The 46,739-nt window shown below is 45.9% G+C and carries 40 protein-coding genes and 2 pseudogenes; 20 read left to right on the top strand and 22 right to left on the bottom strand.

Translation table 11 applies throughout. The features are described from left to right. Nucleotides 1-1,659: CHAT domain-containing protein (locus QUA56_RS11870; protein ID WP_333357508.1), on the top strand; the 1,659-nt coding region annotated here is incomplete at its 5' end. Between the two features lie 109 nt (nt 1,660-1,768). Here the strand turns inward: QUA56_RS11870 and QUA56_RS11865 are convergent. The 3 genes from QUA56_RS11865 to QUA56_RS11855 form a co-directional block, all read right to left on the bottom strand. Then, on the bottom strand, nt 1,769-2,035 hold the full coding sequence (locus tag QUA56_RS11865) for an HNH endonuclease signature motif containing protein (protein WP_333357505.1): 267 nt from the start codon (nt 2,033-2,035) through the stop codon (nt 1,769-1,771). Nucleotides 2,036-2,452: 417 nt separating this feature from the next. Further along, nucleotides 2,453-3,058: a DUF3318 domain-containing protein gene (locus QUA56_RS11860; RefSeq protein ID WP_333357502.1), complete on the bottom strand. Its 606-nt coding sequence runs from the start codon at nt 3,056-3,058 to the stop codon at nt 2,453-2,455. Between the two features lie 381 nt (nt 3,059-3,439). Beyond that, the gene (locus QUA56_RS11855; RefSeq protein WP_333357499.1) at nt 3,440-5,020 is read right to left on the bottom strand and encodes a nucleoside transporter C-terminal domain-containing protein; all 1,581 of its coding nucleotides are present in this window, start codon (nt 5,018-5,020) and stop codon (nt 3,440-3,442) included. Between the two features lie 221 nt (nt 5,021-5,241). Between QUA56_RS11855 and QUA56_RS11850 the strand changes: the two genes are divergently transcribed. Then, nucleotides 5,242-5,520: a hypothetical protein gene (locus QUA56_RS11850; RefSeq protein ID WP_333357496.1), complete on the top strand. Its 279-nt coding sequence runs from the start codon at nt 5,242-5,244 to the stop codon at nt 5,518-5,520. Between the two features lie 100 nt (nt 5,521-5,620). On the opposite strand, the gene QUA56_RS11845 is transcribed toward QUA56_RS11850, so the two are convergent. Continuing rightward, nucleotides 5,621-5,815 (bottom strand): hypothetical protein, encoded by a 195-nt coding sequence (locus QUA56_RS11845; RefSeq protein ID WP_333357493.1) that lies wholly within the window; start codon nt 5,813-5,815, stop codon nt 5,621-5,623. A gap of 96 nt (nt 5,816-5,911) precedes the next feature. On the opposite strand from QUA56_RS11845, the gene QUA56_RS11840 reads away from it, so the two are divergent. The 4 genes from QUA56_RS11840 to QUA56_RS11820 all read left to right on the top strand — a co-directional run bounded on the left by QUA56_RS11840 (nt 5,912) and on the right by QUA56_RS11820 (nt 18,717). Further along, nucleotides 5,912-6,184, top strand: coding sequence for a hypothetical protein (locus QUA56_RS11840; protein WP_333357490.1), 273 nt, complete (start codon nt 5,912-5,914; stop codon nt 6,182-6,184). 76 nt (nt 6,185-6,260) lie between these two features. Further along, nucleotides 6,261-11,120, top strand: coding sequence for a CHAT domain-containing protein (locus QUA56_RS11835; protein ID WP_333357487.1), 4,860 nt, complete (start codon nt 6,261-6,263; stop codon nt 11,118-11,120). 681 nt (nt 11,121-11,801) lie between these two features. Beyond that, a complete protein-coding gene (locus QUA56_RS11825) occupies nt 11,802-17,141 on the top strand; it encodes an ATP-binding sensor histidine kinase (RefSeq protein ID WP_333357484.1) in 5,340 nt (1,779 codons plus the stop codon). Nucleotides 17,142-17,184: 43 nt separating this feature from the next. Next, nucleotides 17,185-18,717: an ATP-binding protein gene (locus tag QUA56_RS11820; RefSeq protein WP_333357482.1), complete on the top strand. Its 1,533-nt coding sequence runs from the start codon at nt 17,185-17,187 to the stop codon at nt 18,715-18,717. A gap of 167 nt (nt 18,718-18,884) precedes the next feature. On the opposite strand, the gene QUA56_RS36825 is transcribed toward QUA56_RS11820, so the two are convergent. Both QUA56_RS36825 and QUA56_RS11810 read right to left on the bottom strand, forming a co-directional pair. Further along, on the bottom strand, nt 18,885-18,989 hold the full coding sequence (locus QUA56_RS36825) for a transposase (protein WP_445242900.1): 105 nt from the start codon (nt 18,987-18,989) through the stop codon (nt 18,885-18,887). A 562-nt stretch (nt 18,990-19,551) separates the two neighbouring features. Next, entirely contained in the window at nt 19,552-19,752 is a 201-nt protein-coding gene (locus QUA56_RS11810) for a hypothetical protein (RefSeq protein WP_333357706.1), read from the bottom strand. A 17-nt stretch (nt 19,753-19,769) separates the two neighbouring features. Here QUA56_RS11810 and QUA56_RS36820 point away from each other — a divergent pair. Continuing rightward, nucleotides 19,770-19,917, top strand: a pseudogene (locus QUA56_RS36820) (IS1 family transposase); the annotation flags it as partial. Between the two features lie 67 nt (nt 19,918-19,984). Here QUA56_RS36820 and QUA56_RS11800 read toward each other — a convergent pair. Then, entirely contained in the window at nt 19,985-20,686 is a 702-nt protein-coding gene (locus tag QUA56_RS11800) for a hypothetical protein (protein WP_333357479.1), read from the bottom strand. A 28-nt stretch (nt 20,687-20,714) separates the two neighbouring features. Continuing rightward, complete coding sequence (locus QUA56_RS11795) at nt 20,715-22,100, bottom strand: sensor histidine kinase (RefSeq protein ID WP_333357476.1); 1,386 nt, start codon at nt 22,098-22,100, stop codon at nt 20,715-20,717. Between the two features lie 105 nt (nt 22,101-22,205). Here QUA56_RS11795 and QUA56_RS11790 point away from each other — a divergent pair, with 105 nt between their 5' ends. Both QUA56_RS11790 and QUA56_RS11785 read left to right on the top strand, forming a co-directional pair. Then, nucleotides 22,206-22,370 carry a hypothetical protein gene (locus tag QUA56_RS11790; RefSeq protein WP_333357473.1) on the top strand — a complete coding sequence of 55 codons (165 nt, stop codon included), beginning with the start codon at nt 22,206-22,208 and terminating at the stop codon, nt 22,368-22,370. A 125-nt stretch (nt 22,371-22,495) separates the two neighbouring features. Then, the gene (locus tag QUA56_RS11785) at nt 22,496-22,819 is read left to right on the top strand and encodes a DUF3155 domain-containing protein (protein WP_333066452.1); all 324 of its coding nucleotides are present in this window, start codon (nt 22,496-22,498) and stop codon (nt 22,817-22,819) included. A 322-nt stretch (nt 22,820-23,141) separates the two neighbouring features. On the opposite strand, the gene QUA56_RS11780 is transcribed toward QUA56_RS11785, so the two are convergent. From QUA56_RS11780 to QUA56_RS11765, 4 genes are all read right to left on the bottom strand, one after another. Further along, nucleotides 23,142-23,675, bottom strand: a complete 534-nt coding sequence (locus QUA56_RS11780) for a cofactor assembly of complex C subunit B (protein WP_333357470.1) — start codon at nt 23,673-23,675, stop codon at nt 23,142-23,144. A gap of 316 nt (nt 23,676-23,991) precedes the next feature. Beyond that, the gene (locus QUA56_RS11775; protein ID WP_293144339.1) at nt 23,992-24,384 is read right to left on the bottom strand and encodes a PadR family transcriptional regulator; all 393 of its coding nucleotides are present in this window, start codon (nt 24,382-24,384) and stop codon (nt 23,992-23,994) included. An 83-nt stretch (nt 24,385-24,467) separates the two neighbouring features. After that, nucleotides 24,468-24,638, bottom strand: coding sequence for a hypothetical protein (locus QUA56_RS11770; RefSeq protein WP_333357467.1), 171 nt, complete (start codon nt 24,636-24,638; stop codon nt 24,468-24,470). Nucleotides 24,639-24,790: 152 nt separating this feature from the next. Further along, nucleotides 24,791-24,994: a DUF751 family protein gene (locus tag QUA56_RS11765; RefSeq protein WP_333357464.1), complete on the bottom strand. Its 204-nt coding sequence runs from the start codon at nt 24,992-24,994 to the stop codon at nt 24,791-24,793. A gap of 274 nt (nt 24,995-25,268) precedes the next feature. Here QUA56_RS11765 and QUA56_RS11760 point away from each other — a divergent pair, with 274 nt between their 5' ends. After that, entirely contained in the window at nt 25,269-26,144 is an 876-nt protein-coding gene (locus tag QUA56_RS11760) for a DNA adenine methylase (RefSeq protein ID WP_333357461.1), read from the top strand. Nucleotides 26,145-26,264: 120 nt separating this feature from the next. Here the strand turns inward: QUA56_RS11760 and QUA56_RS11755 are convergent, their stop codons facing one another. Next, nucleotides 26,265-26,747 carry a PD-(D/E)XK nuclease superfamily protein gene (locus QUA56_RS11755; protein WP_333357458.1) on the bottom strand — a complete coding sequence of 161 codons (483 nt, stop codon included), beginning with the start codon at nt 26,745-26,747 and terminating at the stop codon, nt 26,265-26,267. A gap of 27 nt (nt 26,748-26,774) precedes the next feature. Further along, on the bottom strand, nt 26,775-27,710 hold the full coding sequence (locus QUA56_RS11750) for a metallophosphoesterase (protein ID WP_333357455.1): 936 nt from the start codon (nt 27,708-27,710) through the stop codon (nt 26,775-26,777). Nucleotides 27,711-27,813: 103 nt separating this feature from the next. Here QUA56_RS11750 and QUA56_RS11745 point away from each other — a divergent pair, with 103 nt between their 5' ends. Together QUA56_RS11745 and QUA56_RS11740 are read left to right on the top strand one after the other, a co-directional pair. Further along, nucleotides 27,814-28,845 carry a hypothetical protein gene (locus QUA56_RS11745; RefSeq protein WP_333357452.1) on the top strand — a complete coding sequence of 344 codons (1,032 nt, stop codon included), beginning with the start codon at nt 27,814-27,816 and terminating at the stop codon, nt 28,843-28,845. A 186-nt stretch (nt 28,846-29,031) separates the two neighbouring features. Further along, a complete protein-coding gene (locus tag QUA56_RS11740; RefSeq protein WP_333357451.1) occupies nt 29,032-29,772 on the top strand; it encodes a Uma2 family endonuclease in 741 nt (246 codons plus the stop codon). A gap of 110 nt (nt 29,773-29,882) precedes the next feature. Here the strand turns inward: QUA56_RS11740 and mrdA are convergent, their stop codons facing one another. Further along, on the bottom strand, nt 29,883-31,697 hold the full coding sequence (gene mrdA, locus QUA56_RS11735; protein WP_333357448.1) for a penicillin-binding protein 2: 1,815 nt from the start codon (nt 31,695-31,697) through the stop codon (nt 29,883-29,885). Between the two features lie 214 nt (nt 31,698-31,911). On the opposite strand from mrdA, the gene QUA56_RS11730 reads away from it, so the two are divergent. After that, the gene (locus QUA56_RS11730) at nt 31,912-32,271 is read left to right on the top strand and encodes a phage holin family protein (protein ID WP_333357446.1); all 360 of its coding nucleotides are present in this window, start codon (nt 31,912-31,914) and stop codon (nt 32,269-32,271) included. A gap of 201 nt (nt 32,272-32,472) precedes the next feature. Here the strand turns inward: QUA56_RS11730 and QUA56_RS11725 are convergent, their stop codons facing one another. The 3 genes and pseudogenes from QUA56_RS11725 to QUA56_RS11715 all read right to left on the bottom strand — a co-directional run bounded on the left by QUA56_RS11725 (nt 32,473) and on the right by QUA56_RS11715 (nt 36,286). Further along, a complete protein-coding gene (locus QUA56_RS11725; RefSeq protein ID WP_333357443.1) occupies nt 32,473-33,150 on the bottom strand; it encodes an N-acetylmannosamine-6-phosphate 2-epimerase in 678 nt (225 codons plus the stop codon). Nucleotides 33,151-33,237: 87 nt separating this feature from the next. Then, nucleotides 33,238-33,603, bottom strand: a pseudogene (locus QUA56_RS11720) (four helix bundle protein). Nucleotides 33,604-33,730: 127 nt separating this feature from the next. Then, on the bottom strand, nt 33,731-36,286 hold the full coding sequence (locus QUA56_RS11715) for an ATP-binding protein (protein ID WP_333357441.1): 2,556 nt from the start codon (nt 36,284-36,286) through the stop codon (nt 33,731-33,733). A 250-nt stretch (nt 36,287-36,536) separates the two neighbouring features. Between QUA56_RS11715 and QUA56_RS11710 the strand changes: the two genes are divergently transcribed. The 4 genes from QUA56_RS11710 to QUA56_RS11695 all read left to right on the top strand — a co-directional run bounded on the left by QUA56_RS11710 (nt 36,537) and on the right by QUA56_RS11695 (nt 44,168). Then, nucleotides 36,537-37,823, top strand: coding sequence for a chemotaxis protein (locus tag QUA56_RS11710; protein ID WP_333357438.1), 1,287 nt, complete (start codon nt 36,537-36,539; stop codon nt 37,821-37,823). Between the two features lie 200 nt (nt 37,824-38,023). After that, a complete protein-coding gene (locus tag QUA56_RS11705) occupies nt 38,024-39,946 on the top strand; it encodes a response regulator (RefSeq protein ID WP_333357435.1) in 1,923 nt (640 codons plus the stop codon). A gap of 269 nt (nt 39,947-40,215) precedes the next feature. Continuing rightward, nucleotides 40,216-43,653, top strand: a complete 3,438-nt coding sequence (locus QUA56_RS11700) for a PAS domain S-box protein (protein ID WP_333357433.1) — start codon at nt 40,216-40,218, stop codon at nt 43,651-43,653. A gap of 128 nt (nt 43,654-43,781) precedes the next feature. Then, nucleotides 43,782-44,168 (top strand): response regulator, encoded by a 387-nt coding sequence (locus QUA56_RS11695; RefSeq protein ID WP_333357430.1) that lies wholly within the window; start codon nt 43,782-43,784, stop codon nt 44,166-44,168. Here QUA56_RS11695 and QUA56_RS11690 read toward each other — a convergent pair. The 3 genes from QUA56_RS11690 to QUA56_RS11680 all read right to left on the bottom strand — a co-directional run bounded on the left by QUA56_RS11690 (nt 44,165) and on the right by QUA56_RS11680 (nt 44,972). Next, complete coding sequence (locus tag QUA56_RS11690; protein WP_333357427.1) at nt 44,165-44,323, bottom strand: hypothetical protein; 159 nt, start codon at nt 44,321-44,323, stop codon at nt 44,165-44,167. The genes QUA56_RS11695 and QUA56_RS11690 overlap by 4 nt on opposite strands. A gap of 181 nt (nt 44,324-44,504) precedes the next feature. After that, nucleotides 44,505-44,783: a hypothetical protein gene (locus QUA56_RS11685; RefSeq protein ID WP_333357424.1), complete on the bottom strand. Its 279-nt coding sequence runs from the start codon at nt 44,781-44,783 to the stop codon at nt 44,505-44,507. Between the two features lie 27 nt (nt 44,784-44,810). Further along, entirely contained in the window at nt 44,811-44,972 is a 162-nt protein-coding gene (locus tag QUA56_RS11680) for a hypothetical protein (protein ID WP_333357421.1), read from the bottom strand. Nucleotides 44,973-45,205: 233 nt separating this feature from the next. Here QUA56_RS11680 and QUA56_RS11675 point away from each other — a divergent pair, with 233 nt between their 5' ends. Together QUA56_RS11675 and QUA56_RS11670 are read left to right on the top strand one after the other, a co-directional pair. Continuing rightward, the gene (locus QUA56_RS11675) at nt 45,206-45,514 is read left to right on the top strand and encodes a DUF1830 domain-containing protein (RefSeq protein WP_333357419.1); all 309 of its coding nucleotides are present in this window, start codon (nt 45,206-45,208) and stop codon (nt 45,512-45,514) included. Nucleotides 45,515-45,588: 74 nt separating this feature from the next. Then, the gene (locus tag QUA56_RS11670) at nt 45,589-45,939 is read left to right on the top strand and encodes a late competence development ComFB family protein (protein ID WP_333357416.1); all 351 of its coding nucleotides are present in this window, start codon (nt 45,589-45,591) and stop codon (nt 45,937-45,939) included. A gap of 145 nt (nt 45,940-46,084) precedes the next feature. Here QUA56_RS11670 and QUA56_RS11665 read toward each other — a convergent pair whose 3' ends face one another. After that, nucleotides 46,085-46,438: a DUF6464 family protein gene (locus QUA56_RS11665; RefSeq protein WP_333357413.1), complete on the bottom strand. Its 354-nt coding sequence runs from the start codon at nt 46,436-46,438 to the stop codon at nt 46,085-46,087. Between the two features lie 6 nt (nt 46,439-46,444). Here QUA56_RS11665 and QUA56_RS11660 point away from each other — a divergent pair. Then, nucleotides 46,445-46,739, top strand: a 295-nt coding sequence (locus tag QUA56_RS11660; RefSeq protein ID WP_333357410.1) for a hypothetical protein, incomplete at its 3' end; no start/stop codon positions are given.

The raw sequence follows: 46,739 nt of genomic DNA, 5'->3' as shown, positions 1-46,739 counted from the left end.
GCACAGACAATTACTCAAAATCCAGTACCGGTCTCAAATTTGCCACCGACACAGACAATTACTCAAAATCCAGCACCGGTTTCAAATTTGCCACCGGCACAGACAATTACTCAAAATCCAGCGGTTTCACCAGCAACAGCGCCGCCTCCGGCAGTTTCACTCAATGAAATATTTGTTGCGCCTGCTGCGGCGCCAATAAATCTCACACCCATACCGACACCGGAACTCGCTCCTGCGCTAGGAGTCAACCAGCCGCCCAGCACAAATCGTTTATTTTCCGCCAGCTTGCAACAACAAAACCAGATATCTAATTCCTTGCAACAGCGCAATTCACCTCCAGCGTCGCGGAATATTGACGCTTCCAAGTTGCCAAGCAACGTCAGCAGCGTTATTTTTCCCATAGAGGAGAGATTTACCAGCGATTTTGTCGATTACCTAAATTTGCCATCAACAAATACGATCGCCACCGTAGAAGATGCCCAAAAGACCCTTCGCGGCGTCCAACAAGCCACAGGCATCAAACCAGCTCTCATCTATATCAGCTTTGTACCCAAGGGTTCTACAGTCGATCGGCCGATCGACAGTTCCGGTATCTTGCGCGTAGAACCGCAAATTCAAGCCTCTGACGAACTGGAACTGATAGCGATCGCCCCGGAAGGCGTGCCCGTTCGCCAGCGCATCCCTGGAACCTCTCGCGCCCAGGTAATGGAAGCTGTTCGGAGATTTCGCGATGAACTGACTAATCCGGTAAAGCGCAATACTAAAAGTTATTTGCCCTTGGCTCAGCAACTCTACCAGTGGATAGTAGCGCCGCTCGAAGCAGAGCTGCAAGCCAAAGGCATTGAGAATTTATCTTTTATCTCAGATATGGGGTTGCGATCGATACCGATGGCCGCCCTGCACGACGGCAAAGGCTTTCTGGTAGAGCGTTACAGTGTTGGCTCAATGCCGAGTCTGAGTTTGACAGATACCAGCCCCGCCAATTTCAAAAATACCCAAGTTCTGGCAATGGGGGCGTCGCAATTTCCAGATATGAGTCCTTTACCTGCGGTGGAAATAGAAGTATCGACAATCACCCCGCAGCAGTGGCCCGGCAAGTCTTTCTTGAACCAAGCTTTCACCCTGGCAAATTTGAAATCGCAGCGCCAGCAGCAGCCTTTTGGGATGATTCACTTGGCTACCCACGCCGAATTTCGATCGGGAGATCCCAGCCAATCCTTTATTCAGTTGTGGGATACTAAATTGCGCTTGGATCAGTTGCGGGAAATGGGATGGCACAGCCCGCAAGTTGAACTGTTAGTTTTGAGTGCTTGCAGGACTGCTGTGGGCGATCGGGAAGCCGAGTTGGGCTTTGGCGGGTTAGCCCTGCAAGCAGGAGTTAAATCGGCTCTGGCGACTCTCTGGTATGTCAGCGACGAGGGCAGTTTGGGATTGATGGCGGAGTTTTACGGGCAGTTAAAAACTGCTCCGATTAAAACAGAAGCGCTGCGGCAAGCGCAATTAGCGATGTTGCGCCAAGACGTGCGAATTGAAGGGGGGATGCTGCACACTTCTGTTGGCAATCTGCCGCTATCCCCGGAATTGGCAAACATGGCGAATCAGAATTTCTCTCATCCCTATTATTGGTCGGCTTTTAGAATGATTGGTAATCCTTGGTAACAAGTTTTGTTTGAGTTAAGCGACTGTGCGGGCGATCGACTGTTGGCAAATTGTGCGGGAGTTCGATCGAATATTGTGCGATCGACTGTTTGACCGTGCGGGCGATCGACTATTGGCCAATTTTATCAGATTTCTTGCGGTTGCAGTGAAAGCAAGCTAGTGCCAAATTGTCAATATCGTTAGTCCCATTTTTAGTTAAGGAAATGATGTGTTCGATAGTAAACTCTACGTACTGCCATTGTGCGGAGGCATGACAATATTCGCACAGACAGTTGGCTCTCTGACGAACTTGATTTTGGATATTTTCAGGGATTTGACCAATAATTTCTTGATGGTACCCGCCACGCGATCGATCCGTGGAATCAATCGAAAGCATCTCAAATCTAAAATCCTCAAGCCCCCGAATTTATCCGTGGGGTCAATCTAAAATCTAAAATCTAAAATCTAAAATCGAATGACGGCGAGCGGACATTTCTACACAGTAGGCTGAATCTTGCCCAAGAAAAGATTGCGGACAGTCCGATTGACAAAACTGAGGTAATCGTCGATTTCTTCGTAAAGATTGAGTTTTTGTTATTCCTCATAATTGAGGGACAAAGTTTGTTGTTTGTCCAACAGTTCTTGGCTTCAATTTTTGACAGCCGTGGAGGCTTTAAAAATCGGTATGCCTGCCACTAATTCAATTCGGACAGCTCCTTCTATAGGTAGAGTATCGCGCAGGTTTTCCAGTTTTGGCAGGATTAGCATAGTTGTGGATTTTATGGTTTCTGTCTTGATTGTATCTACGTTTTTTTCAATCTTGCCTAATACTATCGGGCACGCCCACCGCCGAAATACCCGCGATCGCCTTTAAGTTTTGACACCGAATCAACTCGTTAAAATCCAAACTGCGATTTTCTATCTGCGCCACAGCCTCGATCGCCCCAAGCAAATGTCCGGCCGCTTCGGCTTCGTTGTAACCGCGCCTTCCGGCGACTCTAATCGCCGCTTCATCAGCATCTAACTCTACTTGGGAACTGCGGTTGTCCCGCCAAATTCGAGTCATCGCGAGTCCCGTTAAACCGCCCGCGATCGCAGTGCCGATCGCATCTCCCTGCAACAATTCTACAACAGTCCCGACAATTCCCGCCAGAGCCGCACCTTGATAAATATCCGGTTTAAACCACTTAACATTGCACAGAAAACTTACATTCCGCAATAGCAGTAAATCCCGCTGCGGCTTAGATAGCAGCCGCCACAAATCAAAATTAATATAAATCGGGCGAGATTGATTCCAAGGCAAAGGAAACTCGCAGTCAATTACTGTTGATTGTTGTGGCTTACTAATAATTTTACACGCCATGCGGCCGGAAGCGGGCATCACATCTAACAGGCGGCGAATTTCTGGTTCGGGATTCATAAATTTTCGGGAATTGGGAATTGGGAATTGGGAATTGCTTGCATCGGCATAAAAAACAACAACATCAGGGGCCAGTAGGGGCGGGTTCACCAACCATAATTGTCTAAAACCTACAATCTCTAAAACCCGCCCTCACTCACCCAAGGGCAAATCGCAATCTGATGCACGGGTGGCCAGAAACCGGGTTTTTGCAAGAATACTTTGTGACAACCACAGATTTGATGAAAAACCCGGTTTCTTTGGTTTGAGCGTGTCCATAACTGAGCTTATGCAAATCAAAGTTAATCTAGATTATTGGTTGTGCGGGGGCGGGTTTACAAGATTTTTGACGGGAGTTAAATATTGTCGATCAAACGCGCCCCTACAAGTTCATAGAAGATATTAAGGGTTTTTCTTGGATTCGGAAGCAGGAGATTCTTGAGCTTTCGGAGCCGCTTTTTCCGCGTTGGGCGAAGGCTTCGGACTGGCAATTGCTGGGGCAACTGACGGCTTAGAATTCGCGGTTGGGGGGGATGCCGGTGATTTCGGAGATTCAGGGGCTGTTAGCGGGGCAGCAGGGGCTCTTTTAGCGCCTAAAATGCTGGCGTCTCCGGTGTCAAAGGTGCCGGCGATGCAAGCGATCATCATTGTAGCTAAGGTGCCGACAAATAATGCTTTCCAACCGAGTTCGGAAATGTCTTTGCGGCGGGATGGAATTAGGGCGATCGTACCGCCGACAAATATGCCGACGGAGGCTAAGTGGGCAAAGCCGGAAAGGGCGTAACTGACAATTAAAACTGTACGAGCGCTCACCAGTCCTTTTGCGCCCGCTTCTGCTAAACTTTGATAGGGCGGAACCGCGGTTTCCAATAGTCGGCGGCCGATAATTATAGATGCTTGCCAAGAATCTTCAAAGGGAACTCCGGTTAATAGCGTCAGGGGATAAAATAAGAATCCCATGATGTTGGCTAGGGTGACAACTTTAAAGACTCCACCAATTGGATTGGGTAAAATTGCTAGCCAGCCGAAGAATTGATTGATCAAGGATACTAAACCTAAGATTAAAATCAAAACAGCGGCGATCGCCACTGCCATCTTTACCCCGTCCAGCGCACCGACGATGGCTGCGTCCAAAGGACTCATGCGTTCGATCGGTTCTCCGCCCACAGTCTCTTGTTGACGGATTTCGCCGTCGATTTCGGCAATTTCTTCGCCGATAAATTCGCCGAGGCTTTGAGGTTTCCGTTCTTCCTTGGGAATGCCGCCCATTGTCACGGGAATTCCTGTTTCGGGAACTAAGATTTTGGAGAGGACGAAGCAAGCCGGAATTGCAATAATTGAGGCGGAAACTAAATGCCCTAAAATATTGGGAAAAACTGGCTTGAGAAAACTGACGTAGATTGCTAAAGTTGACGAAGCAGCCGTCCCAAAACAGCAGGAGAGGATTGCACAAAGCTCGGAACGGGTCATTTGCGGCAAATAAGGTTTGACAACAATTGCCGCTTCAATTCCTACGAAAATATTGGCCGCGCCGCTGAGGGCTTCCGCGCCGCTCAACCGCATTGTCATATAAAAGATTTTGGCAAAAACTTCGGTGATAATTTGAATCACGCCTATGTTGTATAGCAAGGCCATGAGGCCAGAAAAAAAGACGACTGTCGGTAAAGCTCGAAAGGCAAAAATATATCCTAAATTAACTGCCGGATCTTTACCAGGTACTGGTACAACATTGCTTCCGAATACAAATCTTGCCCCAGCGTCAGCAGCGGTGAATACTCCATCCAGTAAGCTAGTAAACCATTCTAAAGCGATGCGAGTTGGGGGGAACAGGAATACTAAAAATCCTAAGACTAATTGCAGGCCAATGCCCCAGATGATGACGCGCCAGGGAATATACTTCGACTGTCGGTTTTCTGAAAAAATCCAGGCGATCGCGCACAAGCCAAAAATGCCCAAAAACGAGATAAGATTGTAGATAGACATGAGCCTAGTCCTTGAAATAGTTGAGAATGCCGATCGACGGCTTGCACCACATCAGTTATACTATTCATCTGACGGCAAATGCTAAAAAAAAATAACGGGCAGATAAATTACGCACTCAACAGCGTACTTATGTCATTGCTTAGGTCATTCCGAACTCTGCGGATCTTTAGCAAGCCTTGATTTGCCGTAATTACCAGCAGTTTAAATAGAAACTCTAACACATGGAAGCTTTTGCTCCACATCCTCCTGAATGGACTGCAACGGCGGTTCACGCTAATGAGTTTTGCTGTCCCAAGTGCGGCGCTAGCTGCACGGATGCCACTGAGGTCTGGATTAATCGCCGATCGCCAGTATACACCGAGTTCAACCGCCGGAAGTGGCAAGAATTTTACCGCTGCCAGTGCGGCGGTGTGTGGTGGGCTTGGAGTAACGATCGACCTCCTTCTGAACTTGTGCGTCGCGATGAGAGCTCGGATGAGGGCCCAGATGATGATTTTTAGAACGGTGACAGAATTTTCGATTTTCGATTTTATTTAAAATTAGGGTAAGCTGTGCATTCGGCACCCTACATTATTTAGATAGGCGATCGCCAGTTCTCAACTAATTCAGCACGTCAAGTATTCCCTTGACTACGCCTTCCATCACTCTTTCAATTAAGCTCAATTCATTTTCGCCGATCGACTCATTTAAGAGCATTGACTGAATTCGCTGTCTGTCATCGCGAGTCAGTTCCCCTGAAGAAAAGATCCGCTCAACTATTTGTTCAGTTAGAATTGGGGAAGTTTGAGTTTGCATGGTTGGTCTCTCAAAGGATCAATATTCTGTTGTTAACTTCGGTTTTTAACTTCGTTAGAAGAGCCAGTTATTTTGTAGTTTTTCTTGTCTCATCCAATGATTGCTCCAATCCTAGAACTCGGCAGGTATTTTGTCAAGACATCGGCGACAGATAAATACAAAATTTGCATTGAATTTCCGATATTCTGGCAACAGGTGCTTTCGGAGTGCGATCGACTGATGCCCTGTGCCTGCAAGGTCGATCGACCCCCGGCGGTGGCGGTGTTCGACCTTTTTAAGTTTATTGGCACTTGGGCGGAACATTACACCTCAAAAAAAAATCACAACTACAATAGATTTGAATTGGTAATCGGGAATTGGCTTTTCTGACTTGCGTCTTCCTTCCGGCTAATGACTAATGACTAATGACTAATGACTGATGACTCATGACTAATGGCTTCCTCCAATGACCTATTTTCGTTCTGCTATAATTTTGACATTAGGTTTTTGGCTGCTACCGCTAGCAGTGCGATCGCAACCTGTCGTTCCTGCAAATGACGGCACTAATACTGTTGTTAAGTCCGAGCAAAACCGCACAGACATTAGCGGGGGACAACTGTCAGGAAACGGGGCAAATCTGTTTCACAGCTTCAGCCAATTTAATCTCAGCGAAGGTCAAATTGCTAATTTTCTAACTAATCCAAATATTCAAAATATTTTAGGGCGGATTTCCGGTGACAATGTTTCCCTCATTAACGGTCTGATTTCCATAAGCGGCGGCAACTCGAATTTATTCTTAATGAATCCGGCGGGAATTGTCTTCGGTCAAAATGCTAGATTGAACGTGCCGGGGTCTTTTTTCGCGACAACTGCTACGGGTATTGGTTTCGGTGACGGCTGGTTTAATGCCACCGGAATTAATGATTATAAAGCTTTAGTGGGAAATCCCAATCAATTTAATTTTAATTCACAAATCGGGACAATTGTCAATGCTGGAAACTTGGCAGTTGGCAGCGGGCAAAGTTTAACTTTGCTCGGTGGCACCGTTATTAATACAGGACAATTATCCGCTCCCAACGGTCAAATTACAGTGGCTGCTGTTCCGGGGCAAAATGCAGTCCGCATCAGTCAAATCGGCAATTTATTGAGTTTAGAAATTACTCCGTCTTTGCAGTCAGAAAAATCGGCGATCGCCCCACAAGCTTTGCCTCAGTTGCTGACGGGGCCCGGCGTAGCCTCAGCCACAGGTTTAACGACCAACGAAGCAGGTCAATTGGTACTGACTGGCGGCCAAACAGTGCCGATAAATGGAGGAAGTGCGATCGTCTCGGGTTCTGTAAATGTATTTGCTCCTTCTGGCATTGCTGGCGGCACAGTCAATATTTTAGGCGAAAAAGTCGGACTGTTCGGCGCAAATATCAATGCTTCCGGGACTGACGGCGGAGGTACTGTGCGCGTCGGAGGCGGTTGGCGGGGGATGCAACCCGTGCCAAATGCCCAGGTAACATACGTTAGTCCTGATTCTACGATCGCAGCAGACGCGATCGACCGCGGCAATGGCGGCACTGCGGTAATTTGGTCAGACAATACAACTCGCTTCTTCGGCAATATTACTGCTCGCGGGGGCACTGCCGCAGGTAACGGCGGCAGAGTAGAAGTTTCAGGCAAAAATGCTTTAACTTTCCAAGGAGAGGTCGATACCCGCGCTGCTAACGGTGCGATCGGCAATTTGTGGCTCGATCCGGCAAATATTACGATCGTCAGCGGTAACGGCGACATCAGCGGGGGTTCGACTGGCGGGGAACTCCAATCGGCACCAGAACCCAATGAAACATACATCCCAGAAGTGCAGTTGGAACAGATGACGGCCGGCAGCAACGTGGTTATAGATACCCCCGGCTACATCACCGTCCAAAACTTGCCCGATAACAAACTTTCCCTGCAAGCGAGAACGGGAGACACAGTAACATTTAGATCGGGCGGAGTGTTTTTTGTCAATGACCCCAAGGACTCAATCGAGACTCAAGGTGGCAACATCAACATTTTCGCCAGCAGCATCTCTCTTGGCGGACTTAATGCCAACAGTGGCAATATCGCTCTCACTGCTAACGGCATTGACTTGAGAGGCGGCAGCAATTCCGTAAGCAGTGCGGGGGGAACAATTCGCTTGCAGCCCAACGACAGCCGAGGAATTCGGATCGGTGGCACCGGCGATATTTTGGGCATTTTGGACTTGACGGCAAGGGATCTGGGCGCTTTGGCGGGGGATTTTCGTTCGATCGCGATCGGGCGCGAAAACAGCAGCTCGATCGCGATCGTCGCACCCATTACCTTCAACAGCCCGCTGACACTTCAAGGCCGCTCGATCGCGATCGACAATCCCCTGAGAACAAGCGGCAGCGCTAGCTTGACTCTCGACGCGCCCCAAACTGCGATCGGCGCCAACATTGCCACATCCGGCGGCGATCTCACTTTTACAGGAAACGCATCCCTCAATACTGACGTGGCTTTGAGCACTCAAGCTAGGGGCAACATTCTGTTCTCCGGTAGCCTAGACGGAGCTCGCGCCCTGAGACTAGACGCTGGGCGAGTGCTGTTCGGCGGTACAGTCGGTCAAGCTGTGCCCCTGGCGAGTTTGTACGTCCGCGGCCGCAGTACCGAGATATCTAGGAATATTGCGACATCTGGCGACATGACTTTCAACAGTGCCGTCACAGTCGATCGCCGCGCCACCCTAGCCGCCACTACCGGCAATATCACTTTTGCCAATACCCTCGACAGCATCCCGGGCCGAGCAAATAATTTGACGCTGCGCGCTGGCGAGAACATTACTTTTGGCGGCAGAGTCGGTCAAACTCAAAGGTTGGGCCTGCTCTCGGCTGACGCTGCTAGCGTGACGGCTGCTTCCACAATTGCAGCCCGCAGTTTGAGCGTTAACGCCCGAGATTCCGCTAGCTTCGGGGGGGACAGCACGGCCGCTTTGGGAGCCGATATCAAGGCAGCAAATGTCCTCTTAGAGGGTAATTTAAGGACGGATGGCGGCAGCGTGAACCTGCAAGCAAGCCGCGAGGTTCAGACTGGCAATATTACCTCGAACGGTGGGAGCATTCGGGTTGAGGGAAATACTGTTGCTGCAGGTGCGATCGACTCTTCATCGGCAACGGGAACTGGAGGCGCGATCGCTCTCCAAAGCAATGCTGGCCCTTTAACTGCGGGAGCTTTGAACGCTTCGGGGGCGATCGGCGGAAATATTGCTGTCACCTCTTCATCGGGCATTTCGGCTCTCGACCTCAACTCCAGCAGCACTTCAAACGGCAACGGCGGGGGCGTTTCCCTGAGCGCGACTGGTAACATTCAGTTGGGTTTTGTCAACGCTCAAGGCGGCACTGGCGGCACTGGCGGCAGCGTTGATGTGACAACCCTCGGTTTGTTTCGCTCGAACAGTGTTTTCAACGATATATCGGGCAATATTTCCAGTATTTCTACTGCCGGAGGTGCGGGGGCGGGGAGGATCGAAATTCGCCACCGAGGCGGTATCGATCGACCGTTTGTAGTTGGCGGCGCGATCGACAATGGAACCACGGGAAGCATTAATGCTGGCGCGGGAAACGCCATTTTGCCCAGTTTTTCTTTTGGACAAACTTACACGCAGGGAAGTTTACCAAATCAGATTTCCCTAATTACACCGGGCGCGCCCTCTGCTCCTGCACCAATTCCCGCACCAATTCCCGCACCAATTCCCGCACCAATTCCCGAACCAATTCCCGAACCAATTCCCGAACAGCCTCTAGTGCCCGTAAGTCCTGCTCCTGCGCTGTCACTTCCTGAATCTTTGCAAGTAGAATTGCGATCGTCAAATCGACACAGAAATTCCCCAATTACCCAGGATATTTTCGTTCCTTTTCGCAGATTCGATTCGATCGGCTCGGGAGTTTTAGCATTTGAGCAAACCTTTAGTCGCGAGTACGAAAAATATCTGGACTTGCCCGCAAGAACGCCGATTAGTAATATGTCGGTAATTTACGAAACTCTTCGCAAAAACGAACAAATTACCGGGGTAAAATCTGCAATCATTTATATGAATTGGGTCAGTGAATTGGCAGCAGCCGCTGCCAAAGAAAATGGTTCTGTTCTGGTGGCAAGTCGGGATTTATCTAATCTATTGCCTGTGAGAAAAAACCACACATCCCAGCCCCCTCACCCCTTAGAAGATAAGTTGGGGGAGAGGTTGTCGCCGCAGGGCAAAGAAGTTTCCGATGTTCCTAACGGGGATCATTTAGAATTAGTGTTAGTCACAGCTAACGCTCAACCAAAGCGCGTTTTAATTCCGGCGACAACGCGCTGGCAGGTGTTGCAACTAGCCGAGGCCCTGCAAAGCGAAATAACTAATCCCCGAAAAAGAAGCAGCATTAGTTATTTGGATGCGGCGCAAAAACTTTATCTGTGGTTAATTGCACCAATTGCCGCAGAATTGACAGCTTTAAATATTGATAATTTAATTGTAATTCCGGCAGCAGGTTTGCGGAGCGTGCCCTTTGCTGCTCTTCACGACGGCAAAAGCTTCTTAGTTGAGAAATACAGCATTAGTGTGATGCCGAGTCTGAGTTTGACTGATATCAGCTACGACAATATTGCGGATGATGAAATTTTGGCGATGGGGGCGTCGGTATTTGAAGATAAAGCGCCACTGCCGGCGGTACCGGTGGAGTTAGAGTCGATCGCGCCGCCCGATCGGGGAAAATCATTTTTGAATCAAGATTTTACTCTCAGCAATTTGCAAGCTCAGCGGGCAAATCGGCCTTTTGGCATCATTCACTTAGCAACTCACAGCGAATTCCAGCCCGGGGAACCGAAAAATTCTTACATTCAGTTGTGGGATACTAAATTGCGTATCGATCAAATGCGACAGTTGCGGTGGAATAAACCGCCGGTGAATCTGTTAGTTTTAAGCGCGTGCAGTACCGCTTTGGGCGATGCAGATGCGGAGTTAGGGTTTGCGGGTTTGGCAGTAGCTAGCGGTGCTAGATCCGCTTTGGCGAGTTTGTGGGAAGTCAGCGATGAGGGGACTTTGGGGCTGATGACTGAGTTTTACCGGCAGTTGCGGATGCCAAGAGGTGAGGGCAATTTGATGATTAAAGCCGAGGCTTTGCGGCGCGCGCAATTGGAGATGCTGCAGGGGCGCGTGCGGATTCAAGACGGGATGCTGCGAGTCGAAGGGCTTTCTAGGAGTCTAATTTTGCCTCCAGAAATTGCGGCGCGGGGCGATCGAGTGCTTTCGCATCCTTATTATTGGGCCGCCTTTACAATGATTGGCAATCCTTGGTAATGGGGATGTTGAATGAAGAAGGAAAAAGGGGCGTTGCTGAATCAAGGTATGAATAATGCAGGAATGGGAACATCCTGAAATTTTAGGTAATGTATTTAGGACTTATATCGTTTCCGATGCAACCGGAAATGCTATCAAATGTCTCGAAACTGCGATCGCCTAATACGCATCCTAAAACTCCTGACCAAAAGTGGTCAACGGCTGTCCACAGCCAGATTTTGTGTGTGTTTTTTCACATAAGTCTGTAATTCATCGAGCTCACCGACTTGGGACTCATCATCAGCGATCGATTGACGGCCACATTTAACACAAATGTGGTTATGTTTTCCTTTTTTATTACCTTTTCTACGGCTATGGGTTGATTTGCACTCGCTTTAATTGCATGGTGATTCCCCCTATTTATACTCTAATTATGCAACGCCCAAATCTCCTATGAAGACTAACGGCGATCGCACTTCACTCTGTCTTACCTGCTGTTGGAGGAAACTGTGAAGCGATCTGACTCCTAACCTAAATATTTATTTGTACTTTTTTGAAGAAATGTAAAAAATAATATTTTTTTAGTTAAAATTTAAATTTTGCTTAAAGTGCAGGCTAGTCTTTATGTTAGAGGATACATCTACTTAAAAATTGAGAATTGCTAAAAAAAATGTGTATTAATTATTAAAAGAGGCTGCAAGGATGATTAACTTAGCCGGCTACGAGATTACCAACAAAATCCATGAAAGTAACAATTCTTTAGTTTGCCGAGGACTGAGAAAGCAAGACAAGCAACCGGTCATTCTCAAATTCCTCAAGCAAGATTATCCTCTGCCAGCTTCGTTAGTCAGATACAAGCAGGAATACGAAATTACACGCAATCTCCAGCTAGAAAGCGTGCCTAAAACCTATAGCTTAGAAAGATACCAGAACAGTTTGGTTATTATTTTCGAGGATTGTGGTGGAGAATCATTAAAGCTTTGGTTGGATTCTCAAAAACTTACCTTAGAGAAATTTTTGTCAACAGCTATAAACATAACCAGCGCTTTAGGTAAAATTCATCAACATAACATTATTCATAAAGATATCAACCCCAGCAATATTATTGTTAACTCAACAACAGGGCTAGTCCAAATTATAGATTTTGGCATTTCTACTGTTTTAAATCGCGAGAATCCTACCCTAAAAAATCCTAATGTTTTAGAAGGGACTCTTACCTATATATCGCCGGAACAAACAGGCAGAATGAACCGAGCGATCGACTACCGCACTGATTTTTACTCATTAGGAGTCACTTTTTACGAACTGCTAACGGGGCAACTGCCATGCGATTACAGCGATGCAATGGAATTAGTCCACTGTCATATTGCTAAACAAGCAGTACCGTCTTATGAAATCAATCCAGAAATTCCTAAAGCGGTTTCTGATATTGTAATGAAACTGTTAGAAAAAACGCCTGAAGCCAGATACCAGAGTGCTTGGGGTATTATAGCTGACTTAGAAGAATGCCTGCAACAATTACAAACTAAGGGAAGTATTGCAGATTTTGCGATCGCCCAAAAAGATATTACAGAGAAGTTTCAAATACCTCAAAAACTCTATGGTAGAGAACGAGAAGTAGAAACCTTGCTAGCCGCGTTCGATCGCGTCAGCAATGGCACAACAGAAATCATGTTAGTGTCGGGTTACTCTGGCATTGGCAAATCTGCCTTAGTGCAAGAAGTTTATAAACCCATTACTAAGGCAAGGGGTTATTTTATTGCGGGTAAGTTCGACCAATTTCAACGCAATATTCCTTACTCAGCTATTGTTAAAGCGTTTCAGTCCTTAGTCAAGCAAGTTTTAACAGAGAACGAAACCCAACTCAATGCTTGGAAAGAAAAACTTTTAGCAGCTTTTGGTGATAACGGTCAAATCGTTATAGATGTCATTCCCGACGTAGAACTCATCGTTGGCAAACAGCCACTTGTGCAAGAGTTAGGTGCTACGGAAGCGCAAAACCGCTTTAATTTAGTCTTTCAAAAATTCATCCGCGTGTTTTGCTCGGTTGAGCATCCCTTAGTCATTTTTCTGGATGATTTACAATGGGCTGACTCTGCTACTCTGAAACTGCTGCAAGTAATGATGGCAGATGATGAAACAAAATATTTATTTCTAATGGGTGCTTATCGAGATAACGAAGTCAGCCCCAGTCATCCCTTGATAATGACTCTGGATGAACTGCAAAAGCAAAAAGCGACTATCAACCAAATTACGTTAACTCCTTTACATCTCGAACAGATTGTTAATTTGATTGCTGATACTGTGCGTAGAGATAGAGCAGCAGTCATGCCCCTAGCCGAGTTAGTTGTTGGGAAAACTCAAGGCAATCCTTTTTTTGTCAATCAGTTTCTCAGAACTCTCTATGAAGAAAACCTCCTGAATTTCAACTTACAGCAAAGAAACTGGGATTGGAATATTTCAGAAATCGAAGCAGTCGGTATTACCGATAACGTCGTTGAGTTGATGGTCGGAAAATTGAGAAAAATGCCAGATTCAACTCAGCAGGCTTTACGGTTAGCCGCTTGTGTTGGCAATAGTTTTGACTTACTTACTCTGTCGATTGTCAATGAAAAAAATCCTGCGGAAACCTTTCAAGAGCTATTGCCAGCCATCCAAGATGGATTAATTTTAGCTACTTCTGAACTCGGCGTAACAGACGAAGAAATTGTTAAATCTCATCTGGTCATTACTACTTATAAATTTTTGCACGATCGCGTGCAACAAGCAGCTTATGCTTTGATTGAGGAAAGTTCTAAAAAAACAGTTCACTTACAAATCGGTCGCTTGCTCTGGCAAAATACTTCGACACAGACGCGAACGGAAGAAATATTTGCGATCGTCGATCATCTGAATTTAGGAATTGAAGGGGTTGGCGATGAATCCGAACGAACTGAAATTGCAAAACTTAACTTAACCGCAGGTCAAAAAGCCAAAGCTGCAACGGCTTATGCTGCGGCTACCGAATATTTGCAAGTGGGTTTGAAACTGCTAGTAGATTCTAGCTGGACTCATCATTACGAACTGACATTATCGCTGTATGAGGAAGCAGCAGAGGCAGCTTTTTTGAGCGGTGATTTTGACCGAATGCACGGATTCGTTGAGATAGTCCAAAACCATGCCAAAACGCTGCTGGAAAAAATTAAAGTATATGAAGTCCAGACGCAAGCTTACATCGGGCAGAACAGGCTGCTAGAAGCGATTAATACAGCGCTACAAGTTTTAAAACTGTTAGAGATCGAGTTTCCCCAAGAGCCGAACCCGTCAGATATTGGGCGGGCATTCGAGGAAACTGCGGCAATTTTGAGTGGAACGCGAATTGAGGATTTAGTTGACCTGCCTCAAATGACCGATCCATATAAATTAGCAGCCATTCGACTTCTGTCAAGTATCTTTGCTGCTACATACATTGCTGCTCCTGCGCTGTTGCCCTTGACATTGTGCAAACAAGTAGATTTATCCGTCCAATATGGTAACGCTTCCGTTTCTCCCTTTGCTTATGCTAATTATGGTCTTCTGCTTTGTGGAGTTGTGGGAGATATTGACTCGGGTTATAAGTTCGGTCAATTGGCTTTAAATCTACTGTCGAAGTTGAATGCCAAAGAAATCCAAGCCAGGACAGTCGTTATGGTCAATATATGTACCCGACATTGGAAAGAACATTTCGCAGAAACTTTAGAACCTTTGGTATCAGCTTACGCTAGTGGCATAGAGACGGGAGATTTAGAATTTGCTGCCTTTGGTCTAATAGCCTACTCCTATTTCGCCTACTTTAGCGGCAAAGAACTGACTGGACTTGAAAGAGAGATGGCAACTTACAGAGATGCCGTTCATAAAATTAAGCAAGAAACAGCACTTCATTTTCACGAAATCTATTGGCAGGCTGTCTTGAATCTACTCGGAAGAAGCGAAGATCCCTGCCGTCTCCAAGGTGAAGCATACGACGAGCATATAAAGTTACCGTTGCACCAGCAAGCAAATGATAAAACGGGAATTTTCTACTTATATTTGAATAAAATTTTACTTTGTTATTTGTTTGAAAATTCCTCTCAAGCAATTGAGAATATTGCTATAGCAGAGAAATATTTAGACGCAATAGTAGGATTGCCCGTTGTTCCTCTATTCCATTTTTACGATTCTTTAGTACGGCTAACGGTGTATCCCTACAGCCCAGAGTCAGAGCAACAAGAAATTCTCGATAGCGTACAAGCCAATCAAGAAAAAATGCAGAAATGGGCGCATCATGCCCCTATGAATCATCTGCACAAATTCTATCTAGTGGAAGCAGAAAGACATCGAGTTTTGGGTCAAAAACTAGAAGCAATGGAGATGTATGACAAGGCTATTGCCATTGCGAAAGAAAACAAATACATCAACGAAGAAGCACTCGCTCACGAACTCGCCGCCAAATTCTACCTGTCATGGGGCAAAGAAACGATCGCCCAAGTTTATATGCAAAACGCTCATTATAGCTACCAAGTCTGGGGCGCTATAGCTAAAGTTGAGGATTTAGAACAAAAATATCCCCAATTCCTAGCTAGAACGTCAGCCAAGACAACAACTCAAACAAAAGTTAACCGAACAACTACCACGCCTACTACCACTAGCACTAATTTGGGAGATACGCTAGATTTAGCCACAGTGATGAAAGCTTCTCAAGCGATTTCAGGTGAAATAGTTTTGAGTAAGTTGCTGGAAAGGTTGATGAAGATTGCGATCGAAAATGCGGGGGCTGAAAAAGGCTTTTTGATTTTAGAAAAAGCGGGAAACTGGGCGATCGAGGCTGAAGGTTCGGTAAATGGGGATGAAGTCAGCGTGTTGCGATCGCTTCCTTTCAATACAGAAGCTGCTTCTAGGGAAATGCCCAAACTGGCAAGTGCGATCGCTAACTACGTCATTCGCACCCAGGAAAACGTGGTTTTAAACAACGCCACTCAAGAGGGACAATTTACCCGCGATCCTTATATTGCAGCCACTCAACCGAAATCAATTCTCTGCACGCCTCTGCTGCACCAAGGCAAGCTGACAGGCATTCTTTACCTAGAAAATAACCTCACAGAAGGAGCTTTTACTACAGATAGGCTAGAACTGTTAAAATTGTTATCAGCCCAAATAGCCATTTCCATTGAAAATGCCCAACTCTACAATAACTTGCAGGAGTTCAATCAAAACTTAGAGCAATTAGTAGGCGATCGCACTCAAGAATTATCTGATGCCCTCGCTCATTTAAAAGCGATGCAAAGTAAGCTGGTGGAAGCCGAAAAAATGGCTTCGCTGGGAGGATTAGTCGCTGGTGTTGCCCATGAAATTAATACTCCCGTCGGAGTGGGTGTCACTGTTGCTTCAGCTTTGGCAGAACATACCACAGAATTTGCCTCTATTTATAAGAGTGGCAAAATGAAGCGATCCGAGCTAGAAGAATTTTTGGATATAGCCACCCAAAGCAGCAACACCCTTCTAATTAATCTAAATCAGGCTGCGGCATTGATTCAGAGCTTTAAAGAAGTGGCAGTCGATCGATCGAGCGAAGAACGACGAACTTTCATAGTAAGAGATTATCTCGATGAAATTTTAATCCAATTAAAACCAAAATTGAGAAATAGCAAACATTCGATCGAAATTAAGGGAGACACCAAAATGGCCCTAGATTCTTATCCAGGTGCATTATCCCAAGTTGTCACAAATTTGCTGATGAACTCTCTGATTCACGCTTACGAACCGGGCGCTACTGGAAAGCTGGCTTTTGATTGGCAGCAAGAGGGCGATCGACTTAGATTTGAATATTCCGATGATGGTCAAGGCATTCCCCCTGAAAATTTGAGTAAAATTTTCGAGCCCTTCTTTACTACCAAACGCGGTCAGGGTGGTAGCGGGTTGGGATTGCATATTGTCTACAATTTAGTTACCCAAAAACTTCTGGGTGAAATAGAATGTAAAAGTGAGGTCGGAGTAGGCACCAAATTTATTATTAAGTTACCCGTTCAAATTGATTCAAAACCGTAGTTTTCTAAATCTCAACATCAGTAACACAGAAAGGTGAGCAGCAATGGACAAGAATATTTACGGCTTTTCAAGTGAAAAATCATCTGAAGAAGTCTTATTTGCGGAAGAAGTTAGCTCAGATGAGGAGTTATTTTTTGCCGATGAAGTATCTGAAGAGTCCCCGACTGAAAGCTGGAAAATTTTGATTGTCGATGATGAGGCTCAAGTTCACACAGCTACCGATATTGCCTTAAGAAAGTTTGTTTATGAAAATAAATATTTAAAGTTTTTTAGTGCTTATTCCGCCAAGGAAGCTAAACAGTTAATCCAAGAACATCCTGATGTGGCTATCATCCTGCTTGATGTAATCATGGAAACAGATGACGCTGGCTTGGAGTTTGTGAAATACGTCCGCGAAGTGTTAGACAATCAGTTAGTGCGAATTATTTTACGCACGGGTCAACCCGGGCAAGTCCCCGAAAAAAGCGTTATTATCAATTACGATATTAATGACTATAAAACTAAAACTGAATTAACGACCTCAAAGCTATATACTACAGTGCTAACAGCTTTGAGAAGTTTTTGTCTAGGTCATAAATTGCAGTCAGAAATAGAACGGCGCGAACAAGTAGAAAAAGCACTTCGGATCAGTGAAGAAAAAGAACACCAAAAAGCTCTTGCCTTAGAGCATTTTGTCAAAGAGCTGCAAGAAACACAACTCCAGCTAGTTCAAAGTGAAAAAATGTCTAGTCTCGGTCAATTAATTGCAGGTGTCGCTCATGAAATTAACAATCCGGTTAACTTTATTTACGGCAATATCTCCTATGCGAAAGATTATATTAAAGAACTCATCTATATGTTGAATCTCTACCAGCGCTATTACCCGCTACCAGAAGCAGAAATTCTCAATGCAATAGAAGATGGAGAGTTAGAATTTATCATGGACGATTTGCCAAAATTGCTTTCTTCCATGCAGTTAGGCATCGATCGCATTCGCCTTATTGTGCAGTCTCTACGAAATTTTTCGCGGTTGGATGAAACTGAAATCAAATCAGTAGATATCCACGAAGGGATTAATAGCAGTTTGATGATCTTACAGCACCGACTAAAAGCTAGGTCAGATCGCCCTGCTATTAATGTGATTAGAGAGTATGGTGAATTGCCGCTTGTAACCTGTTATGCAGGTCAGCTCAACCAGGTGTTTATGAACCTTTTAGCGAATGCTATAGATGCTTTGGAAGAGCGGGAAAGTAGAGAAAAGGGTACATCTTTTCAGCCCCAGATTTTGATTCGTAGTGAAGTCGTACCTGGCCATTCACATGACAACCGTAGCCAGGATTCATGCATTCGGATAACAATTGCCGATAATGGCGCTGGCATGACTGAGAAAGTTCGTGCTAAACTTTTTACTCCCTTTTTTACTACTAAGCCAATCGGAAAAGGTACAGGCATGGGATTGTCAATCAGCAAAAAAATTCTACTAGAAAAACACTGCGGTCAATTGCAGTGTATTTCTACGCCAGAGCAGGGCACGCAGTTTATTATTGAGATGCCTACTATCTGTATAGCAACCAATCTCGCGGTATCTATGGTCTAGGAAACTCATCTGGTGGAATTACATCATATAGCGGTTTTCAGTTGCATGAGAATGGGGTAATTGCTAATTGCTAATTAATCTGAATTCTGACAGACTTTTTTCCCGCAGCAAGCCCACCCCTTCAGGGGTCTGGATAGGCGCTGCGGCTTTCGCCACATTCTTCTAACTTAATTGTGTTGGTTTTCAATATATTTTTTAACAATCTCTTCCGAGGCGTTACCCACTGTGCCGTAAAAATACAGCCTATTCCATGTATATTTAGTACACTGCATTCCGTAGAGAAGCAGAAAAAATGAAACTTTATGCGATCGAGTTTCGTAAAAAAATAGTGAAAGCTGTAGAACCCGGTGATACAGCATATTCCAGGTTCATGAAGTACACTCTTCAGTTATATTGTGTGGTGTTAATCAGTAGGGTGCGTCGCTGCTTCATATTTGATAAAACTTGCAGATTGACTCTGAAAGCGACGCACCTTACACGGGCGATCTCTCTTCTTGTGTGTACTACATATACATGGAATATGCTGTATCGTTTCCGGTTGCATCGGAATAAGCTGTCATAGTGGCAAAACCGGGAGCATCCCATTTTTGCTTTCATATCATGGACGGTTGCATCAGAATAATATATTTCGATGATATAGCGCGCTCACGTCGTCCATAGCGAACGGCCTTATCGCGAGCGAGACGCTCGCACTCCTAAAAAACGGCTTTTTACCAAATTGGGATGCTCCCGCAAAACCTTTGAACCACTTTGGACTCTTGTTAATAAATGGAACTGCTATTTTTATGTGACAGATTGCTGGAAAGTTAAACCAAATTTTATTGCCGATGAAGGTCAAATTATTAGCAAAACCTCTAGGAAAAGACTTGACGGCGAAAATACAATATTAATACCAATTCTCGCCTCCAGAAAGCAACAATCATGAGTGTTAAGTTTGTTTCCTGAAAGACTGTATGCACCGGTGCGTCGCTGTTCGACAATTCGCTCTTTTTTAGGATTTAAGGGTGGCGACGCACCCGGAGGCTGCTGTTGCATGAGTTTTGAGAATTAGTATAAGACATTATTTTGCTCATTTTAAACTAAAAACTCTTTGTTATTCTAAATCTGAACAAAGGCTCAGACACTCCGTTTGATTATTAATTCACGCTTCCCAAATTTGCCGATATTCCAATTCCATATCAAAATCAAAGAAATTATTTTGGTTTTATGCGATCGCCGGCGTTGCTTAGTGATACCCTAATTCAGCAACGCCTTTTTTGTAATATCATCAAGGCGCTCGACGATCTGCGCTTTGCTGCAAATGCCGCCAAACTTCATGATGACAGACGTACCAAAAATACAGGGCTAAATTCAGAAGACCTAATAATTTAGTGCCATCTTCTAGCATCGCGTGTAATCCTTGATTTGGATTGTCTAAAATATCCTCCAACCGCGAGATAGCAAACAAGAACAATGCTGCCACTAATGGCAGGTAATGAGTGGTTTTGATGTACCGCCAAAACTTAACTCCGTAAAGGAAAACTGCACTACCATAACACAAATAAATTAATTTCTTAGATATTCCCAACTGAGAAAGAATCAAAGTCATCCGAAACCTGTCATCCAGGTAAAAGACTCCCAGGAGTAAAGCACTAAAAAATAAAAATATCGCCGCTCTACTACCCGGCTCTTTTTGGCGCAACACTCCGAAAGTAAATGCACAAATTGCGACTGGGAGACACCCGAGAACTTCGGAAACTCCGGTGAGAATGCCTTCGTAAGGGAACCAGAAATTAAAAGGATCGCTAAACAGGCGTTCAACTCCGTCTCCCTGGTTGTTGAGTTTGGCGTATGCGCTCAGCCCGACCAAAATCAGGACAGTCAGAGTGTTGAAAACAGCTAAAAATGGTACTGTAAAAAAATGTTTTTTGAGTCTTTCTAAAGAATTTGAAAACTTGGGAATTTTATTGAATAAAGGCAGATGCTTCATAAAAACTGTCTCCAAACAATGGGGTTTGTTACTTATTCAGCGGCAGCCAAACCACAAATGTAGTGCCGCGATCGGTTGGATATAAATGAGTTTCCGCAGATGGCAGCCATTCAGGATTGACTGGGGAAAATACTTCTATTTCTCCTTGCATTTGGCGGACTAAATCGCGGGCGATCGCCAAACCCAATCCTGTGCCGGGAATTTCTGTCTGCGCTTTTTCTCCCCGGTAGTGCCGCTCAAATAAATGCTCTAAATCCTGGGGAGGAATGCCGGAACCTGTGTCGCTGACTGCAACTGCTATCGCAGGCAATTGGCTGTATCCTGCCCGATCGCCATCCGCTGCTTTGTACCTGACTTTAATATAAATTTGGCGGCCGGCAGGGGTATATTTCAAAGCGTTGTCAATTACATTGCTCAAAACTTCGCGCAAAGCTCGATCGTTCGCTGAGACTGCCGGCAAGTCAGCCGGAATGTCGGCTAGCAATTTCAGATGCCTTTCAGAGGCGATCGCCTCGGCGGAAATTAACAGCGGTTTTAAGACTTCTATCACAAAACAGGATTCCTCCAAGTTTATCGCAGGTGACAGCGACAGAGGAGAATGCCGGACTAATTCCACATTGGACATTGCTTTTTCTGAAGTGCCCGATGGCAGTTTTAGATGTGCTTCGCCGGTGTCAACGGTTCGATCGAACTGGGCCAGCAGCTCTTGCAGCCGCTCGCTCTCTCGGACAATACTAAAAGCCACATTGCGGTTTTTGTCTTCCGGTACCAGCCGCCGCGCTAACAGCTTGCCAAAAGTTCGCAACGCTGTCAGCGGACTTTTGAATTGGTGCAGCAAATTGTGCATGGTGTCGTAAACCTGAGTCTGGATTTGCCGAGCCGAACCCAATTCCTGCTGCATCCACTGCGATCGCTGGTCTAAAATGCAGGCTAGGGCTAAGGTGCGAGCAATTTGTTGCATCTGAGCTTCCTCTCGCTCGTTCCAAGGCCTGTCTTGCCGACCGCTGACCAGGAGTCCCATTACAGAGCCCTCGTGTATCAGAGGCGTCACAATTTGCCTCCGCTGCTGCCACAGATTCTCCGGGCCTTGGCATTGATTGGAACTGCGCTCGCTACCCGGAAGCGGCTCGGGTGCGATCGCCCCTACGGTTGATTCTTCCACAGCAAAAACCGGGGGCGCCAGCAGTCGCGGCACCGGTTTCACTGTCGAGCTTTCGGAAGATTGCAACCTCAACCCCTGATTTTCTTCCGATTCGGCTGAGGTTTCTGGGTAAACCGCGATCGGCACCAACTTTGCTTCGCTGCCTTCTACCAGCTCTTGTGTCAGGTATACCGCGCCGAATGTCGCTCCCAAACTGACGGCGATCGCCACCTGCGATCGGCAAAGCTTGACAAATTCTGAACTGGCTGGCATTAACATGATCGCCACATTAAGATATCTAACGGAATTCTAAGTAAATTACAACCGATCGGCGGCCGATTACAGATGAGAGACTTCTAGATTTCAGGTGTCTTCGCTTTGACAGAAGGCAGCTATGTTGAAGGCATCCGAACGTCACGAACTAAAATTGCCCCAAAGCCCTGTCCGGCGGGCTTCCATAATTCCCTAAGCTTGGCTGTTGCCGGAACTTGCGGCCCACAATACCACAACCGCTACACTTTTGTCGATCGGCACGAATGTTAAGATTATGTCGATATATTAAAAACAGTTGAAGTTTAGAGCTAGAACGGATATACTGGCCTCGGATTTGGTAGCTATCATTACAACCTGTCTGCTCATACTGTCTGCTCACAGAGGAGGTAAAGAAATTGGCCAGGAGACGCAAACGCAAGAGTCGCCGCCGACAAGAAGGACGCAGAATTTTAGAGTGTGTGCCTCAATATAGCATCGAGAGCGGCGAAGATAAACCCGTAACAGCGGCTCGCAAGTTCATCCATGCCGAAGGCATTGCTCCCCCAGCTTTGCTGTTAGTCAAGCGTAACGAGCATACCACTGACAGATACTTCTGGGCTGAAAAAGGTTTATTTGGAGCCCAATACGTAGAAGAGAATCATTTCTTGTTTCCCAGCTTAAAGGTAATGTTGGAAGCTACCACAGAAAAAATTCCTGTGGTGTCAGCGGCCCGCGCATAGCTCAAAATGTTTAGCTCAAAACATTGACAGCAATGTTTTTCTAACTCTTTTAATAACAGCGCCAGAGTTCTCATTGTCTGGAGAGTGCCAACTGAATTTATGCGAAAAGTCCTTAGTAACTAGGGTATAAGGAGCCATCGCAACATGATAGATCGCCGATTGGGGCGATCGCCACAGGGGCACTCTCACGATAATGGTTTTTTTTGACTGTTTTGTCGATCGAACAAATAGCCAACGAGAGATTCACAAGCAGTCATCAGTTTGTCTGCTCGAAGTCTAACTACGGCATCTAGCATATCAAAAAACGTTCCGCGCCAAACTTTTAATCGATCGGTTTCAAATCTAAAGCTTTTTGCATAGCTGCTAGTTCGTCGCGGTGAGCTCTGACAGTAACAAAGCTCTTGGTTTGGCTTCCCGACTCAGCGACTGATTCAAGTTTGAGCGAGACTTGCTCGGAGCGTCCAGCTTTTTTCCAGTAAAATACCCCCGCCAGCGGTGACAGCAGTACCAAAGCTAGGAAAATTTGACCCTGCTGGGGAACTAGCATTCCCAAAACCAGTCCCAAGCAAAGAGCGCCGCCTGCACTTAGCACGGTTAAAAAAATAGCTAGAAACCAACTCGGCCTGACAAAACCCTCAAACGTGACTTTATAGTTGGGGGCATCGACGGCTGCAACTCGGTAAGCTCTCTGGGCAAAATACTGTTGTAGCTGCGTTAACAGAGACTCTTGTGCGCTTTCTGAAGCAAGCTTGACTTGTTCGATTCGAGGTTTGACGGAGGCCTTGATGAAGAAAAACAAGCCAACAGCAAGCAGCAGGGTAATCGTGAACGTTGAAGAAAGAACAGTAGTATCCATCGGTAGAAGTTTGTGTAATTGAAATTATCTACTATTACTTTACAGAACTTTACATAAGAAAGCGATCGAGGACTTACGCAGACACTTTTTTACCAAAATTCGCAGAAAGCTTCTTCTGCAAGGCGTTTTTCTCCCCATCGCCAAATTCCCATATCTCCCCATCGTCCCTAATTCTCAAGTGACAATGCGTAAGTCCTGACGTAGTGTAGATGCTTTAATCGCTGTGCGGCGATCGAGCAAAGCGAAGGCAATCCGGCAAATCGCTTTGCAAGTAGCGCCAGCATCTCCAGAGTTTAGGCATCCGATTCAAACTCGGCTAACCCGTGTGACCAGTTTCTAAGGCGCGGGGCCGACGCCCTGACGCGCCGTTTCCCTGACCGATGTACTCGTGCCAGAGACGAGCGAGGTCTTGAGCTTGGTGCCGCCACTCGGGGAGGATTTGATACATCCGGCGGGGGCGGCCGCGTCCTTCTACTTTTTTCCAGTAACCGGTGATTACGGCTTCATCTTCGAGGAATTTCAGAGCGCTGTAGAGCACGGTATCAGAAAGTCGGTAGATGGGGAATTCCCGCTCTAGTTGTCCGATGAGTTCTGTACCGTAGGAATCTCCGCGCAATAATACGGAGAGAATGTAGCACACTGCTAGTTCCTTGTTTAGATAAACAGGAGGGGGGTCTTGAAAAAATTGATAGATATGTTCAAACTTCATCTGTCTTGTCCGCTGGAAACTCTCGTGATACCGTCAGGTTAACGGGAGAGGAAAGCGGGGCGGGGTGTGCCGCTTCCTAATGATTAAGTGGGACACCGGGGAAACAGAGGTGCAGTATTTCCCCAGTGAATGTTGATGGCCCCAAAGGCTTGTCCTGCACTTAGGTAATGTTTGCCTGCGCCTTGGTTGAGCAGCGCTGAGGTAACGCCGCTTACTAACTTCCTCTTCCAATCTATCGCAGCGACTATTGTCAAGTGTGCGATCGCCGATGAGTTGGCAGTTACTTCGGGAGTTGGCGCTTCAACTAAAACTCAAAATTCGCAACTTCCCGGAACCCTTTGTCTGCCTTGTCTCTGTGCTTTAGCTGGTCTGAGGGAGCCGGCTTTTTTCCGGCGAAAGCTTGCCTTTAAACCGAACTCAGGCCTAACATGGCGCGCAGTGTAAAAGTTAGAAAGACAAAAGTCGCTACAATCGAAGTAATCAGGGCGATCGCAGTTGTCGGTCGATCGAGCAGGGGTTTGAGTTTCTCGAACAGGAAAAAGAAAATCCCCAGACAGATCGTAATCAAAAAGCGGGGGTAGCGAGAGACGTTATTAATAAAATCTTGCATTGGCTTGGTGGGGTAAAGTGTCACAGCTCGATCTTTGACTGGTAACACTTGTGAGCGAGTTAGACAATTTTGGCACAGCCGGAGCTAAATCTGCAGATCGGGCGATCGGGCATTTTTGTCGGCGATGCTGACATATATAATTCTAACGAAAACTTTTCGCCGATCGCTCCGGCACTGTCTGTTTAATGCCACGCAACCTCCGGTAACAACTTCAGAAGTATTTATATTGAGTTCTAGTTGTGATAAATATTATAGGGCTGTTATTTCTAGATAAATGTCTGCTTCCGCACCTTTTCAAGTCTTGCCGCGTCCCTTTCTGAAATGGGCTGGAGGTAAAACTAGGTTGATTGGACAATATCAACCTTATTTTCCTGAAAAGTTTACAACTTACTACGAGCCTTTTTTGGGCGGCGGAGCTGTATTTTTTTACTTAGCACAGCAGCACCCTGGTTTGCAAGCTGTTTTAACAGATGTTAATCCTGAATTGATTAATGCTTATCGCTGTGTCAGGGATAAAGTTGAAGAGCTGATTCTACTTTTACAGGAGCATCAGTTAGAACACACCAAGGACAATAAAAATTATTATTACTCGGTGCGATCGCGCTCCTACAAAACAGATACAGAAAAAGCAGCACGGCTAATTTACCTAAATAAAACTTGTTACAACGGTCTCTACAGAGAAAACTCAAAAGGTGAATTTAATGTTCCCATAGGTCGATACAAAAATCCTCACATTTGTCAAGCAGATTTACTGCGCTCGGTCTCATCTTTACTCGCGCCCGCTCAAATTGAAGTCAGAAAATTCGATAAAATTTTGGATTTTGCTACTAGCAGCGAAGACTTTGTTTATTTTGACCCGCCTTATTATCCTATCAGTGCCACGAGTAACTTCACGACTTACAGCCGGGATAATTTCAAAGAATCGGAGCAGATTAAACTGAGAGATATTTTTGCAGAACTTGCAGAACGGGGCGTGAAAGTTATGCTGTCTAATTCTAACTGCGATTTTATCGAAAAAATCTACAGCGATAGCCAAGCTTTTAAAAAAAACAGTCTCCCAAAACTAATTGAAATCTCAGCCTCTAGGGGAATTAATTCTAATAGTTGCAAGCGGGGCAAAGTGAAAGAATTATTAATAGGTTTATTTTAAATTATAGCGGTTATCAAAAAAGTGAGGTATGCCCTATGCCCTATGCCCTATGCCCTATGCCCTATGCCCTATGCCCTATGCCCTATGCCCTATGCACGTCGCTCATGTTACTGAGAAAGGCTATAGATGTTTGTTTGCCCAGGTAATGAAACCTTCGAGCTTGTGAACTGCCAACAGATTTTGATTGTCAGGAATTTGTTTTTTAAACCAGTCGATCGAACCTTGCCTCATACCGTCACCGCCAACTATCACAATAGTTGGCACGCGATAGCAATTTTTAATATTTAAATTGAGGTAAGGATACTTCTCGTCTACTGAACCTTTGTCTTCTTGCCACTTGCACTCAACAATTAGACCCAGAGGAAACAAACCGGAACCAACAATATAAAAATCGACATTTATTTCAGTTTCATAGATGCTAGACCCGATATAAACCTGTTTAGCATATCGCTTGGGATTTTCAGTAGAGATTAAGAGCCAATCTCGCTTGCGTTTTTTCGGCAACTGGGGACATATTTCGAGATATCCGTGGCCTCTCAACGTGCCTTCTACAGTTGTTTCTAAAACAAAACCAGTTTTATTGGCTCTACAACCCCTATTCATTTTGTTTGCTCCTGAATATAATTTGAATTAAGCCGATCGCACTTCGATCGCTCCCCGGTCAAAAACCTGCTTGTCAGTACCGATAGAACTGACAAACATCCGGTCTTGATAGACATCAAACGTCGCAAAACTCAGCCGGCTAGCAGAATACTCCGTCCACTCAGAACGCCCCACCGGACGAGTGCCCCCGCCGGCACCGCAAATTAAATAAGTCGTACCGTTAATCGATCGAGTGCGTTCGTAACTGTGCTCGTGTCCGTTGATATAAAGCTGCACGCCGTACTTTTGAAACAAAGGCGTCAAAGTCTTAATAAAAGGTTGATTCACTCCGTACACGCCAGAAGAATAAATCGGGTGGTGGCCGAACACAACTTTCCAAGGTGCGGTGCTCTGACTCAACTCTTTTTCCAGCCAAACAAGCTGATTTGCCCAGTCTGCATTACGATTGGTATCTAAAGCAAAAAACTGTACGGGATCGCGGCGAAAAGTATAGTAGCGACCTTGCATATTAAAACCCGCATATTTAACTTGCGGATCGCCGTTAGCAGTGCGGATGTCGTGATTTCCCAGACAAGCATAAAATTTTACGCCTTGCTGCAATAACGGCTGATAAGGCCGCTCGAAAACAGCATTAATTTTTTCAATTTCGCCGTTATTGTAGATATTGTCGCCGGCGAGAACAGCAACATTAAAAGGGTTTTCCCGGTGATATTGCGCCATCGCCTCAGCCACAGCATACTGACCTTGGGCGCCGGTACCGGTGTCGGCCACCGAAATAAAGCGTAAAATAGGCGGTGAGGCCGGCATTGGGACGATCGCCCTTTCTCCCTCAACGTTAGAAGGCATAGCAGCGTTGGCGTCTGTACCCCAGGAAGTCCGAAGCTGAAGCATTTTCCAGACTCCGGCCAAACCTAAGCTGCTGAGACTGCCTAAAATTAGAAAGTGACGGCGTTTGATGCTCATTTTGATTCGGTTACAACTAAGTTAAATGATAAATTAAGGTTGAGATGGCTCAACTAAAATTTATCTCGTTTAGATATATTTGCAACGCCCCAAGGCAGAGAAAATGTCAGAAGAACAACTAAACCAGTCAACTCCAGAACCCTCTCAATCTCCGACACCGGAGGTTGACTCGCCTGCAAAGTCTGCCCCCACTGGCAGCAAAACTCAAAATGCCAGCAGCGCGGTTCCGAAAAATCAGAGAATCAAAGCTTTGATTGCCTCGATCGGGAATTTGGGAAAAAAAGAGAAAAAATTAGCAGCCGAACCGCCGTTGCAGCCCCAAAAGCCGATCGCACCCACCGCTTCTGACTCAGCAACAGCAACTCCTCCGGCTGTTGCTGCTGCAGTTAACAGCGTGCCTCCAAAAGTTGCTGTAAAAGTTGAGAAAAAGCCTGTATCCCAACGCCCGGAAGGGAGTTTTTTAGAGAAAGTCGTTGTACTTTGGCAAAGTATTGTACGGCTAGTGCGATCGCTACTGCCACCATCTGCCAACGAGAAGCTGTCCGATCCAATTTTAAACGCCGCATTAGCAGCAATTCTGATCGTTGCAGTCGGTTTAACTCTTAACAGTTTCTCGGCAAAACCGCCGGAGAAAGTAGCAAAAGTGCCTTTCCCAGCAGCGAAGCAGTCGCCGCCAACGTTTGGCGATTTTGTGGCGCCGGGAACGCCGCAATCGCCAGAGGCGATCGCACCGTCAGCGCCAATCTCTCCTAAATTCAAAAGCAACTTGCCCGATTTAGTCGCTCCAGAAAAATCGCAACCAGTAGAACTTATCCCACCGCCGCCGCTGACGCCGGAACAGTCTCTGATTGCTGCGATTCAAACTCAAGTTGCTGACATTACGAATCGACTTGGCGGCGGTTTAGTTAAGTCTGTTCAAGCTAATTTTTCGAGCAGCATTTTGACGGTGAAAGTCGCTGAAGATTGGTACAAACTCAGCGAAGTCGAGCAAAATCAACTAGCAACTAAAATGTGGAAGGAGGCTAATTCACTCGATTTTAGCAAGTTAGAAATTGCGAATATGGAAGGGAAATTAATAGCTAGAAGTCCCGTTGTTGGTTCGGAAATGATTATTTTAGAGAGAGGGATTAATTAGAATTTAAATAGTCTGTATCTGTAAAACGTCAGACCAGCCTTACAGTCCAGGACGCAGCACCTAATTGTGTAGGGTGTGCAGTAGTGCACGCCTTACCGCTGTTGATTTTTGTGAGGAATCTCGAACTTTTCCAAACTCCGACAGAATGCTAGCATTAAATTAACTAACTTTGAGGAAAATTGAAAAATGACAATTTTAACTCAAGTCGAACAAGTAGAAATTGAATATCCCAGCAGCGACGGAGAGCCGATGGCTGAAAGCGACATCACGCGCGATTACATGACTTACAGCGTTGAAGCTGTCAAGCTTTACTTTCAAGAACGTTCTGATGTTTACGTGTCAGCCAATTCTTTCATATATTATGAAGAAGGGAACAACCAGGCAGTTGTGGCCCCGGATGTTTATGTGGTGTTTGGAGTTGCCAACCGCAAAAGGGATAATTATAAAGTTTGGGAAGAAGGGGGAATAACTCCCGATTTTGTGTTAGAAATTACTTCGGAAACAACTCAAACGAAAGACCAAGAGACCAAACCCGAAATTTATCGGGCTTTGGGAGTTAGGGAATATTTTCAGTACGATCCGTCGGGAGATTATCTAAATCCAATTTTACAGGGAGTACGTCTAATAAACAATCAGTACGAGCCGATTGCAGCCAACAATATCGCTTTCGATACGCTGTGGTTGTTCAGTGAAGTGTTGGGACTGGAATTGCATATAATTTCAGGAGAATTGAGGTTTAGAGTTCCTGAAACGGGTGAGTTTTTGAAGACTCACAAGGAAGAAAACCTGGGACGGCTGGCAGCGGAGTCAACATTGCGATCGCTCGTAACTCAACTCTTAAATTCTGGAATGAGTCTGGAAGAGGTAGCGCAAATGATGAATTTATCGACCGTGGAAGTGAGACGATTGGTAGGGGAAGATTTTTGATCGATCGCACTTTCCCAAGATATCAAGGATAGTGCGATCGAAGTATGGGACAAAATGTCAACCGTCAACCGTCAACCGTCAACCGTCAACCGTCAACAATTAACCAATGACTATAGAGGCTTATTAGTAGGTTTAAAACCTTGCTTTTGAAAATAGGTTCGGAATACCTCTTGAGCAATTGGTGCCGCCGAGACAGCACCAAATCCGCCGCCTTCAACTATAACTGCGATCGCAACTTCCGGTTTGTCAGCGGGAGCAAAACCCACATACATAGAATTGTCAGGATGACCGGGCATTTCCACAGTCCCAGTCTTACCAGCACTGAAAGGAATAGTACCGTCATTCATGGCGCGGCCTGTACCTTTTTTCACCACGTCAATCAATCCTTGTTTAATGACGTTTAAAGTTGTCGGTTTAATACCAGTTTGAATTTTTTTAGTAACAGGCGTATTGGTTTGAGAAGCCAACAAATGCGGCTGCACTCGCCAACCGCCATTGGCAATAGTTGACACCATCACTGCCAATTCTAATGGAGTACAAAGTACCAAACCTTGACCGATCGCCATTGTTACGGTATCGCCAACGTACCAATCTTCCCCATACATTTTCTGTTTCTCTGCTGGTATCGGAACTTGACCGTGATTGGCGCCGTCTATCCCCAAAAGGTCTAAATTAATAGTACCGCCAATGCCCATTTTTTTAGCCCATTTCGCCATTTCTTCCGGCCCTGCAGTCATACCTACTTGATAGAAAAACGTATTGCTGCTGTAGGCTAAAGCATCGCGGAAACCGATAACGCCGTAACCTGCGCCGTGTTCGTTAAAGGTAATTCCGCCGATGTTAATTGAAGCAGAACTTACCAAAGTCGAGTCAGGAGAAAACTTGCCAGACTCCATCCCGGCTACAGAAGTTACAATCTTAAAAGTGCTGCCGACTGGATAGCCTTGAACTGCCCGATTTAAAAATGGTTTGTCTGGCCCTTGCAGCCGCTCCCATTCTTTTTGAGTCACCTTCCGGGTGAAAATATTGGGGTCAAATGTCGGCCAACTAGCCATTGTTAAAAGAGCTCCGGTTTTCACGTCGATCGCCACAACGGCACCCAGGCGATCGCCCAAAGCTTTTTCCGCAGTTTTCTGCATATCTAAATCTAAAGTGAGCTGCACCGATTTGCCGGGAATAGGCTCTTTTACACCTAAATCTTGGATTTCCTCGCCCTTAGCATTTACCTCAATTAAACGGTTTCCCCAAACGCCCTCTAAAGTTGAATTGGCTAATTTTTCAACTCCCATTTGACCGACGATCATCCCCATCGGATATGCAGGATTAGCTTTTAATTCCTCTAAAGTAGCTTCGCCGACGTATCCCAAAAGGTGAGCTGCTAATTGCTGGTTGGGATTGTCTCGGCTCGATTCTACGCGAATTTCAACTCCCCGCAAAGTATTACTTTGTTCTCCCAAAGCGACGAAAGTACCGACATCGATATCCTTACTAATTCGCACTGGTAGGGCTGATTTGTAGCCTGTTACATCGATTTTTTTGATAATTTCGGCCGCGGGAAGTTTGACGATCGGGCCCAGTGTAGCGGCGATCTCTTGCCACTCCTTGGCCGATCGCTCTTTTGGCCACACATAGACCGATCGAGATACGCGGTTGGCCGCAAAAATTTTGCCGCTGCGGTCTAAAATTTGACCGCGATTCGCCGCGACTGAAACAGGGCGAATGCGGTTATTTTCCGCCCGCTGTCGGTTGTAGGCTCCCTGTATCAGTTGCAGTTCGGCTAGACGAAATATCGGCAGCGTCACCAAGGTAGTGACTAGCAGCATGAAAATCATAGCTTGGAACGATCGGCTGCGTTGCCGTGCAGGATTGTCCAAGCCATTTTTGTCGAATCGGATTTTAGAGTTAAAAGAAAAATCGCCAGCCATATTACTGAATCTGCTCTTTTTATTTAAAAAACAGGTAGATACAGTTCTCATCCGGATGATTTGGCTGAGGATACAGGGATTATAACTTCTAACTCTTTAGTAACAGACAAAAATTCTGCCTATTGGCAGACCAATCAGCGGGATTTTTTGATTAAGGTAGAGCTTAAATATCAGGTTTTTTTGACAATTTAACTATTAAGGAGGTACGGGCGCTGTGGAACCGATCGATTTTTTGATTGCTTGGCTGGTGACGGGCAGCAGCTTGCTGCTAATTTCTCAACTGCCGATCGGCGTAGAAATTGACAGCACACCGAAAGCAGTAATTTCCGCTGCGGTTTTGGGAATTTTGAATGTTTTAATTTTGCCAATTCTAAAAGCAGTTTTTTTAGTGCCGAACCTGCTGACGCTGGGATTGCTTTCCGGTGCGTTTGCTTTTGTAATGAACGTGATTATTTTTGCCTCGGCTGCGAAGTTAGTTGAAGGATTTAGCTTGCGGATGGGTATTTGGAGCGCGGTACTGGGGGCGATCGCCTTGGCTGTAGTTAGCAGCTTTATCAACGGCGCGCTGATTTAGCAACTTCCCCCGATCGAGGGCGATTTTAATCGCCCGATATTTCCCACCCTTACCTTGCGTCTTTCGTTTGCCTAAAAGCGATTTCAATCGCCGAATATTTATTCTCCCTTCTTCCTTCTATCCGTTACATCCGTTACATCCGTTGCCGAACTTCCTTCTATCCGTTACATCCGTTAAACAATCCGTTGCCGAACTTCCTTCTTACTTCCCGATCACCGATTTATAGGCTGCCACCTTAATATCAATCCCAGTAATATCTGCGCCGACAACCACAGCCGCCGCTCCTAAATCTAATGCTTTTTTAGCCATTTCCGGCCCAGCGATCCCGCCTTCGCAGATAACCGGAACCTTAAGCTTTTCTACCATTTCCGCAAGCAAATCAAATCCGGGCGGCGAGAAATTTTCCGTCTGGGGAGTGTAGCCAAAAAGAGTAGTTGCTACAGTATCTGCGCCAGCTTCGGTTGCCGCGATCGCAGCTTCTATTGTATCTACATCCGCCATCACTAATTTGCCCAATTCGCTGTGAATTAGCGCGATTAATGTCTTTAAGTCTTCGCCGCCAGCAGGACGGTTTCTCAGAGTAGCGTCAACGGCGATAATATCGGCTCCAGAAGCGGCGATCGCCCGCGCGTCTTCAAACCGAGGAGTAATGTAAATCTCGCAACCCGGCAATTGCTGCTTCCAAATCCCAATTATGGGAGCGGATACCTGTTTTCGCACCGCCGCAATATGAGCCGGAGTGTCAATCCGCACGCCCGCCGCTCCTCGATTGATAGCGGTTCGAGCCATTGCCGCAATTACGATCGGATCGTGCAGCGGCGAATCAATAGGTGCTTGACAAGAAACAATTAATCCTGTAGGAATTTGACAATTAATCATGGCGAATTGGGGATTGGGAATTGGGGATGGGGCATGGGGCATTGGGGATGGGGCATGGGGCATGGGGCATGGGGCTTTTTTTGTAATTTATTCCCTGTGCCCGATTGAACTCAAATAAGCGTTCAGTTTTGGTAGTAGTTTATCGACAATTGGTTTAAATTTGCTTACTTCTTCGCTTGTGATAAGTTGTCTAGCATAGGCTAATCTTAACCAGTTTACTGTTTCGTACAAAGAGCCTCTCGCAATTTTTACAAAACGCCGATTATCTTAGTCATTATAACGACCTCTTCCTTCAGCAATATTAGCACAGACACTATCAGCAGACCGAACGATCTGTTTGCCCATCGTATCTTTTGTGAAGTAATCCCATTTTTTAACAATCTCCCAAATCTGATTCGCCAAACTTTCCGCCAACTTATAAACCTCTAATTCCTCAAAATCAGGTCTTCCCATAATTACCTCAAAAATTCAATTATATTAAATGCCCGATGCCCGATGCCCCATGCCCGATGCCCCATGCCCAATGCCCCATCCCCAATGCCCCATGCCCAATGCCCCATGCCCAATGCCCCATGCCCAATTACCCATTGCCCATCACTAATTCGGCCATTAAAGAAAGAATTTTGTCAAGCAATTGCTCGGGATGAATTGGTTTAGCCAAACAATCGTTAGCTCCCGCCGTCACGAAAGATATCCGATCTGCGGGAATTTCATGAGCGCTTAAAGCCAGAATTTTGAGATTTTCAGTAGCGGGTTTTTGGCGCAGTTGGTAAATTATTTCGCAGCCATTCATACCGGGCAAACGCATATCGACAATCACAGCATTCGGCTGCAAAAGTTCAATTTGTTCCACCGCCGCCGAACCTTCAATCATCCACACAACTTGCAGTCCTGCGGCTGTCAGGATATCGCAAATCAGCATGGCAGTTTCTTCATCTTCTTCGACGAGCACGAGGCTGCCCCGCAATGAGGAAGAATGCAGCGGTAAAGATGAATTCGATTTTTCATATTTGAATTTTGTGGATTCATCTTTGCTTAGAGTTTGGATGGGTATAAAAACGGTAAAAGTAGAGCCGACATCAACTGTAGAGTTGACTTCGATCGCGCCGCCGTGAAGCTCTACTAACTGTTTAGTTAAAGCCAATCCCAGACCGGTGCCGCCGTATTCGCGGCGGTAGGGGGAATCCAACTGCTGGAATTTTTGAAACAAAAGCGATCGCTGATCTTCGGGAATTCCAATGCCGGTATCTTTGATTTGAAAAACAGCGGTGCTACCTGCAGGTGCAATACCGGGCTGTCGCACTGCCTGCGTTCGATTTTTATCTTCTGTCACCCAAACTCGCAGGATAACTCGCCCGCCTTCGGGAGTAAATTTAATCGCATTTCCTAAAAGATTGAATAGAATTTGTCTCAAGCGGCGCGGATCGGCGGTGAAGCGATCGCACTCTTGCTTGATCCGCTGTTCTTGCACCAGTTCCACGCCTTTAGCCGCAGCTTTTTCTTTGAGGGCGTGCAGGCTCTGAGAAGCTAATTTAGAAATTGAAAATTCACTAATTTTTAATACTGCTTTTCCCGCTTCTACTTGCGATAAATCTAAAATATCGTTAATTAATTCTAATAAGTGGTCGCCGCTGTCTCGGATAGTTTGCAGGTACTGTCGCTGCTTTTGCACCGGCACTTGTTTGCTGCCAACTTTGCCGTAAGACCACCGCAGTAGCGTGTCGGAAATGCCGATAACGCACGTGAGGGGAGTCCGCAATTCGTGGCTCATAGCTGCCAAAAATTCGCTCTTGGCTAGGCTGGCAGACTGGGCGGCGACCAGTGCATCGCGCAGTTCTCGCGTGCGCTCTATTACGCGCTGTTCGGAGGTGTGCTTTTGCTGCTGGACTTCTGCATAAAGTTCGGCTTGGTAAATGGCGATCGCCAAATGTTCTGCTATTTGCCGCAAAAATGTTTTTTTGCTTTCTTCCCACTCCCGAACAGTACACTGGTGGGCAATTAGTAGCCCCCACAATTCGTCTTGAACTACGATCGGCACTAGCAACTTCGCCCGCACCTTCGCCCGCCGCATCAACTCTAAAAAACAAGGCTGCGAAGAGTAAGTTGTTTCCACATCCGCGACGCACAAAGCCAAACCTTTGCGATATTTCTCTCGGTCAATGACTCCATTGGTAAAACACTGCGCGTCTTCACTAAAATTCAATACAGACGAGATAGCATCGTTGGCTAAAGCTTCGTAGGTAACGCGACCTAAATACAAGTAAGACTCGGAATTTTCTGGGATTTCGCCCGACCCAGAAACCGCCGCAGGTATTGCTTTACCTAACTCGCCATTGTGCGCTGCCGGCACTTTTTCAAATTGATAAATTAACAGGCGATCTACTTCCAAAAACTCTCGCACTCGCTCGACTGCTTTTGACAAAATTACAGGCAATTCCAAAGTTTGGCGGATTTGAGTTGTCACCTGATTCAAAAGCCGTTCTTGTTCTAGCTGCTGCTGCAAAGCATCTTCTACTGGCTGACAAAATGAAATGCAGGGACTGGCAATTTTTAATTGATTGACGGCTTCGGCAATCTGGATCTGTAGCGTTTCTGGAGCTATAACTTTGGGCGCTGATTTTCCCTTGATTTCTGTTTGGGTGTGTAGGGGCTGGCGACTTTTTGGGCTGGCATTTGCAGCGAGAATATCCAGCAAATTTAGAGTGAATTCGCTTTGAAGAAATGCCGAGTTTGGCTGTAGATTTTTAATTGCTTGTTTGAGGGCGCGAATGTCAATTTGCCGCGAAGGTGCGGGCGTTATTTCTGCGAGTTTGTCTGCCAGGGGAGAGAGGAAATTGGCGATCGCCCCGGGATCGAAAGTCAACTGCACATTCAATTGCGAATTGAGATTTGTTTCGCTGTGCTGGTGTCCGTTTATTGCGGACTCATCTAATAGCTTGCCGCGCAGCAGCGCGCTAAACCGATCTGATACCACTGCTGCAAACCTTTGCGACGAGTTTTCCAGATGTGGAGAATCAGCGATCGCATCGTCGGCCAGCCAAATCGCCCCGGGGAGTTCAGCCATTTGCTGTAACAACTGGTAAGCAGCCTCAAAGGTTGCTAGCGGCAAAGTCCGATTTAAGGTTTTTGGTTTCAATCTAGATATTTTCCCGGTTGTTTTAAAGAACAAAATATGAATGCCCCTGTTTTGGGGACGGAACCCGGGGCGCAGCAGGCTTGCAGGCTCCAACAGACTTGAGATGAAAGTAGTCAGAAGGCAGGCTGTCGTCAGGCCCTGGAGCCAGAGAGCTTATTTCTCCCTATAATTGTTATTACTTTAAACAATCTTATTCCAGTATAATATTAATATATAATTTGTTAACTTCTACTTAACACTATCCGGGTAAATGAGCAATCCAACTCAACTCACCCCCGATTTCACGATCGGACATCTGCCGTGTCACCACTTCCAAGTGAGTGCTGCAACTCCAGGACAGGTAGTGGCTGAAAGATTCGAGCAAGAACCCGACCTGCCGGGAGTGATTATTACTCACGAATCACAGGTATTGGGGATGATTTCTCGCGTCAAATTTCGAGAGCAAATGAGTCTTCCCGATCGCGTAGAACTTTACGGGGCATACCCGATTCGCTCCTTGTTAGATTTTATTAGAATTCCGCCTTTGCTGCTTTCGGAAAAATGGAAAGTTGACGATGCCGTGCAAGCGTGTCTGAACAGGCACAAAGACTTGATTTACGAGCCGATTATTGTGGTAATGGAAAACCGGAGCCACCGTCTTTTGGACGTTCATACTCTGGTGATCGCCCAGTCTAAAATGTTAGCGAAATCTAACAAAGTTATTCAAAAATACCGAGTAGAAAGACAGAAATATCTGGCGCTAATTCAACAAGAACAAGCGAAAGTATACAAATGTAATGAGCTTTTAAAATCCCAAAAACTTCAAGCAGAAAAAACGCATAATCCTCCCAGTTCCCACCAAGTGGCACTGGTAAAACAAGCTGAAGAAATTGCTCTAATGAATCAGCGATTTGTGAGGATTGCAAAGCTGATTTCCTCGGAAGGTCGCCAAGCATTTCAAGCTACTTTTCAAGGTGCTAATTCTATTTGCAACAATACAGATAAAATTTTGGGCGTTGGCAAAGCAATAGCTAATGATTTAGAAACGGTTAACCGCACTTCCCGAACCATCCGGGAGGCGATCGAACAAGTCAGGCATTTAGCAGTACAGGTGGCTGTAGTTACCAATCAAATGGGAAGTCAGCCCAGCGGCCTGAGCCAAGTTAGTCTGGAAATTGGCAGACTGGCAAGTAAAACTTTTGAATTGGGAACTCAAATGGAGCAAATTGCCAGCCGGTTTAAACTTCGCGTTCACGAACTCACGGAGGCGGCAAGAGCGGGTGCTAATGTGGCTAAATCCGTGACCATCAAGATCGATCGCGCGGAAATGGCAATGTTAGAGTTGGAGGAATTAATAGCGGAAAAAGATTTTAATTCACTTCCAGCTATCAAAGGACTTTTGGGAGTAAGAAAAAGTGTTGCCGCTGATTCTTTAGTTAAAGAGATAAAACAGGCAGAAGTCGCGGTTTCCGAGCTGGAAGACTTAGTTAAAAATCAAGATTCATCGCAATATCTGATTCAAAAAATTCAGCAGGCGCTGAAGTCCAAAAAGCCATAAAATCCCAGCAAAAATCTGATGAAACATTTCGACGACAGGTAAAAAAATATTAATAAGAATTTACACTTCTTCCTTGTTAAGAAAACTATTTGTTAGACTGAGGGTGGGGAAATTTTAAATAAGAGTTGGGAAAGGCTATTTAAATCTCCCAAAGATCCGCTAAAAAATCCCAAAAATAGCTGAACTAACAGCTTACACTTATGAAAATTCTGCTAGTAGAAGATGACACAATTACAGTCAATTTGCTGACCCAAGCGCTGAATTCTCACAATTACAATGTGAATGCGGCAGCAGACGGTGAAACAGCCTTGCAGTTGGTGCAGGCATACGATTACGACCTGATTATTTTGGATGTGCTGATTCCTAAACTCGACGGCATTAGTTTGTGTCGGAAATTGCGATCGTCCGGCTGCCAAATGCCGATTTTACTGCTAACAGCCCTAGATAGCAGCAACGATCGAGTCCAAGGTTTAGAGGCGGGTGCAGACGATTATGTGGTCAAACCCTTTAATCTCGAAGAATTAATCGCTCGGATTCGGGCTTTGCTGCGCCGGGGCAAGGCAACTTTGTCGAGTACAAATTTGACCTGGGAAAAACTGCAAGTCAACCCGGACACTACGGAAGTAACTTATGCCGAAAAAGTGCTGCACTTGACTCCCAAAGAGTACAATTTGCTGGAACTTTTCCTGAGAAATCCCCGGCGCATTTTCAGCCGCAGCGCCATCCTCGATCGCATTTGGTCGGCCGGCGAATTTCCTCAAGAAGAAGCCGTTACCGCTCACATCAAGGGGCTGCGGCACAAGCTGAAAGCAGCCGGGATGACTGTAGATTTAGTGGAAACCGTGTACGGATTGGGCTATCGGCTCAAAAGTCTGCCGGAGGATATTGAGAGCCAAAAAGTTGCGCGGGAAACGGCAGAAACTGCTAAAAGTCAAGAGACTTTATCTGCTGAATCTAGCGGGTCGAGCCAGGAATTAAACAATGACGACCGCCGCCTCAAAGTCCTGACTGTGGTTGCCCAAATGCGGGGAAATTTAAAAGCCAATTTTCTAGAAAAGGTGGCGATATTCGATCGCGCGATCGCTCAACTGAAAAGCGGAACCTTGGAGGGCGAACTGCGGCGGGAAGCCCAGGATCAAGCTCACAAATTAGTTGGTTCTTTGGGAACTTTAGGGCTGCCGAAAGGTTCGGAAGTTGCGCGAAAGATCGAACATTTGTTCAAGGCTGAAAACATCTTGACACCGGGGAATGCTCAGCAGATTGAGGGATTTCTGCATAAGCTCAAACAGATATTCGATCGCCCGTCGCCCGAACCAGAAGGCGAGCTAATCGATCGGGTTTCCCAGAAGCGCCGAATGCTGATTGTTGATGATAATACTTTTCAGAGCGATCGACTGAAAATAGCAGCATCCGGTTCAGGCTTTCAGATAGAAGTCGCCAACTCTCCGCAAGCGGCAAGAAGTGCGATTTCTCAACAGCCTCCCGATGCGATTTTGCTGGATTTGACATTTTCCAGAACTCAGGAAAACGGACTTTCTCTCCTAGCCGAACTCCGCAGTGAAAAACCCGAAATTCCGGTGATGGTTTTTAGCGGACACAATCAATTGAGCGATCGAATAGAAGTTGCTCGTTTGGGAGCTTCCGGCTTTTTACACAAATCTATCCCCCCAGCAGATATACTCAAAGCAGTCGCCCAAGTCCTCGACCAGACTGGCCCTGCTGAAGCTAAAGTTATGGTGGTAGACGATGACGTGCATCTATTGGCTGCACTGCAAGTGATTCTACAACCTTGGGGATTTCAAGTAACAACATTGCACGATCCCGAAAAGTTCTGGGAGGTACTCGAAACGACTTGTCCTGATTTGCTAATTTTAGATGTCGAGATGCCCGGTTACAGCGGTATCGAGCTGTGTTTGGCAGTGCGGAACGATTTGCGCTGGAGCCGGCTCCCCGTACTATTTTTGACGGCTCATTCTGAGTCGGAAATAGTGCGCCAAATGTTTGTCGCAGGTGCTGACGACTACGTGAATAAGCCGATCGTGAAACCGGAATTAATTGCTCGCATCCTAAATCGTTTGGAGCGAACTCAACTCAGAAACAGACTGGCTCAGGCACAGCGCTAATCCCATTTTAGATTTGAGATTTTAGATTAAAGAATTGGGAATGACTGATAATAGTTATGGTTTCGAGCACGGGCATACAGTTGCATTCTTTTTTTTAACTGGTATAACTAGGAAGAAATATGTAGTGCGCGTCCGAAACGACTCAGAAAACCTTAGCCAAGACTTGGGATTGTTTGGTTGTGCGACTCGGACGCGGTGGCGTTGATTGATGTTTGCCCGATCGCCAAGAACACAGGCTAATTTAGAGAAGTATTAATCACATAAAAGCAATGATATTGCCCTCAGACACAGACACTCTCAATGACAGCGGCTGCGAACTAATTTACACCCCGGCTTCGATTCAACCTCATGGCATCCTTTTGGTGCTGGAATCTCCTGTGTTGAAAATTTTGCAAGTTAGCAACAATATTTTTGAGGTGCTCGGCATTTACCCCGAAGAACTTTTGGGCAAATTTTTACATGAATTTGTCGAGACTGAGGAAATTGAGGCTATAAAAAAAGGTTTATTTGAAAACTGCCATCAATCTAACGGTGTCAGATTATCATTCAAAAGTCAAAACCGCAAGTCTTTTTTTCAGGGGACGCTGCATCAATCTAGTTCAGGATTAATTGTTGAACTAGAGTCGGTTGTTTCCTCAAAACCTAGCGATTGTTTCAATTTTTATCATTTAGTCCAAGAGCCGATCGACAAAATCCACAAAACACCAAACCTGCAAGTGCTGTGTCAGACAGCAGTTGAAGAGGTGCGGAGGATGATCGGTTTCGATCGGGCGATCGTCTATAAATTTGATGCCACCGGTGCGGGGGAAGTTGTCGCAGAAGACAAAGTAGAAAGTTTGGCTCCTTTATTGGGACTGCACTATCCGGCTGGCGATATTCCCCGCCAGGCCAGAAACCTGTTCAGCATGAATTTAATTCGGTTTATTCCCGATATTAACTGTCAGCCTGTAGAACTAATTCCTCACTGCAATCCGCTGACCGATCGCCCCCTGGATCTGGGCTTCTCTTTGTTGAGAACAGTTTCGCCTTGCCACGTTCAATATCTCAAAAATATGAACGTTGCCGCTAGCATGACCCTGACATTAATCAAAGATCAAAAAGTTTGGGGATTGATCGCCTGTCACCACCAAACACCAAAGTATGTCAACTACGAAACAAGAAAGGCTTGCGAACTGCTAGCAAAGTTTGTGAATCAAGAACTCAGCTACAAACAAGATAGCGAAAATTGGAAATATGCAATTTATTTAAAAGAAATTGGCCATAAATTTGCCACCAAAATTTCTCAATCACACAGCTTTGTCGAAGGTTTACTTAAATCCCAAGATGAATTGCTGGCATTAGTGGGTGCTACCGGTGGAGTTGTATGTGCCAATGAAAATTTAACAACCATCGGCAAAACGCCGGAATTGGGAGAAATCAAAAAGTTAATTGCTTGGATAAAAACTCAAATAAATAATGATATTTTTCATACAGATTCTCTCTCTAAACTCTATCCACCATCCGATAATTATAAAGAAATTGCTAGCGGTTTGCTCGTGCTTGCCATGTCCGAGATGCAAAATTATTACATTTTGTGGTTCCGTTCCGAAGCAATTCAAACTGTCAACTGGGCCGGTCAACCCGACGGGCAAATAGAATTTAAACCGGATGGCAGCCGAGCGATTTCTCCTCGCAATTCTTTTGAGTTGTGGCAAGAAACTGTGAGGTTAAAATCTTTGCCTTGGCAGCGGTGCGAAATCGAAATAGCCCGAGAACTTCGAGTGGCGATTACTAGCATGGAGTTGCGGAAAACCAATCAGCAGCTCAGCTTAGCTTTGTCGGCTACCAAAATCGGATTTTGGGACTGGGACTTGCAGAAAAATCGCATTGTTTGGTCGAGGGAACACGAAGAGTTGTATGGGTTGGCCCCGGGAACTTTTGGCGGAACTTATCAAAGTTTTGCAGCTTGCGTTCACCCAGAAGATTTAAAAAGTATTCAGAATGCTATAAATCAGGCGATCGCCCAGCGAGGAGATTTCTGTAACGAAAACCGCGTGGTTTGGCCGGACGGCAGCATTCACTGGATTGAGGGGAAAGGTAAGTTTTTTTACAGCGAAGCAGGCGATGCAGTGCGGATGGTGGGGACAGTTAGAGAAATTACCGATCGCAAAGCTAGAGAATTACAGTTGCGCCTGTTGGAATCAGCAGTCACCACCACTAACGACGCCGTATTAATTACGGAAGCTGAACCGATTCACGAACCGGGCCCGCGAATTCTTTATGTCAACCCAGCTTTCACGCGGATGACTGGCTATACGCTAGAAGAAGTTTTGGGCAAAACCCCGCGCATTTTACAAGGAGACAAAACAGACCGCGCCAGTCTCGATCGAATTCGGACAGCTTTGGAAACCTGGCAGCCGATGCGGGTTGACTTGATCAATTACCGCAAAGACGGGACGGAATTTTGGATAGAAATGAGCATTGTGCCGATCGCTGACGAAACAGGTTGGTTTACCCATTGGGTATCAGTACACCGCGATATTAGCGATCGCAAACTTGCTGAAGCCGCCCTCCAACAGCTCAACGAACGGTTAGAAATCCGAGTTTTGCAGCGAACCCGAGAACTAGAAATCTCTCAAGCAGAACTCCGAAAAAGCGAAGCTTTATTTCGCTCTCTGAGCGAGAGTTCCCCCGTCGGCATTTTCAAAATCGATGCTGAGGGGAAATGTACCTATACAAACCCCCGCTGTCAAGCAATTGGCGGCTTCACACCTGCTGCCGCTTTAGGAAACCGCTGGATGCGGTTTGTTCACCGCCAAGATATCAAACTAATTCTATCTAAGTGGTCGGAATCGCAATCGCTAGATGGGGAATTTTTCTGCGAATTCCGCCACATCCAGCAAGACGGAACAATCCGGTTTTGTCGGCTTAAAACAGCTCCGATTTTTTCCGACAGAGGTCAACTAATCGGTCACGTCGGCACAGTCACAGATATCACAGAAAGTCGGGCAATTGAAAAAATGAAAAATGAGTTTATTTCTATTGTCAGTCACGAACTGCGAACGCCCCTTGCCTCAATTCGCGGTTCTTTAGGTTTGCTGGCGGCTGGGGTACTGAAAAATAGACCGGAAACTGCCAAACAGATGTTAGAAATCGCCTCTAGCGATACCGAACGGTTAGTGCGTTTAGTCAACGATATTCTAGACTTAGAGCGGCTCGATTCTAGCCAAGTTACTCTCGTCAAGCAGTGGTGCGATGCACAGGTTTTGATGCACAATTCTGCGGAAGGTTTGCTGTCTCTGGCTGCTGAGAATAACATTAATTTTTCGATTTTGCCCGAAACGGCAAAAATTTGGGCTGACCCCGACAGGATTGTTCAACTGCTGGTAAATTTGTTGAGCAATGCGATTAAATTCTCGGCTCCGGGGAGTACAGTAACTGTCAGGGTTGAAGATTTGGGCTATCGGGTTTTATTTGAAGTCAAAGATCGAGGGCGGGGGATTCCTGCTGATAAACTAGAAACTATCTTTGGACGGTTTCAACAGGTCGATGCTTCTGACTCCCGCCAAAAAGGAGGTACGGGTTTGGGTTTGGCTATCTGTCGCAGCATCGTACAGCAGCACGGCGGCAGAATTTGGGCCGAAAGTGTTGTCTCAGAAGGCAGCAGTTTCTATTTCACAGTGCCTGCACCGTCGGAAGGCGAAGGGGGAAAAAGTTTGGAGTTTTGAGATTGCTTTGCTTATTTTGCAGGATATATTTGCACTCATTGGATGCTCCCGTTTAAGGGAGTGTATCCAATGAGTGCCTAGGTTTTCTTTCGGTTTACCATGATTAATTTAAAATTTGAGTTTTAATTATGTCAGCAAAGCGCATTCTGGTAATCGATGATGAAAAAAACCTTTGCAGCGTGATTCAGGCCTGTCTGGAACATTTAGGCGGCTGGACGGTACTGAGCGCGCTCAGCAGCAGCAAAGGATTGCTTTTAGCTGAAAGTCAACTCCCTGACGCTATTCTGCTAGATGTGATGATGCCCGATATGGACGGAGTTGCTCTGTTTGGTTTGCTGCAAAACAATGCGGCTACTCGGGGGATTCCGGTGATTTTCCTGACTGCTAAGGTGCAGGCGATGGATTTGAGCGAATTTGGTGATTTGGGGGTAGCGGGGGTGATTGCCAAGCCTTTCGATCCTTTGAGTTTGGCACAGCAAGTTGCGGAAATTCTGGGTTGGGAACCGTTGTCTTAAACTGGGGGAAAACGCGATCGCCCGTAGATAAAACTCGGCGGTTGAAACCGCTCCTTGTCACACAAAGTCGGCGCAACGCCAGACTGAAGAATTAACGGGGCATTAAAGCCGGATGACGATCGGAAACCCGCTTTCTGGTTCCGTGTCTCTTGCAAAAATCACGCAATTATGTTAGTAAACCGGGTTTCTGCGTCCAGGAAAGTCCTAGTTTTTCCTGCTGTTTTCAGAATTTCCTCATTTTTGTGATTTAGCTTTGAGATGGATCGGTGATTGGTTAATTTAAACTCTGATTCCCTAGAAGTTCAAGAGACGATCTCAGGGAGTCGGGGTTTTTTGTTACCCGCAATGTCGATCGGCTACCACCGTATTTATACGCAGTATAAATGCTGCATAAATTACGGAGACTTGCCTCCAGAAACCAAGCTTTTTAACCTGAGATCGGAGATGCAGCGAAGTTTTTTGGTAAACAACCCGGTTTCTGCTAATCCAGCAGTTACCCGCGCTTGCCTCAGAAACCGGGTTGTTTAACCTAGACTCGGGAATGCAGCGAAGTTTTTTAGTAAAAACCCCTGTTTCGGCAAAAATATATTTATCAAAAAAAAAGATATTCTTCATAATTTCCTCATATTTTTTAAATAAGCTTTAGTCCAAGCTCTTGATTTGAAGGTCGATCGCACTCTCAGCAGCATCCCGCTGCCAAAGAACCAACCTGTTGTCAGGGGAGTTCGGGTCAGTGACTGTACTTTCTATTAAGTGGTGCGACAGCACAACCAACCTGAATAAGTCAGCAGTTACGCACTGCATACCAAACAAACCGGGTTTTTTAACGGGGAAAAACCGGGTTTCTGCGCCAGTCTTCTAAGTGTTGGTAGGAGCAATCAATGAGCAAAAAATCAATCACTGAGGATGTGATTCGCGCTCTCGAATAACACCCCAAAAATCAGTCGCTCATTTTGTCAATAGCAAAACTCGCAATTGTCGCTAACAGGCAAAACCAAGTCTGAGTAAGTTTTTGAAAGAGTGTGGAGATTTTTCAAATGTTATATCAGTTATCTTCTAAAGGTAACAACCAGATTCTGTGCTATTACGCAAATGTTACCAACCTAACTCAGGTGGTTCGGATTGAGAACATTCCTAACTGGTACTTTGAAAGAGTGATGTTTCCGGGACAGCGACTGATGTTTGAAGCTGCGGCTGAAGCAGTCTTAGAAATTCACACTGGTGCGGTAGCAAGTGCTATTTTATCGGACAAGATTCCCTGCTACGTGCTGCGGGTTATAGAAGAGGTAAGTTCCGAGTTCGAGCTGGTTATTCCTGAAGAACGATTTGCGGTATTAGCCTGCTAAGATTCAGGAGAAATCAGACGAGATCGATATCGGCAACAAAAATATTAGTTAACGAGTGTTTAGGGACGGGGAAAATGCAGAAAAATCTTGTCAATATTACCTTAGCCGTAGTCACAGAGGAAGTAGAAATTATCTTGGAGTCTTATCCGACGCATCCCTACCAACAAGCTTTTTCGCCCTCGGGCTTGCGGCAGGATTTAATTGCTTACGTGCTGAGCCGAGTTCCTAATAGATATACTGCGATCGACTCCGGCGAGTCTGTGTCAAACCAAACAGTCCAGGTTCGCTGTTCTTCAGAGCAGTTGCTGCACATAGAAAATTTGATTCATGCTGGCATTCGCGACGTGCTGCACAGCTATCAGAAGATAGATTACCGCCTTGCTGAACAAGTTAAATCCGGTTCGAGAGTAGCTACTGGGTTTTGATAGTTTGTCGTAATTGAGGGAGATGCCGATAGGATCATCTCACTTTTGTAAAAAGCGTTTTTTAGGAGTGTTCGCTGTGAACTCGCAGCAAAGCCGATACATCTCGCTTTGCGAGCTCACAGCGAACACTCCTGTGAAAGATCGTTCAAGACTTTTCGCAATCGCAGCAGCCGTCGCACGGGCCATTGGGATTGACAGCACAGCGCAGAATTTCCGATCGAGCATTAAAGCGGCAGCTAGCATCTCCGATAACCCAGATGCCGCTTACAAAAGTTCTTTCCGTCGGCGGTGCGGCAGACTGCACGTAGAGGGCAATTTTTTGCAGTCGGTAGCGGCCGAATTTGAGTTGATAGCGGTGGTGGCGTTCCAAAACAGCGTAGGTTTCTCCCTCTAAATCTAGATAGTTCCCCGGTTGCGGCGTCCAATCCAGCCGAATGCTACCTAAAGATTGGCGGGGGTGAGAGAGAATCACCTCTACAGGTAAAGTATTTTGTTCCATCTGGCGGTGCGTTCGCGACTACACGCTGATGGTATCGCACTCTCCGTTTCGATCGAGACGCGGTGGAGATTCTGCACAGATTTTAACTGTTTGCGCGACTTGGGAGGCGATCGGGCTTTCATCTCAAATCCGGTAGCATCGGAATTAATATTACCCACAGCTTTCGAGACGGCAGTGCCGTCTCCCTACCCCGTAATTGTAGGGAGACGGCACTGCCGTCTCCTCTATAGCAATCCTCGCATCAGTCGCAAAATCGAGCGAGACCAGAATCCTTGCAGTGCGAGCCAGAAAGCTCGCGTAT

This window comes from Microcoleus sp. N3A4 (assembly GCF_036701805.1).
Lineage (GTDB): Bacteria > Cyanobacteriota > Cyanobacteriia > Cyanobacteriales > Microcoleaceae > Microcoleus.
This window is presented reverse-complemented; position numbering and strand designations above follow the sequence as displayed.

Bases quoted from the DNA above. Each gene is read 5' to 3' on its own strand.
- QUA56_RS11845 (WP_333357493.1), bottom strand. From the start codon at position 5,815: ATGCAAACTCAAACTTCCCCAATTCTAACTGAACAAATAGTTGAGCGG.
- QUA56_RS11775 (WP_293144339.1), bottom strand. From the start codon at position 24,384: ATGAAGTTTGAACATATCTATCAATTTTTTCAAGACCCCCCTCCTGTT.
- QUA56_RS11760 (WP_333357461.1), top strand. From the start codon at position 25,269: ATGTCTGCTTCCGCACCTTTTCAAGTCTTGCCGCGTCCCTTTCTGAAA.
- QUA56_RS11840 (WP_333357490.1), top strand. From the start codon at position 5,912: ATGATTGCTCCAATCCTAGAACTCGGCAGGTATTTTGTCAAGACATCG.
- QUA56_RS11810 (WP_333357706.1), bottom strand. From the start codon at position 19,752: ATGCAACAGCAGCCTCCGGGTGCGTCGCCACCCTTAAATCCTAAAAAA.
- QUA56_RS11705 (WP_333357435.1), top strand. From the start codon at position 38,024: ATGAAAATTCTGCTAGTAGAAGATGACACAATTACAGTCAATTTGCTG.
- QUA56_RS11675 (WP_333357419.1), top strand. From the start codon at position 45,206: ATGTTATATCAGTTATCTTCTAAAGGTAACAACCAGATTCTGTGCTAT.
- QUA56_RS11695 (WP_333357430.1), top strand. From the start codon at position 43,782: ATGTCAGCAAAGCGCATTCTGGTAATCGATGATGAAAAAAACCTTTGC.
- QUA56_RS11860 (WP_333357502.1), bottom strand. From the start codon at position 3,058: ATGAATCCCGAACCAGAAATTCGCCGCCTGTTAGATGTGATGCCCGCT.
- QUA56_RS11710 (WP_333357438.1), top strand. From the start codon at position 36,537: ATGAGCAATCCAACTCAACTCACCCCCGATTTCACGATCGGACATCTG.
- QUA56_RS11820 (WP_333357482.1), top strand. From the start codon at position 17,185: ATGGACAAGAATATTTACGGCTTTTCAAGTGAAAAATCATCTGAAGAA.
- QUA56_RS11725 (WP_333357443.1), bottom strand. From the start codon at position 33,150: ATGATTAATTGTCAAATTCCTACAGGATTAATTGTTTCTTGTCAAGCA.
- QUA56_RS11800 (WP_333357479.1), bottom strand. From the start codon at position 20,686: ATGAAGCATCTGCCTTTATTCAATAAAATTCCCAAGTTTTCAAATTCT.
- QUA56_RS11680 (WP_333357421.1), bottom strand. From the start codon at position 44,972: ATGCAGTGCGTAACTGCTGACTTATTCAGGTTGGTTGTGCTGTCGCAC.
- QUA56_RS11855 (WP_333357499.1), bottom strand. From the start codon at position 5,020: ATGTCTATCTACAATCTTATCTCGTTTTTGGGCATTTTTGGCTTGTGC.
- QUA56_RS11740 (WP_333357451.1), top strand. From the start codon at position 29,032: ATGACAATTTTAACTCAAGTCGAACAAGTAGAAATTGAATATCCCAGC.
- QUA56_RS11745 (WP_333357452.1), top strand. From the start codon at position 27,814: ATGTCAGAAGAACAACTAAACCAGTCAACTCCAGAACCCTCTCAATCT.
- QUA56_RS11835 (WP_333357487.1), top strand. From the start codon at position 6,261: ATGACCTATTTTCGTTCTGCTATAATTTTGACATTAGGTTTTTGGCTG.
- QUA56_RS11685 (WP_333357424.1), bottom strand. From the start codon at position 44,783: ATGAAGAATATCTTTTTTTTTGATAAATATATTTTTGCCGAAACAGGG.
- QUA56_RS11700 (WP_333357433.1), top strand. From the start codon at position 40,216: ATGATATTGCCCTCAGACACAGACACTCTCAATGACAGCGGCTGCGAA.
- QUA56_RS11780 (WP_333357470.1), bottom strand. From the start codon at position 23,675: ATGGATACTACTGTTCTTTCTTCAACGTTCACGATTACCCTGCTGCTT.
- QUA56_RS11755 (WP_333357458.1), bottom strand. From the start codon at position 26,747: ATGAATAGGGGTTGTAGAGCCAATAAAACTGGTTTTGTTTTAGAAACA.
- QUA56_RS11825 (WP_333357484.1), top strand. From the start codon at position 11,802: ATGATTAACTTAGCCGGCTACGAGATTACCAACAAAATCCATGAAAGT.
- QUA56_RS11765 (WP_333357464.1), bottom strand. From the start codon at position 24,994: ATGCAAGATTTTATTAATAACGTCTCTCGCTACCCCCGCTTTTTGATT.
- QUA56_RS11850 (WP_333357496.1), top strand. From the start codon at position 5,242: ATGGAAGCTTTTGCTCCACATCCTCCTGAATGGACTGCAACGGCGGTT.
- QUA56_RS11665 (WP_333357413.1), bottom strand. From the start codon at position 46,438: ATGGAACAAAATACTTTACCTGTAGAGGTGATTCTCTCTCACCCCCGC.
- QUA56_RS11865 (WP_333357505.1), bottom strand. From the start codon at position 2,035: ATGCTTTCGATTGATTCCACGGATCGATCGCGTGGCGGGTACCATCAA.
- mrdA (WP_333357448.1), bottom strand. From the start codon at position 31,697: ATGGCTGGCGATTTTTCTTTTAACTCTAAAATCCGATTCGACAAAAAT.
- QUA56_RS11670 (WP_333357416.1), top strand. From the start codon at position 45,589: ATGCAGAAAAATCTTGTCAATATTACCTTAGCCGTAGTCACAGAGGAA.
- QUA56_RS11795 (WP_333357476.1), bottom strand. From the start codon at position 22,100: ATGCCAGCCAGTTCAGAATTTGTCAAGCTTTGCCGATCGCAGGTGGCG.
- QUA56_RS11750 (WP_333357455.1), bottom strand. From the start codon at position 27,710: ATGAGCATCAAACGCCGTCACTTTCTAATTTTAGGCAGTCTCAGCAGC.
- QUA56_RS36825 (WP_445242900.1), bottom strand. From the start codon at position 18,989: ATGCAGTGTACTAAATATACATGGAATAGGCTGTATTTTTACGGCACA.